General features: G+C 49.4%; 54 protein-coding genes and 1 tRNA gene (1 of these 55 running past the window's edge). 44 read left to right on the top strand and 11 right to left on the bottom strand.

What is annotated here, in order from left to right:
* The 11 genes from HC229_RS13140 to HC229_RS13090 all read left to right on the top strand — a co-directional run.
* On the top strand, nucleotides 1-425 hold the 3' end of the coding sequence (locus tag HC229_RS13140) for a glycosyltransferase family 2 protein (protein ID WP_191020955.1). It extends 466 nt beyond the left edge of the window; the window shows 425 of its 891 coding nt (coding positions 467-891); its start codon lies off the left edge, out of view; the stop codon is at nucleotides 423-425.
* A gap of 7 nt (nucleotides 426-432) precedes the next feature.
* A complete protein-coding gene (locus tag HC229_RS13135; RefSeq protein WP_191020954.1) occupies nucleotides 433-1,575 on the top strand; it encodes a CapA family protein in 1,143 nt (380 codons plus the stop codon).
* Nucleotides 1,575-2,639: a glycosyltransferase gene (locus tag HC229_RS13130; protein ID WP_191020953.1), complete on the top strand. Its 1,065-nt coding sequence runs from the start codon at nucleotides 1,575-1,577 to the stop codon at nucleotides 2,637-2,639. Before HC229_RS13135 ends, HC229_RS13130 begins: the two co-directional genes overlap by 1 nt.
* 1 nt (nucleotide 2,640) lies before the next feature.
* Nucleotides 2,641-4,035, top strand: a complete 1,395-nt coding sequence (locus tag HC229_RS13125) for a phenylacetate--CoA ligase family protein (protein WP_223845611.1) — start codon at nucleotides 2,641-2,643, stop codon at nucleotides 4,033-4,035.
* Nucleotides 4,035-5,192, top strand: coding sequence for a glycosyltransferase family 4 protein (locus HC229_RS13120; RefSeq protein ID WP_191020952.1), 1,158 nt, complete (start codon nucleotides 4,035-4,037; stop codon nucleotides 5,190-5,192). The genes HC229_RS13125 and HC229_RS13120 overlap by 1 nt, the downstream gene beginning before the upstream one ends.
* Before the next feature lie 32 nt (nucleotides 5,193-5,224).
* Nucleotides 5,225-5,830 carry a sugar transferase gene (locus tag HC229_RS13115; RefSeq protein ID WP_191020951.1) on the top strand — a complete coding sequence of 202 codons (606 nt, stop codon included), beginning with the start codon at nucleotides 5,225-5,227 and terminating at the stop codon, nucleotides 5,828-5,830.
* Nucleotides 5,830-6,477, top strand: a complete 648-nt coding sequence (locus HC229_RS13110) for an acetyltransferase (protein ID WP_191020950.1) — start codon at nucleotides 5,830-5,832, stop codon at nucleotides 6,475-6,477. The genes HC229_RS13115 and HC229_RS13110 overlap by 1 nt, the downstream gene beginning before the upstream one ends.
* Nucleotides 6,474-7,622, top strand: a complete 1,149-nt coding sequence (locus HC229_RS13105; protein ID WP_191020949.1) for a DegT/DnrJ/EryC1/StrS family aminotransferase — start codon at nucleotides 6,474-6,476, stop codon at nucleotides 7,620-7,622. The genes HC229_RS13110 and HC229_RS13105 overlap by 4 nt, the downstream gene beginning before the upstream one ends.
* Nucleotides 7,623-7,687: 65 nt before the next feature.
* Nucleotides 7,688-9,658, top strand: a complete 1,971-nt coding sequence (locus HC229_RS13100) for a polysaccharide biosynthesis protein (protein ID WP_223845610.1) — start codon at nucleotides 7,688-7,690, stop codon at nucleotides 9,656-9,658.
* A 32-nt stretch (nucleotides 9,659-9,690) separates the two neighbouring features.
* Nucleotides 9,691-10,452: a polysaccharide biosynthesis/export family protein gene (locus HC229_RS13095; protein ID WP_191020948.1), complete on the top strand. Its 762-nt coding sequence runs from the start codon at nucleotides 9,691-9,693 to the stop codon at nucleotides 10,450-10,452.
* On the top strand, nucleotides 10,452-12,830 hold the full coding sequence (locus tag HC229_RS13090; protein ID WP_191020947.1) for a GumC family protein: 2,379 nt from the start codon (nucleotides 10,452-10,454) through the stop codon (nucleotides 12,828-12,830). Before HC229_RS13095 ends, HC229_RS13090 begins: the two co-directional genes overlap by 1 nt.
* Here HC229_RS13090 and HC229_RS13085 read toward each other — a convergent pair.
* Nucleotides 12,827-13,633 (bottom strand): tyrosine-protein phosphatase, encoded by an 807-nt coding sequence (locus HC229_RS13085; protein WP_332871654.1) that lies wholly within the window; start codon nucleotides 13,631-13,633, stop codon nucleotides 12,827-12,829. The two genes, HC229_RS13090 and HC229_RS13085, sit on opposite strands and share 4 nt — an antisense overlap.
* Nucleotides 13,634-13,673: 40 nt before the next feature.
* Between HC229_RS13085 and HC229_RS13080 the strand changes: the two genes are divergently transcribed.
* From HC229_RS13080 to HC229_RS12975, 22 genes are all read left to right on the top strand, one after another.
* Complete coding sequence (locus HC229_RS13080) at nucleotides 13,674-14,543, top strand: ABC transporter permease (protein ID WP_191020946.1); 870 nt, start codon at nucleotides 13,674-13,676, stop codon at nucleotides 14,541-14,543.
* Nucleotides 14,543-15,802, top strand: coding sequence for an ABC transporter ATP-binding protein (locus tag HC229_RS13075; protein ID WP_191020945.1), 1,260 nt, complete (start codon nucleotides 14,543-14,545; stop codon nucleotides 15,800-15,802). The genes HC229_RS13080 and HC229_RS13075 overlap by 1 nt, the downstream gene beginning before the upstream one ends.
* A gap of 10 nt (nucleotides 15,803-15,812) precedes the next feature.
* Complete coding sequence (locus HC229_RS13070) at nucleotides 15,813-16,526, top strand: O-methyltransferase (RefSeq protein ID WP_191020944.1); 714 nt, start codon at nucleotides 15,813-15,815, stop codon at nucleotides 16,524-16,526.
* Nucleotides 16,527-16,530: 4 nt separating this feature from the next.
* Complete coding sequence (locus HC229_RS13065; protein ID WP_191020943.1) at nucleotides 16,531-17,505, top strand: glycosyltransferase family 2 protein; 975 nt, start codon at nucleotides 16,531-16,533, stop codon at nucleotides 17,503-17,505.
* A complete protein-coding gene (locus HC229_RS13060; protein WP_191020942.1) occupies nucleotides 17,505-18,446 on the top strand; it encodes a glycosyltransferase family 2 protein in 942 nt (313 codons plus the stop codon). Before HC229_RS13065 ends, HC229_RS13060 begins: the two co-directional genes overlap by 1 nt.
* Complete coding sequence (locus HC229_RS13055) at nucleotides 18,443-19,576, top strand: glycosyltransferase family 4 protein (RefSeq protein ID WP_191020941.1); 1,134 nt, start codon at nucleotides 18,443-18,445, stop codon at nucleotides 19,574-19,576. The genes HC229_RS13060 and HC229_RS13055 overlap by 4 nt, the downstream gene beginning before the upstream one ends.
* Nucleotides 19,573-20,595 carry a glycosyltransferase family A protein gene (locus HC229_RS13050; protein WP_191020940.1) on the top strand — a complete coding sequence of 341 codons (1,023 nt, stop codon included), beginning with the start codon at nucleotides 19,573-19,575 and terminating at the stop codon, nucleotides 20,593-20,595. Before HC229_RS13055 ends, HC229_RS13050 begins: the two co-directional genes overlap by 4 nt.
* Before the next feature lie 36 nt (nucleotides 20,596-20,631).
* Nucleotides 20,632-21,726: a glycosyltransferase family 4 protein gene (locus HC229_RS13045; protein WP_191020939.1), complete on the top strand. Its 1,095-nt coding sequence runs from the start codon at nucleotides 20,632-20,634 to the stop codon at nucleotides 21,724-21,726.
* Entirely contained in the window at nucleotides 21,726-22,622 is an 897-nt protein-coding gene (locus HC229_RS13040; RefSeq protein WP_191020938.1) for a glycosyltransferase family 2 protein, read from the top strand. The genes HC229_RS13045 and HC229_RS13040 overlap by 1 nt, the downstream gene beginning before the upstream one ends.
* Nucleotides 22,619-23,299: an acylneuraminate cytidylyltransferase family protein gene (locus HC229_RS13035; RefSeq protein ID WP_191020937.1), complete on the top strand. Its 681-nt coding sequence runs from the start codon at nucleotides 22,619-22,621 to the stop codon at nucleotides 23,297-23,299. The genes HC229_RS13040 and HC229_RS13035 overlap by 4 nt, the downstream gene beginning before the upstream one ends.
* A 6-nt stretch (nucleotides 23,300-23,305) precedes the next feature.
* Entirely contained in the window at nucleotides 23,306-24,346 is a 1,041-nt protein-coding gene (locus HC229_RS13030) for an N-acetylneuraminate synthase family protein (protein WP_191020936.1), read from the top strand.
* A 10-nt stretch (nucleotides 24,347-24,356) separates the two neighbouring features.
* Nucleotides 24,357-25,469 carry a UDP-N-acetylglucosamine 2-epimerase gene (neuC, locus tag HC229_RS13025; RefSeq protein ID WP_191020935.1) on the top strand — a complete coding sequence of 371 codons (1,113 nt, stop codon included), beginning with the start codon at nucleotides 24,357-24,359 and terminating at the stop codon, nucleotides 25,467-25,469.
* Nucleotides 25,470-25,550: 81 nt separating this feature from the next.
* On the top strand, nucleotides 25,551-26,942 hold the full coding sequence (locus HC229_RS13020) for a UDP-glycosyltransferase (RefSeq protein ID WP_191020934.1): 1,392 nt from the start codon (nucleotides 25,551-25,553) through the stop codon (nucleotides 26,940-26,942).
* On the top strand, nucleotides 26,942-28,081 hold the full coding sequence (locus HC229_RS13015) for a glycosyltransferase family 4 protein (RefSeq protein WP_191020933.1): 1,140 nt from the start codon (nucleotides 26,942-26,944) through the stop codon (nucleotides 28,079-28,081). The genes HC229_RS13020 and HC229_RS13015 overlap by 1 nt, the downstream gene beginning before the upstream one ends.
* Before the next feature lie 8 nt (nucleotides 28,082-28,089).
* Nucleotides 28,090-29,616: a glycosyltransferase family 2 protein gene (locus tag HC229_RS13010; protein WP_191020932.1), complete on the top strand. Its 1,527-nt coding sequence runs from the start codon at nucleotides 28,090-28,092 to the stop codon at nucleotides 29,614-29,616.
* A complete protein-coding gene (locus HC229_RS13005) occupies nucleotides 29,616-30,626 on the top strand; it encodes a glycosyltransferase family 2 protein (protein ID WP_332871653.1) in 1,011 nt (336 codons plus the stop codon). The genes HC229_RS13010 and HC229_RS13005 overlap by 1 nt, the downstream gene beginning before the upstream one ends.
* 5 nt (nucleotides 30,627-30,631) lie before the next feature.
* Entirely contained in the window at nucleotides 30,632-31,756 is a 1,125-nt protein-coding gene (locus HC229_RS13000; RefSeq protein WP_191020931.1) for a glycosyltransferase family 4 protein, read from the top strand.
* Complete coding sequence (locus tag HC229_RS12995; RefSeq protein WP_191020930.1) at nucleotides 31,743-32,726, top strand: glucosamine inositolphosphorylceramide transferase family protein; 984 nt, start codon at nucleotides 31,743-31,745, stop codon at nucleotides 32,724-32,726. The genes HC229_RS13000 and HC229_RS12995 overlap by 14 nt, the downstream gene beginning before the upstream one ends.
* On the top strand, nucleotides 32,726-33,793 hold the full coding sequence (locus HC229_RS12990) for a glycosyltransferase family 4 protein (RefSeq protein ID WP_191020929.1): 1,068 nt from the start codon (nucleotides 32,726-32,728) through the stop codon (nucleotides 33,791-33,793). The genes HC229_RS12995 and HC229_RS12990 overlap by 1 nt, the downstream gene beginning before the upstream one ends.
* Nucleotides 33,790-35,136 carry an O-antigen ligase family protein gene (locus HC229_RS12985; RefSeq protein WP_191020928.1) on the top strand — a complete coding sequence of 449 codons (1,347 nt, stop codon included), beginning with the start codon at nucleotides 33,790-33,792 and terminating at the stop codon, nucleotides 35,134-35,136. The genes HC229_RS12990 and HC229_RS12985 overlap by 4 nt, the downstream gene beginning before the upstream one ends.
* Nucleotides 35,102-36,118 (top strand): glycosyltransferase family 4 protein, encoded by a 1,017-nt coding sequence (locus HC229_RS12980; protein ID WP_191020927.1) that lies wholly within the window; start codon nucleotides 35,102-35,104, stop codon nucleotides 36,116-36,118. Before HC229_RS12985 ends, HC229_RS12980 begins: the two co-directional genes overlap by 35 nt.
* A 47-nt stretch (nucleotides 36,119-36,165) precedes the next feature.
* Nucleotides 36,166-37,557, top strand: coding sequence for an exopolysaccharide biosynthesis polyprenyl glycosylphosphotransferase (locus tag HC229_RS12975; protein WP_191020926.1), 1,392 nt, complete (start codon nucleotides 36,166-36,168; stop codon nucleotides 37,555-37,557).
* On the opposite strand, the gene HC229_RS12970 is transcribed toward HC229_RS12975, so the two are convergent.
* From HC229_RS12970 to HC229_RS12960, 3 genes are all read right to left on the bottom strand, one after another.
* Nucleotides 37,558-37,947, bottom strand: coding sequence for a hypothetical protein (locus HC229_RS12970; RefSeq protein WP_191020925.1), 390 nt, complete (start codon nucleotides 37,945-37,947; stop codon nucleotides 37,558-37,560).
* Complete coding sequence (locus tag HC229_RS12965) at nucleotides 37,944-39,068, bottom strand: Lnb N-terminal periplasmic domain-containing protein (protein WP_191020924.1); 1,125 nt, start codon at nucleotides 39,066-39,068, stop codon at nucleotides 37,944-37,946. Before HC229_RS12965 ends, HC229_RS12970 begins: the two co-directional genes overlap by 4 nt.
* A 695-nt stretch (nucleotides 39,069-39,763) precedes the next feature.
* Nucleotides 39,764-40,831 carry a putative type IX sorting system protein PorV2 gene (locus HC229_RS12960; protein WP_191021048.1) on the bottom strand — a complete coding sequence of 356 codons (1,068 nt, stop codon included), beginning with the start codon at nucleotides 40,829-40,831 and terminating at the stop codon, nucleotides 39,764-39,766.
* Between the two features lie 151 nt (nucleotides 40,832-40,982).
* On the opposite strand from HC229_RS12960, the gene HC229_RS12955 reads away from it, so the two are divergent.
* From HC229_RS12955 to HC229_RS12945, 3 genes are read left to right on the top strand one after another with little or no spacing between them, the layout of a single operon-like run.
* Nucleotides 40,983-41,693 carry a CDP-alcohol phosphatidyltransferase family protein gene (locus HC229_RS12955; protein WP_191020923.1) on the top strand — a complete coding sequence of 237 codons (711 nt, stop codon included), beginning with the start codon at nucleotides 40,983-40,985 and terminating at the stop codon, nucleotides 41,691-41,693.
* Nucleotides 41,693-42,541 carry a glycoside hydrolase family 25 protein gene (locus tag HC229_RS12950; protein ID WP_191020922.1) on the top strand — a complete coding sequence of 283 codons (849 nt, stop codon included), beginning with the start codon at nucleotides 41,693-41,695 and terminating at the stop codon, nucleotides 42,539-42,541. The genes HC229_RS12955 and HC229_RS12950 overlap by 1 nt, the downstream gene beginning before the upstream one ends.
* 2 nt (nucleotides 42,542-42,543) lie before the next feature.
* Entirely contained in the window at nucleotides 42,544-43,494 is a 951-nt protein-coding gene (locus HC229_RS12945) for a tetratricopeptide repeat protein (RefSeq protein ID WP_191020921.1), read from the top strand.
* A gap of 397 nt (nucleotides 43,495-43,891) precedes the next feature.
* On the opposite strand, the gene lptB is transcribed toward HC229_RS12945, so the two are convergent.
* The 4 genes from lptB to HC229_RS12925 all read right to left on the bottom strand — a co-directional run bounded on the left by lptB (nucleotide 43,892) and on the right by HC229_RS12925 (nucleotide 47,135).
* Entirely contained in the window at nucleotides 43,892-44,665 is a 774-nt protein-coding gene (gene lptB, locus HC229_RS12940) for an LPS export ABC transporter ATP-binding protein (protein ID WP_191020920.1), read from the bottom strand.
* A 328-nt stretch (nucleotides 44,666-44,993) separates the two neighbouring features.
* Nucleotides 44,994-45,338, bottom strand: coding sequence for a carboxymuconolactone decarboxylase family protein (locus HC229_RS12935; protein ID WP_191020919.1), 345 nt, complete (start codon nucleotides 45,336-45,338; stop codon nucleotides 44,994-44,996).
* Nucleotides 45,331-46,170 (bottom strand): twin-arginine translocase subunit TatC, encoded by an 840-nt coding sequence (gene tatC / locus HC229_RS12930; RefSeq protein WP_223845609.1) that lies wholly within the window; start codon nucleotides 46,168-46,170, stop codon nucleotides 45,331-45,333. The genes HC229_RS12935 and tatC overlap by 8 nt, the downstream gene beginning before the upstream one ends.
* Nucleotides 46,170-47,135: a KpsF/GutQ family sugar-phosphate isomerase gene (locus tag HC229_RS12925; RefSeq protein ID WP_191020918.1), complete on the bottom strand. Its 966-nt coding sequence runs from the start codon at nucleotides 47,133-47,135 to the stop codon at nucleotides 46,170-46,172. The genes tatC and HC229_RS12925 overlap by 1 nt, the downstream gene beginning before the upstream one ends.
* A gap of 90 nt (nucleotides 47,136-47,225) precedes the next feature.
* On the opposite strand from HC229_RS12925, the gene recQ reads away from it, so the two are divergent.
* Together recQ and HC229_RS12915 are read left to right on the top strand one after the other, a co-directional pair.
* Nucleotides 47,226-49,421: a DNA helicase RecQ gene (recQ, locus tag HC229_RS12920; protein WP_191020917.1), complete on the top strand. Its 2,196-nt coding sequence runs from the start codon at nucleotides 47,226-47,228 to the stop codon at nucleotides 49,419-49,421.
* Nucleotides 49,422-49,647: 226 nt separating this feature from the next.
* A complete protein-coding gene (locus HC229_RS12915) occupies nucleotides 49,648-51,138 on the top strand; it encodes a TlpA family protein disulfide reductase (RefSeq protein WP_191020916.1) in 1,491 nt (496 codons plus the stop codon).
* Here the strand turns inward: HC229_RS12915 and HC229_RS12910 are convergent.
* Complete coding sequence (locus HC229_RS12910; RefSeq protein WP_191020915.1) at nucleotides 51,135-51,371, bottom strand: hypothetical protein; 237 nt, start codon at nucleotides 51,369-51,371, stop codon at nucleotides 51,135-51,137. The two genes, HC229_RS12915 and HC229_RS12910, sit on opposite strands and share 4 nt — an antisense overlap.
* A 159-nt stretch (nucleotides 51,372-51,530) precedes the next feature.
* On the opposite strand from HC229_RS12910, the gene HC229_RS12905 reads away from it, so the two are divergent.
* Complete coding sequence (locus tag HC229_RS12905) at nucleotides 51,531-53,096, top strand: NAD(P)/FAD-dependent oxidoreductase (RefSeq protein WP_191020914.1); 1,566 nt, start codon at nucleotides 51,531-51,533, stop codon at nucleotides 53,094-53,096.
* A gap of 26 nt (nucleotides 53,097-53,122) precedes the next feature.
* Here the strand turns inward: HC229_RS12905 and HC229_RS12900 are convergent, their stop codons facing one another.
* Entirely contained in the window at nucleotides 53,123-54,109 is a 987-nt protein-coding gene (locus HC229_RS12900; protein ID WP_191020913.1) for a hypothetical protein, read from the bottom strand.
* A gap of 427 nt (nucleotides 54,110-54,536) precedes the next feature.
* On the opposite strand from HC229_RS12900, the gene idi reads away from it, so the two are divergent.
* From idi to HC229_RS12875, 5 genes are all read left to right on the top strand, one after another.
* The gene (gene idi, locus HC229_RS12895; protein WP_191020912.1) at nucleotides 54,537-55,064 is read left to right on the top strand and encodes an isopentenyl-diphosphate Delta-isomerase; all 528 of its coding nucleotides are present in this window, start codon (nucleotides 54,537-54,539) and stop codon (nucleotides 55,062-55,064) included.
* 161 nt (nucleotides 55,065-55,225) lie between these two features.
* On the top strand, nucleotides 55,226-55,636 hold the full coding sequence (locus tag HC229_RS12890; RefSeq protein ID WP_191020911.1) for a 6-pyruvoyl trahydropterin synthase family protein: 411 nt from the start codon (nucleotides 55,226-55,228) through the stop codon (nucleotides 55,634-55,636).
* A gap of 192 nt (nucleotides 55,637-55,828) precedes the next feature.
* On the top strand, nucleotides 55,829-56,791 hold the full coding sequence (locus HC229_RS12885; RefSeq protein ID WP_191020910.1) for a type I phosphomannose isomerase catalytic subunit: 963 nt from the start codon (nucleotides 55,829-55,831) through the stop codon (nucleotides 56,789-56,791).
* Nucleotides 56,792-56,839: 48 nt separating this feature from the next.
* Nucleotides 56,840-57,106, top strand: coding sequence for a hypothetical protein (locus tag HC229_RS12880; RefSeq protein WP_191020909.1), 267 nt, complete (start codon nucleotides 56,840-56,842; stop codon nucleotides 57,104-57,106).
* Between the two features lie 70 nt (nucleotides 57,107-57,176).
* Nucleotides 57,177-57,250: transfer RNA gene (locus tag HC229_RS12875), tRNA-Thr, on the top strand.
* A gap of 31 nt (nucleotides 57,251-57,281) precedes the next feature.
* Here HC229_RS12875 and HC229_RS12870 read toward each other — a convergent pair.
* On the bottom strand, nucleotides 57,282-57,671 hold a 390-nt coding region (locus tag HC229_RS12870), incomplete at its 5' end, for a hypothetical protein (protein WP_191020908.1).

The following is a 57,671-nucleotide window of genomic DNA, read 5'->3' as shown; positions in this document are numbered from 1 at the left end:
GCGGCGATAAGAAATTGATCCTGCGCACGGAGATCGCCAGGCAGTTTCCGCCATATCCGATTTTCGAAGGGGAAAAGTTCGTGCCGCTCGGCATTTTATACCTGATGATCGACCAGCAATACGACCTGCTTCCGCTAAACGAGGTGGTGTGCATCGTCGAATACTTGCCAGACGGATCCTCGCGCAATATCTTCAAACAATACCGCCGCCATCCGAAAGGATTCGCCTATTCGCGCACGATCGCGATGAAATATGGCGTGACCTTCAGGCAAAAGTTCCGCAATGCGATCCATTTCGTGGCAAATAACATACAGTTGAAGCGAATTTCTTTCCTATTCAAAAACCCAAACGTACCTTTGACGCTTCTCGCGCTGCCGTTTGGCGTAGCCGTTTATTTTTACATCAGGTCAAAAGCCAGGAACTGAACCCAACATGAGCATCAAAATACTAATCAGCGGGGATTTTTGCCCGATCAACCGCAACCGGGAATTCATCGACAAGCGCGATTTCGACAGCGTTTTTGGTGGGTTTTCAGAAATATCGAAGGCGGCAGATCTCGCCATCACCAATCTTGAATGCCCGCTTACGGAATCTGACGGGCGCATCGAAAAATCAGGCCCGTGCATCAAGGCACAACCGAATGCGATCGAGGCTTTGACGTTTGCCGGATTCGACGTTGTCACACTCGCCAACAACCACATCATGGATTTCGGGTCGCAAGGCTTGAAAGATACGCTCAACGTTTGCAAAAACGCCGGAATCGATACGGTCGGGGCCGATGCGAACCTCGAACAGGCGCGAAAGCCGTGGGTGAAAACCGTCGAAGGCAAGAAAATCGGGATACTCAACTTCGCAGAAAACGAATTCTGCACGACGACAGGAGACGAATATGGCGCCAATCCGTTGAACCCGGTGTCGAATTTTTACGATATAGCCGAAGCGAAAAAGCACGTCGATTTCCTGATCGTGATCGTCCACGGAGGGCGCGAACACTATCAGCTGCCGAGCCCGCGTGTCCGCGAAAACTTCCGCTTCTTCGCCGATGCCGGTGCCGATGCCGTCGTAAGCCATCACACCCATTGCTTTTCGGGTTACGAAACCTGGAACGGCACGCCCATTTTTTATGGGTTGGGCAATTTTATTTTCGACTACAAAAAGAAGTACCAAAAAGGGAAGTGGACCGAGGGCTATGCCGTCCAATTCCGACTCGACGACGAAAAACTCGATTTCGATATCATCCCGTACAAACAGGGAAGGCAGGAAAAGGCGACGCTGGAATTGCTGTCTGCCCAGGATAGAAAGTCGTTCGACGACCGATTGTCCGAACTCAACCGGACGATCGTCGACGATTCCAAGTTCCGTCAAGCCTGGCAAAATTATCTCAAAACCCAAAAAGAAAGTTACAAGGCCTTGCTTTTCGTGCAGAACAAATACGTGCGTCTGCTGATGGCCAAAGGGCTTTTCCCGAAGATTTTCCTTGAGTCGAAACAACACAAAAATGTGGTATTGAACCTGTTCCGATGCGAAACCCACCGCGAAATAATGGTGGAAACCCTAAATAAAAAAATCGACTGATGCGCATTTTATATGTCCTGAACTCCCTCGGTACGGGCGGAGCCGAAAAATTGGTCGCCGACATGCTGCCGCTCTTGCAAAACAAAGGCGTCGAGGTGGAATTGTTATTGTTGCGCAAAGTCGACAGCATTTTCATCAAGCCGTTAGAGGACGCCAAAATCAAGATACATTACAGCCCGTTCGGGTTGTATTCGCTAAAAAACATCGGTTTCATAAAAAAGAAAAGCAGCGACTTCGACCTGGTCCATGTCCATCTTTTCCCGGCCCAATACCTGGCGTCGGTAGCTTTTTCTAAAACGCCTATGGTCATGACCGAACATTGCACGACGAACAAGAGGCGTTCGAAAGCGTTTTACCGCCCCATCGAGAAATTCAGCTACGGAAAGTACAGGAAAATTATTTCGATAAGCCACAAAGCGGACGAAGCGATCAAAAAATGGCTCGGTTTCCCGACGCAAAAATTCGACGTCATCGAAAACGGCATCAACCTCGAGACGTTTTATAACGCAAAGCCGAAAGCGATTCCCGAAGTGCCGGACAACGCAAAGAAAATCATCATGGTCGGGCGTTTCAATGCCACAAAAGACCATCCGACGGCAATCAAGGCCATGGCGCTTTTGCCAGAAGACGTCCATTTGCTTTTGGTAGGCGAGGGCAACCTCAAACAGGATTGCATCGAGTTGGCGGCCTCGCTGAAGGTCGACCACAAAGTCCATTTTTTGGGTTTGAGGAGCGATGTGGCCGAACTGCTCAAAAGTTGCGACATCAACCTGATTTCGTCCCATTCCGAAGGGCTTTCGATTTCGTCACTCGAATGTCTGGCAAGCGGAAAGCCGTTGGTCACGAGCAATGTCAACGGATTGCGCGAGATCAACGAAGGAGCCGGGCTTTTGTTCGAAGACAACAACAGCGGACAATTGGCGGATTGCGTCACGAAGTTGCTCTCCGATAAAGCGTTTTATGACGAGGTCGTTTCGAGATGCCTCGAACGCGTCAAGCAATACGACATCCAAAAGACCGTCGAAAAGCACATTACAGTCTACAACCAAGTTTTAGCGCGATAATATGCATCCGATACTAGAAAAATTCTTCGCCAAAAGCCCCAATTTCGTCCAGGAATTGATGGTCACGTTCTACAACGTCAAAGCCTATCGGAAGCGCTATGGCGGAAAATACCAGGAGTTTTTGCAGATCGCACGCGAGAACCGGAACCTGTCGAAGGCGCAGCTCGAGGCGATACAGCGCAAGCGATATTCGGAATTTATCGGCAAGGCTATTTCAGGATCGAAGTTCTACGCAGGCAATTTTGCAGCGATAGCCGACGCTTCTAACCTCGACAACATCCGGCAGCTTCCGATTCTCAACAAAGAAGACCTGCGCAGCCGAATCCTTGACGTTTACACGATTTCAAAGGAACAGGGCAATGTGGCCAAAACCGGAGGCACGACAGGAAAATCGCTCGAAGTGCTTTACAAGCCGGAAAATACCCAGGAACGGTTTGCGATGCTCGACGAGTTCCGTTCGCGCGCCGGATACGAATTGGGAAAAAAGACGGCTTGGTTCTCGGGAAAAAGCCTGTTGACCAAATCGGACATCAGGAACAACCGCTTTTGGAAGACCGATCATTGGTACAAAGTGCGCTATTATTCGACATTCCACATACACGAGAAATTTTTAGGGCATTACGTACGGAATCTAATCGCGTTTCAACCGGAATTCATGGTCGGTTTCCCGTCGACTATGACCGAGATCGCGAGATACGGCAAAAACCACGGCATCGAGTTTCCCGCGGGCATCGTAAAAGCCATTTTCCCTACGGCCGAAACCGTCACGCCGCTGGTTCGGGAAACCCTGGAAAGGTATTTCAAGACGAAGGTGTACGACCAATATGCATCGTCAGAAGGCGCGCCTTTTATTTTTGAATGTGCAAAAGGAAAGTTGCACATTGAGTTGCAAAGCGGTGTTTTTGAAGTGCTTGACGAAAATGACGATCCGGCTCGCAACGGGCGTCTGGTGGTAACCTCGTTTACTACGGAAGGCACGCCGCTGATCCGGTACGACATTGGCGATTCGCTCGAACTCAGCGACGAAACCTGTGATTGCGGCAACCACAATCCGTTGGCCAAAGCCATCCACGGCCGCATTGACGATTATGTCTATTCGCCCGAAATCGGCAAGATCAACCTCGGAAACGTGTCCAACACGCTAAAGGACACGAAGGGAATCGTGCGTTTCCAGGTGTTGCAGAACAGCCTCGAGACGATCATCGTGAAGATTGTCGTTGACCAAAATGTCTATACTGAAGCGGTGGAAGCCAAATTTTTGCAGAACTGGCGCGACCGCATCGGGCACGACATGACCTTGTTACTGGAAATCGTAGACGAAATTCCCGTCGAAAAAAGCGGCAAATACCGCATCGTTAAAAACAACATCAGGCATCTGCTTGAAAACCCGAATTGATGTCAGACAAGAAAAAGATCATCCGGATCACGACCGTTCCCATTTCGCTCGAAAAGCTGCTTTCAGGGCAAATCGCGTTTATGAAGGAACATTTCGAAATCAAGGCGGTCTCGTCTGAACCCGAGCGTTTATCCGCATTCGGAAAGCAGCAGGGCATTGACACACACGCGGTCGGGCTCACGCGCAAACTGACGCCTGTCCAGGATTTGAAGGCGCTTTGGCAACTGTATCGCTACCTCAAAAAGGAAAAGCCGTTCATTGTGCATTCGCATACGCCAAAAGCGGGAACGGTAGGCATGTTGGCCGCCAAACTCGCCGGAGTTCCGCACCGTTTGCACACCGTGGCCGGACTGCCGCTGCTCGTGGCAAAAGGGAAAAAGCGCAAACTCCTCGATTTTGTGGAGAAGATCACGTATGCGGCGGCGACGCAGGTTTATCCGAATTCGTACGGATTGCGCGACATCATCGTCCAAAATGGCTATTGCGCACCGGAAAAACTCACGGTCCTGGCCAACGGAAGTTCGAACGGCATCGATACTTCTGTTTTCGATCCCGAATTGTTTTCCGATAAGGAAATACAGGATTTGCGTCGAAGTCTCGGTATTTCGCCGGATGATGTCGTGTTCATTTTCATCGGACGGTTGGTCAGGGACAAAGGCATCCGCGAGCTCGTGTCGGCTTTCGACCGCATCAGCGCCGATCATCCCAAAGCTAAATTACTGCTCGTCGGCCGTTACGAACCCGATCTCGATCCGCTTGACGAAGCAACGATGACGAAAATCGCGTCGAACCAAAATATCATCGAGACCGGCTACCAGACCGAGATACGCCCGTATTTCCTGGCGAGCGACATCCTGACTTTCCCGAGCTATCGCGAAGGTTTTCCGAATGTCGTATTGCAGGCCGCGGCGATGCGACTTCCTGCGATCGTGAGCGATATCAACGGATGTAACGAAATCATAACACAGGGCAAAAACGGCCTTATCGTGCCCGTCGCCGACGAAAATGCGCTGCACGAAGCCATGCTCAAATTGCTTGACGACAGCGAACTGCGCGAAAAAATGCGAGATAGTTCAAGGGAGGAAATTAGGAAGCGGTACGAACAAAACTTCGTGTGGAGCGCGATTCTCGAAGAATACCGTTCCCTGAAAGCCTGATTTTGCCTAAATTTGGATAACCAAAAGCCGCCATGTACAAAGCATTTTTGAAGCGTTGCCTCGATTTTACCGCCGCACTAGTCGGATTGGTTTTGCTGTCGCCGATTTTTTTGGCCGTCATCGTGATCCTGACGTTTTCGAACGACGGGAAGCCGTTTTTCTATCAATTGCGTCCTGGTAAAAACGAACGCATTTTCAAGATCATCAAATTCAAGACGATGAACGACAGGAAAGACGCCGAGGGAAACCTGTTGCCCAACATAGAGCGCATCACGCCGATTGGTAATTTCGTGCGCAAATCGTCTCTGGACGAGATCCCGCAACTACTCAACGTACTCATTGGCGATATGAGCCTTATCGGGCCGCGACCGTTGTTGCCGGAATATCTGCCGCTTTACAAACCGGAACAGAGAAGACGTCACGACGTGCGTCCCGGCATTACGGGTTGGGCGCAGATCAATGGGCGCAACAGCATCAGCTGGCAACAGAAATTCGCTTACGACTTGTACTACGTCGACAATTTGAGCTTTGCACTCGATCTCAGGATTTTGTTCAAGACCATCGGAAAAATCGTCGGCGCCAAGGACGTCAACGCGAGCAAGGAACTCATCATGACCAAATTTAACGGAGAAAACTAATGGATTGCATCATCATTGGAGCCGGAAATTACAGCAACGTGCTCTACAATTATATTTTGGCGCAGGACGAGCCCGTTCGCATCGTCGGTTTTGTGGATGACAACGAAGCGTTGCACGGAACCGAAATCATGGGCGTTCCCGTTTTGGGCGGCATCCGGATGCTCGAAACCTTACGCGACAGAGCCCAGGGCGTCTTTTGCCCGATAGGCAACAACAAATACCGCGTGAAGTTCCTCAAATACGCAGGATCGTTGGGATACGAACTCCCGAATTTCATCCATAGATCATCGGTAGTAGGCCCGAACACCAACCTTGGGCACGGCAATTATATCATGCCTGGAACCGTCGTGATGCCAAATGCCACGCTTTCGGATTACGTGATGTTGAGCATGTGCATAAGCGTCGGGCACGATACGTTTTTCGAGGAAGGCGTTTTTGTGGCTAACGGCTGCAATATCGGCGGCAACATCCACTTTAAAAAAGACACGTTTGTCGGAATGGGCGCCACGATCATTTCGGGCGTCAGGACGATCGGCGAAAAATGCGTCATCGGAGCCGGAGCCGTGATCATCAAAGACGTGCCCGATTTTTCTACCGTAGTAGGCAATCCCGGCAAAGTAATCAAAACCGCAGTACCGCAATCATGACACAATTATCCAAAATATGGCTTTCGTCCCCTCACATGGGCGGAAGCGAGAAAAAATATGTGAACGAAGCCTTCGATACCAATTGGGTCGCACCTTTGGGACCAAACGTGACCGGTTTTGAAAACGACCTCGAAGCCTATCTCGGCAACGACAGCAATGTGGCCGCTTTGAGTTCAGGAACCGCGGCGATCCACCTGGCGTTGATCCTGCTCGACGTAAAGCCAGGTGATTTCGTGATTTGCCAGAGTTTTACGTTTTCGGCCTCGGCGAATCCCATCGTGTATCAATGCGCGACGCCGGTTTTCGTAGACAGCGAGCCGGAAACCTGGAACATGTGTCCGAAAGCGCTTGACGAAGCATTACTCGATTTGAGCAAAAAAGGCAGAACGCCAAAAGCGATCATCGCCGTCCACCTGTACGGAATGCCTTTCAAAGCCGACGAATTGCGGGCTGTCGCCGACAAATATGGCGTGCCGATCGTCGAAGACAGTGCCGAAGCACTCGGAAGCACATACAAAGGCCGAAAGTGCGGCACCTTTGGCGACATCGGTATTTTGTCGTTCAACGGAAATAAGATCATCACTACTTCTGGAGGAGGCGCTTTGGTTTCCAAACACAAGAATATCAAGGAAAAAGCGGTCTTCCTGGCAACCCAGGCGCGCGACAACGCTCCGCATTACCAACACAGCGAGATCGGCCACAACTACCGTTTAAGCAATATTTGCGCGGGGATAGGCCGCGGCCAAATGGAAGTGCTCGACAAACACATCGCACTCAGGCGCAAGATGAACGCTTGGTATCGCGATTTTTTTGCCGATGTTGACGGCGTGACGGTATTTGCCGAACCCGATTCCGATTATTTTTCGAATCACTGGCTTTCTGCAATTCTCGTAGACGAAAAGGTTTTGGGTAAATCGCGTGAAGATTTGCGTCTGGCGCTCGAGGCACAAAATATCGAAAGCCGTCCGCTTTGGAAGCCGATGCATTTGCAGCCGGTGTTTTCTGAAAGCGAGTATTACGGTTCGGACGTCTGCGAGCATTTGTTCGACAACGGGTTGTGCTTACCGTCAGGTTCAAATCTTCAGATTGACGAAATCGAAAGGATTAAAGCGGTTTTCGTCGATTTTTTTGGACGAAATGCGTAATTTGTCGAATAGAGGGGCTTTATGCGTTAAAAATGTTATAATTTTGACAACCTAATGGGTAGCAGATGAGGAGTTCAATTTTTGCGGAAATAATGAGAGGCGTATCGGGGCGGCGTTTCCGCAATATCGGATACCTGCCGCGCTGGATTATTTTCCTGATCGACGTGTGTATCGTCGTTGGAGCGAACATCATCACCTATACGATTGTTTCGAGCCTCACTGAACTTCATCCGCAATACCGAACGCTCAATCTTCCGGTTCGCTACGGGCTCATCATCGGCGTCAACGCCCTTTTCTTTTTATTTTACAGAACCTACTCGGGCATCATCAGGCACTCCACATTTCTCGATGGCGTCAAGCTGTTGGTCTCGGCCAGTTCGTCATTTTTGACGCTTTTGGTGGTCAATTATATCTGGCAGTTCAGCTTTGGGACGAAGCTCTACCTGAGCACCGGGCTGTTCATCAGTTATGTGATTTCGTTCTTGCTATTGTTCCTGTTCCGCATTTTGGTCAAGCATATGTTCGAACGTTACATGAGCAGCGAGGACAAGAAAAAGCTGCTCGGGGCCGTAATTTATGGTGCCGATGCGAACGCGATCGCGGTTGCCAATGCGTTGTCGTCCGAAGTGCCGGCTCGTTTCCGGTTGCTCGGATTCGTGGATAAGTTCAACCAGGCCAAGACCTCGAAGAGCATCCTCAACGTTCCGATCATCAATCAGAACCGCAGCGTCCATGTGATTTTGCGTGCGATGAAGGCCGACGCGATCATCATTGCCGAAAAGAGCATGACCAAAGACGAGACCATTCGCCTCGTCGAGGAATGTCTCGAATACAATTTCAAGGTGTACACCGTTCCGCTGGTTTCGGATTGGGAAGACCAGCAACAGATTTCCCAACAGCTCAAGTCGTTCCAGATCGAGGATTTGCTCGAGCGAAAACCGATCGTACTCGACAACAAAGCCATTTCCAGCCAGCTCAACGGGAAAACGATCCTGATAACGGGAGCCGCGGGATCGATAGGAAGTGAAATCACGCGACAGATCTTGCAATTTTCGCCTTCGCGCATCATCATGCTCGATCAGGCCGAAACGCCTTTGCACAACCTAACGCTTGAGATCGCTGAAATCCAACAGGAGAAGTCTGAGATTTACAGCGTGTTGGCCGACATCCGCAACCGCGAAGCCCTCGACCAGGTGTTTTCGGAATACAAACCCGATGTGGTCTACCACGCCGCGGCTTACAAACACGTCCCATTGATGGAGGAACATCCTGACCAGGCGATCTTCACCAACGTCATGGGAACGAAAAACCTCGCCGACCTTTCGCTCAAATACCATGTGGAACGCTTCGTTATGGTGTCTACCGACAAGGCCGTGAACCCAAGCAGCGTCATGGGTGCGAGCAAACGCATTGCCGAGAAATACGTTCAGGCGCTGCATTTCATGTCGCAGAAGAAACAACGAGTGATCACCAAATTCATCACGACGCGGTTCGGCAACGTATTGGGCTCTAACGGTTCGATCGTGCCGTTGTTCACGCGCCAGATCAGCGAAGGCGGACCGATCACAATCACGCACCCTGAAATCATACGCTACTTCATGACCATTCCCGAGGCGTGTCAGCTCGTTCTCGAAGCAGGAGCGATGGGCAATGGAGGCGAGATTTATATTTTCGACATGGGTCAGCCGGTCAAAATCATCGACCTGGCCAAGAAAATGATCCGCCTTGCCGGTTTCACGCCCGATAAAGAAATCGAAATCAAGATCATCGGATTGCGTCCAGGGGAAAAATTATACGAAGAATTGCTCAACGACAACTCCAAAACCCTTCCGACGCACAATCATCAGATCATGATCGCTGTCGATACCTGGGACGATTTCGAGGATGTCAGCAAGGCTGTCGAAGACCTGGCCTACGACTGCGGCAAAGTGACAAGTGCCCAGATCGTGTTCAAGATGAAGCAGATCGTACCTGAGTTCAAGAGCATGAATTCCGTGTTCGAAACTCTTGATTTCCGTGAAAATATTTCGCTCTGACGCCATCGTTTATAAGCAACCACCATCCCAATATGCGTTTTAAAACTGTTTTTGTTCTCCTGACCCTTGTTATCGCTGCTTCCTGCGCGAGCCGAAAAGATATTGCGTATCTCCAGGATGCGGACATCGCGAAGGAAGGCCAGGCCCAGACTTACGAGCCGACGCTGAAATCCGACGACCTGTTGAGCATCATCGTTTCTGCCGAGACGCCCGAAGTTACCGTGCCTTTCAACCTCCCGGCCATTCAAGGCAACTACCAGGTGGACAACAACCAAAACGGGATCAAGACTTATCTTATTGACTATTACGGCAACATCGATTTTCCGGTGCTCGGCAAAATCAAGCTCGGTGGACTTACGCGTACCGAAGCCGTGAACAAGCTTACCACGGCGATCTCCGAATATGTAACCAACCCGTCCGTGAACCTGAGAATACTGAATTTTAAGGTATCGGTCCTGGGCGAAGTGCAGAGGCCGGGCAGCTTCAATATCGAAAGCGAGCGGATCACCTTGCTCGAGGCCTTGAGCAACGCAGGCGACATGACCATTTACGGAAGACGCCATAACATTTTGGTAATTCGCGAAACAGGCGGCAAAAAAGCGTTCGCGCGCGTCGATATCACCAAAACCGATTTCATCGATTCCCCTTATTATTACCTGACCCAAAACGACGTGGTTGTGGTCGAACCCAATAACACTCGCGTAAAATCATCGGCCGTGGGACCCAATACGACTTTGTATCTGTCCGTCGCCTCTATCCTGATTACGATCGCTACAATTACCCTGATACGATAATGTTGCCAGAACATCCATCTTTTTCATCCAAGCCCACGCAGGACGACGGCCTGAACATTCGGGAAGAAGTCGAAAAATTCTTAGTCCACTGGAAATGGATCGTGGCCTCGGCCTTGTTCTTCTTGTTCTTGTCGATGATCTACCTCAGGTATAGCGTGCCGCTGTACAAAAGCTCGGCTACGATATTGGTCAAGGACGATAGAAAAGGAGGGTTGCAATCTGAACTTACCGCGTTGTCCGACCTTGGCTTGACGACAGGTGTGAAAAGCGTCCTCGACAACGAGATCGAGGTCATACAGTCGCGTTCCAACATCGAAAAAGCGGTGGAAAAGCGCATGGCGACCGTGGAATATTTTACGCAAGGCCGAGTTAAAAGCGTTGAGTTGTACCAAGACAAGCCAATCGATGTCTACTTCTTCGGGATCAGCCCGAAATTTTATGAGAAACCGAGAAACTTCACGGTCAAATCGGTTGCGAAAGATACTTATGAACTGTTGCTCGCCTCGGGTAAATCGTTTGGTAAATTCCGATACGGGCGCACGGTTTCCTTCGACAATTTCAAGATTGTCGTAACGCCCAACCCGACGATCAAGGACAAGCCCGGCCTCGACTATGAGATCATCGTACAGATCCGGAAGCTGTCAAGCGTGGTGCAGCGTTACAAGGCCAACCTTGAGATCGTGCCCAAGAACAAGAATTCCAGCGTCGTCGAGCTTACCCTGACCGATCACATCAAGGAAAGGGGAGAGGACATGCTCAACGCCATCATCGAGATGTATAACGAGGATGCGATCAACGACAAAAAATACATATCGGAAAACACCGAGAAATTCATTGCTGAACGCCTCGAATCGATCGCGTTGCAATTGGGAGACGTCGAGCGCACCGCGGCAGATTTCAAACAGTCCAACAGGTTGACCGACATTGCGTCCGATGCCGAGATCTATTTGCAGAATTCCGTTACGTTCGAACGCGATCTTATAGAAACCGAAACCCAGATACGCGTCGTGCAATCGATGGTCGAGTTCCTGGAAACCGCTCCGGCGAACAATCCGATCCCGATCAACCTCGTCCCGAACGACATGCAGTCGTCCAACATGATCTCCGAATACAATACGGAAGTGATCGCCTTTACGCGGATGAGCCAGCACGGTACGAGCAAAAACACCGTTATTTCGAACGCGCGAAAAAACCTGGAGGAAAAACGCGAAGTGGTCAAGCAAAACCTGCAACGCCTGCTTTCGTCTTTGAAGATCCGCAAATCCGACCTCGAGAAACAGGTCAATATGGTAGCGGGGAAAATTTCCAAGATTCCGGGACAGGAGCGTCAATTTCGCGTGATCGACCGACAACAAAAAATCAAGGAAGCGCTGTACATCTACCTGCTCCAAAAGCGGGAGGAAATCGCGATTTCACTGGCGGTAACGCCTCCGAACGCCAAAGTCGTCGATCCGGCGCTGGCCTCGGACGCCCCTGTGGCTCCAAAGCGCAATACGATCCATATGATGGGGCTTTTGATCGGGCTGCTGATTCCGTTGCTCATCATTTATCTGCGCAACCTGCTCGATACGAAGGTCAAGACAAGATCCGATGTGGAAGGCAAGGTTACTGCTCCGATTTTGGGCGATATCCCGAAATCCGAAACGGAAAACGAAATCATCAACGCCAGCAGCCGTTCGAGTTCGGCCGAAGCGATACGCATCGTTCGCACCAATCTCGAATTCATGTTGGGCAATGTGCCGCAAGGCCGCGCCAAGACCGTTGCGGTGACGTCCACGATGCCGAAAGAAGGCAAAACGTTCATCGCGATCAATCTTTCGAGCACGATCGCACTTTCGGGTAAAAAAGTGCTTTTGGTAGGGCTTGATATCCGAAACCCGAAAATCGACAAGTATGTCAAGCTTCCGTCAAAAGGGCTCACGAATTATCTCGTCAAGGACGAAGGCGACATTTCCGATTTTATAGTGAGGCTCGAAGGTTACGAGCATTTCGACGTGTTGCCGTCAGGAGTCGTGCCGCCGAACCCTGTCGATTTGCTCATGAACGACAAGCTCGGCCCGTTGTTCGAGGAGCTCAAGGCGAAATACGATTACATCATTGTCGATACCGCTCCGGTGAGTTTGGTTACCGATACACTTTTGATAACGCAATATATGGATGCCTTCATCTATGTATTGCGCGCGAATTACTTCGACAAGCGCTTGTTGCGTATCGTGCAATCGTTCTACAGCGAAGGCAAACTACCGAATATGGCGTTGTTGCTTAACGATACCATCTGGGGAAAAACGTATGGGTACGGCTACGGATATGGCTACGGCTACGGCTATTCCCAGGATACGGAGAAACAGCCTTGGTGGAAATTCAAAAGGAACGGCTAGAACCTGAATTGCTGATTGTTTTCCAATGCCTTGGACAATGCCTTGTGCGATTTGACGACGAGTTTTTTCGAAAACGCCTCGACGTGACGCGAATGGTGCACGTCCGATCCCGCAAAATCGACGAGTCCCGTTTCAAGCAATCGCTCGGCTGCATTGGCGACATCTTTGCCATAGTAGCCTATGCAGGACAATAAGTTCAGCTGGAAACGACAACCCGCGTCTTTGAGTTTTTGATATTCTTTAGCTTTGTTGTGGTAAAACGCGTAACGCTCGGGATGCGCCAGAATCGGGATATAGCCTTCGAGCTGCATCTCGAACAGGATGTCGTACAGTTGTATCGGCGGATTGATATAAGACATTTCCACTAAGACAAAATTGTCGTGCACGCAAAGCAACTTCTCGGATTTGAGTCGTTGTACGAAAAAACTGTCCATTAGATATTCTGCCGCGGCTTCGATTTTAATGTCGATTCCCGCTTGCTTTAAAAGCGCTCGCGTCTCGTCCCGTTTCTCGAGGATGTTCGCGGGAGAATTGTCCCAAACCGAATGCATGATGTGAGGCGTTGCGATGAGTTGGGAACAGCCCATCTCGCGAAGGCTTTCCACAAGAGCCAGCGTGTGTTCCGCAGTTTTTGCGCCGTCGTCTATGCCCGGCAAAACATGGGAATGGAAGTCGATGTGGTCGGCGGGAATCAGCTCCCTTAGTGTCGGTCTGGATTTAAAAATCGAAAACAAAATCGTATGGATATCGGCAAAAATACGCCAATTTCGGCATTTCCCTATTTTCCGGTGAAATTGCTTCAAATTGTTATCTTTGCCGGCAGTTTGCAACCAAAAATCGCGTATGGATCCAAAACCGAATGAAGAGCAGTGGGACCTTGTCATCAAAGGGCATTCTTCTCTTTTTGACCTTAAATTTGCCGATGTCTGGCGCTATCGCGATTTGCTCGGCATGTTTGTCAAGCGCGACTTCATCAGTTTTTACAAACAGACGATCCTCGGGCCGCTGTGGTTCTTCATCCAACCGATTTTCACCACGCTCGTGTTCACGTTCATCTTCGGAAATCTCGCCGGAATCCAAACCGACGGGCTTCCGCAACCGCTGTTTTACCTCTGCGGGATCACCGCCTGGAACTATTTTTCAGATTGCCTGACCAAGACGAGTACCGTATTCAGGGATAATGCGAACATTTTCGGGAAAGTCTATTTTCCGAGGCTGATCATGCCGTTGAGCATCGTGGTGAGCAACCTTGTGCGTTTTGGCGTGCAGTTGTCTTTATTGGCCGTCATGATGGCTTATTACGCCATTGCAAAACCGGGCAGCTTTGAAATATCGGGCGCACTGTTATTGTTTCCGCTGCTTATACTCTTGATGGCGGCTCTCGGGCTTGGTGCGGGTCTCATCATTACGGCCATGACCACAAAATATCGCGATCTCACGTTTTTGGTTACTTTCGGCGTACAATTGCTGATGTACGGAACAACCGTCATTTATCCGCTAAGCGAAGCCAAATCGAAGTTTTCCGAATACGCCTGGATCATCGAAATGAACCCGATGACGGGAATCATCGAAGCGTTCCGTTATGCATTTCTCGGTCAGGGCAATTTTACGCTCGCCAGCATCGGCTATTCCGCGATCGTGACTTTGGTGGTCCTTTTCGCCGGCGTCGTCATTTTCAATAAGACCGAACGTAATTTTGTCGATACCATATAATGTCTGATACAGTAATCAAGGTAGAAAACCTCTCGAAAGCCTACCAGATCGGCCAGATCGGAACCGGAACGGTATCTCGCGACATCGAGCGGTTTGTCCGCACGCGCGTGCTGGGCAAAGAAGATCCGTTTCTCAAGATCGGGGAGGCCAACGACCGCAGCAAAAAAGGGTCGAGCGACATCGTCTGGTCGTTGCGCGACATCAATTTCGAGATCAACCAAGGCGATGCTGTCGGAATAATCGGCAAGAACGGAGCCGGAAAAAGTACGTTGCTCAAGCTGCTCTCACGCGTTACCTCTCCAACTACGGGACAAATTGGCGTAAAAGGGCGTATTGCAAGTTTGCTCGAAGTCGGAACCGGATTCCATCCTGAATTGACCGGACGCGAAAACATCTATCTCAACGGCGCCATCCTCGGTATGCGCAAAAAGGAAATCACGCGCAAGCTCGACGAAATCATCGATTTTTCAGGAGTCGAACGCTACATCGATACGCCAGTCAAACGCTACAGCAGCGGAATGTATGTACGACTTGCGTTTGCCGTCGCCGCCCACCTCGAAAGTGAAATTCTGATCGTCGATGAGGTTTTGGCCGTAGGCGATGCGGAATTCCAGAAAAAGTGTTTGGGCAAAATGGGCGATATAAGCAAAGGGCAGGGCAGGACGATTTTGTTTGTGAGCCATAACATGGCCGCCGTTCAGAATTTGTGCAGCCGCGGCATCGTATTGAAAAATGGCGCGATGAGCTTCGACGGAAACGTAGATATGGCCGTTGGCGACTATTTGAAGCAGAGTATATCTTCCGGTATAATCGACCACAATGTCACGCGTGTTGGCAATGGAGCGATCCGATTGCGCGAAATTGCTGTTTATGGTTCAGATCGGCACATCAAGCCTCAAACCGGCCAGCCGTTCACTATGGAATTTTCGTTCGACAACCCTAATTTCGTGGATATTGGGGACCTTGGTTTCGACGTGCGTATTGACGATTATCTCGGACAGCGTATCGCGTGGTTCAGCAATACCATCCTGCCATCATCACGCACCGGAACAGTTGAATCCCTGCGTTTCATGATTGAGAAATTGTCGCTTAACGACGGATTGTACTACGTAACGATACAGGCCACGGTTCAAAAACAGGTCGCTGATTGGATACAAAACGTCTACAGTTTCGAGGTGTCCGAAGGTGATTTTTTCGGATCGGGAAAACGCGTTCCTTCTGCCCAAAGCAAAGTTGTCATGGACTTTACCGTGAAATAAACGTCACTATATGATCTCCACCATACTCCAAAAGATAAAGTCGTTCAAGACGAGTATCAAATCGCTGCAGTTCCGGCAAAATGATGATATTGCCTTAGCGCAATTGCTTAAGATGTTTGACGGCGGCATCTTTATTCCGGCAACGAACTGGTCGATAAGTCCGCGGGAAGTCCTTCACATTTGCAACGACATTGCAATTAACGACCGCAAAAACATTGTCGAGTTCGGTTCCGGATTTTCCACTATCTGTATCGCCCGGCTATTGCAGATAACGAAGAGCGAGGCCAAGTTCACAAGCGTTGAAAATAATAAAGAGTGGGCAATTAAGCAAAATGGCATACTGGAACGTATGGGATTGTCGCATCACGCAACGGTTGTTTACGCCCCAATTGTGTCGGTTGCCCGGGAAATTGCGCTCGATGGCCAACAAAAGTGGTACGATACATCCGCGATCGACATCGCCCTTGAACGCCATCCGGATATAGACGTGGTCATCGTGGACGGTCCGTTCGGAGGCTTGACGCCTTTTGCACGCTATTCAGCAGTTCCGTATCTGAAATCCAGGATTACAGGGCAATTTGCTGTTTTTCTCGATGATTCTGCAAGACCGGACGAGAAGCGAATCGTGCCGGAATGGTCCACTTTGCTCAATGCCAAAGTAAAGCGAAACGAGCGCTATACCTGCCTGACTAGCCAAAGTTCTTTCGATGTAACGCCATATTGACGCCATGAATCATTCTGCGTTGGTTTCAATCATCATTCCCGCTTTCAACAGAGGAGAGTTGTTACGTGAAACATTGGCAAGTATTTCGGTCCAGACCTACCGCAATTTCGAATGCCTTGTGATCGACGATGGATCCGAAGCGGAAACGCTTGAAATTGCGCGGTCATTCGCGACATCCGACTCCCGTTTTTTGATTTTTCAACGGCCGGCACATTTGCCTAAAGGCGCCAATTCGTGTCGTAATTTCGGCTTTGAGAAGTCTCAGGGCAAATTCGTGAATTGGTTCGACAGCGACGACATCATGTTGCCTACATTCATTGAAACCAAAATGGAGGCATTATCGCCTGGACTCGATTTGATTATCTGCACAGGCCATTACGTGGACGAAAATCTCGGATTCATCCGAAATATTCCAATGGAGGCCAAACATGACCTGTTTACCGACTACGTGTTGTGGAATGCCCAGGTCATGACGCCGTCGGTACTGTTCCGAAAGGATTTTTTGATGAATACAGAACTGTTTTCTCCTAAAATTTCACGCGGCCAGGAAACGGAATTGTTCTGTCGAATCTTTTTTAACCTGTCCGCGTCGCGTTACCGGATTCTTACCGAGCATCTGTTCCTGTATCGACAGCACCCGGACACCAAAACCAGTCGATTCAGGCAGTACAAAAAAGCGTATAAGGAATCTGTCCTGTACATACTTGACCTCAATTTGGAACGCTGCCTCATTTCCAGGAATGCGCTATTACTTCCGCTTTTGTACAAAAATCTCGTGGTCCTGTATTTTGAAGCGCTCCAAAATAGGGATACCGAAACGGCTCGCAAGGCTTCAAAACTCGTATTGAAAGTACTCGCGAAAGGAAATAAGCGCAATTATTTCGAGTTCAAGATGCTCAATCTGTTATTTTTGTCGATAGGCAGAGGAAGCTACAGACTTCAAAAAAGGGTTGGTCGCTACGCCGTAAATTACGTTTGATGGGCAAGACATTTTCCGTGCTGATTCCCGTTTACAACAGAGAACACCTGATAGGGCAAACCCTCGACTCGATTCTCTCCCAAACCTGGGACGATTGGGAATGTATTGTCGTAGATGACGGTTCGACAGACGGCACCGTGCGACAACTCGAAGCCTACGCCTCTCGCGACAAACGCATCAAATGGTTCGCGCGTCCCGAGGACGTACCTAAAGGCCCGAACGGTTGCAGGAATTTTGCGTTTTCCAAAAGCGAAGGACGATACGTGAAGTTTTTCGATTCTGACGATCTTTTGCATCCCGATGCCCTCTTGGAAACTGCTGCTGTAACGGCCGATCAACCGGACGTGATAGTGTCCGCTCTCAATTTTTTCGATGAGACAGGCGTATTGGCGGGGCGCAAACACAATTACAGGTCGGACAACCTGATTGCGGATTACATTTGCGACAAGATCTCCTGGTATGTACTGCAAACCTGGAAACGCAGTTTTCTAAACGGCCAGTCCGAACTTTTCGACGTGCGCCTGCGCCATCTCGACGATTGGGACTTCAATCTGCGCATGTTGTATTCCGATCCCAAAATCGCCTACATAGACCGTCCTCTGGCAAGTTATAGGGTACATTCCGATTCCCTTTCGCAACAAGTGGGAAAACTCAACCTGGGCGAAATCAAGTCCGAATTTGAGGCTCGTGAAAAACACGTGATGCTACTAAGCCGGAATCGCAAAGCCCCTGTAGCTTTGGTCCGGAAGTACATCCGTAAACGTTGGGCGTACATACTGCGCCAAGGGTTGCTAGAACGGAATAGCGAAGCGCCGTATTTTTTTAAAAAGTTGCTCGAGGCACAATTCAGGTCGCGGGATTTTTACGCGATGTCCCGGTCTGTGATCGGGTATTTTTCGTTTTCATTATTTCGCAAAGGTTATAAATTGCTGCAGCCATGAAGATAATTGTTGTTTCTATGCCGTCCCTTCACGTAAGTCGCTGGATCGAGAATCTGGAAGGGCAGGGGCACGAAATATATTGGTTCGATGTTTTGGACAGGGGCGAATTCGACTTGCCGCCAAATGTGACAAAGGTCAGCGGTTGGAAAAAACGGAAATTACCCGCCGTCAAAGGGGAATATTTTCTATCCAGACGGTTTCCGAACGCTTATGCCAAGATACGGGGATTGCTTGAAGTCACGGCTTCGGAAGCCTTATCGAACCTGATTGCAAAAGTCAAACCCGACGTCGTCCACAGTTTCGAGATGCAATCGTGTTCGTATGCTATCATAAAGGCGATGCGCGCTGTGCCAAAACTGAGATGGATCTATTCCTGTTGGGGAAACGATCTGTTCTATTATCGCGACTTTCCATATCACAATCGTCGTATCCGAGAAGTCCTGAAACGCGTTGACGTCCTGCATACCGATTGCCTTCGCGATTACGAAATTGCAAAGCAACTAGGGTTTTCCGGCCTACACACGGGCGTCATTCCGGGCGGTTCGGGTTACCACCTGGGCGAAATGGCCGTACACAAAAAGCCATTCGCCGAGCGCGACATCATTTTGGTCAAAGGCTATGAACATATTTTCGGTCGGGCCATAAATGTAGTCAAGGCCTTGGAAATCCTGTTTCTGCAGTCAAAATTGGAAAAGTATGCGGTATGTGTTTTTGGGGCGCACGAAAAAGTGTCGGAATTTATCAACCGACAACGGCTTCCATTCATGGTTTACGGTCGCCATGACCTCAGCCACGATGAGCTGTTGCAACTCATGGGTAGGTCGGCGATAAGCATCGGCAACAGCATTTCCGACGGCATGGCCAACACGCTGCTCGAAGCTGTCGCGATGGGAACCTTTCCGATCCAATCCAATCCCGGAGGCGTATCGGAAGAAATTATCGATCACGGTAAAAACGGCTTCCTGATTTCAGATCCTGCGAACATTGAGGAAATTGCAGCACATATCGAAAAGGCCTTGCCCGATGTACCAATGCGGCTTTCCGCTGAGGCGATAAACCTTCAACTGGCCGTCGAACGGCTCGATTGGGAAGCAAACAAAGCAAAAATCATTAAAATTTATGAGCAATGAGACAGGGTTACAATCCGCAGAAGGACAAGGCGGAAGTCCTGTCGGAATATTACCACCAGGTCATCATTCCTGTTTTTCTGCCCAACCGGGACGGGTATTTCAAAGATGGGTTACAGATACTGCACTATTGCCTGAGGTCGCTGCTGCTCACCATTCATCCCAAAACGTTCATTACCATAGTCAACAACGGGAGTTCCGCAGAGGTGGCCGCTTATCTTGAAGATTTGCGTCTTAAAGGAGAAATTCACGAACTTGTCCATACTACTAATATCGGAAAGATCAACGCTGTGATCAAAGGTCTCGGCGGGCATTCATTTGAGCTTGTGACCGTAGCCGATGCGGACGTCATGTTCCTCAGCGGCTGGCAGGATGCCTGTTACGAAGTATTTCGGGATTTTCCGAAAGCGGGGGCCGTATGCACGACGCCGTCTTCCAAATCGCTGAGGACGCATACGGCAAATATCTGGGCACATCTGCTTTTTTCCGACAGGCTGGCCTTCCGCGATGTTCAGGATGCGGGCGCATTGAACGCCTTCGCACACAGCATAGGCAATCCCGATTTCTATTCGAAACTTCACCTAGAGCGTTATCTCACCGTCACGTCAAACCAAAATGAAGCTGTTGTTGGCGCCGGACATTTCGTTGCCACTTATAGAGGGGATGTATTCCAGAATCTGTCGAGTCGTTTTTCACGTTATAAACTCGGAGGGGATAGTTTGGACAAAATTCTCGATAAACCTGTGCTTCAAAACGGCTTCTGGCGTTTGTCCACAGTCCGGAACTACACCTTCCACATGGGCAATGTAGCCGAAGACTGGATGAGCATCGCGCTCCAGCAGATCAAGCCGTCCGGGCAGTCGCTTGCCATGCCGTTGTTGCATCCCAAAAAATCTCCCGGCGTGTTTCGGAAAGTGCTCGATCGCCTGTTTGCGAACATCCTCAATCGCAAGAAAACTGCGGTGTGGTTGCTTCGCGTCAAAGGAATGTCGGCATCGGACGCTAAAAATTACCTGTCTTAAAGATGGATTGCCTATTTTAGGACGCACTTTTATATTATGCCAAAAGTTATTCTCGTCTCGACCTTCCCTTTGCCGTATTCCAAAATTGGAAGCTGGACGACTATGTACCGCAACTATCTCGAATCGGGAAACCACAACATCGATCACATCATTTGCGAAATGCCGGATTACCAGTTTCCGGGTGTCCGATATACGATCGTCAAGGAAAACCTCTGGATGAAGGTTCGCCGCAAGCTTCACTATTACAGGATCGGCTACATGGACGCGCTTAAAAGCGTGCTGCAGCCCGACGAAAAGTACGTGATCCAGCTCGTGGACAATTTCAATATGGCCGACCGCATACACGAAATGCTGACTCAAATGGGCATCCGCCAGAATTGTTTCATCCAGCTTTTTTACCACGGGTACGATCCATTTTTGCCGGCCCAGGGCGTTTCGAACGATTTCTATTCCGATGTCGACGGCCTCGTGCTGCTTACCCATGACAGTTACCGTTCGCATCTCAACTATTATACGGTTTTCCCGATTGGCGTATCGGTACTCTACAACGGGATCGACGCCGGTCGTTTCAAGAAAGTCGACGCCAACGAAAAAACGCGCATCCGTCAGGAATTAGGGCTTTCCGGAAACAAGATATTTTTGTGGTGTTCCCAGGACAGGCCAAAAAAAGGACTCGATCTCATTCTCCAGGCCTGGCGCCTCATCAACGAGAAACATCCGGGAAATTTCCTGATGGTGGTTGGGGCCGATCGCCGACAGCCAGTCGAAAACGTCAAATTTTTCGGTCGGATTCCAAACGACGATCTTCCCAAATACTATCAGGCCGCCGACTGTTATTTGTTTCCGACGTTGTGCCACGAAGGCTTCGGACTGAGTCTTATCGAGGCGCTGAATTGTGGTTGTCATTGCATCGCATCGGGCCAGGGCGGTGTTCCCGAAGTCTTGCAACACGGCAAATTGGGAAGGCTGATCGAAAACCCGAATTTCGTTTCGGAATGGGAGCAGGCCATTGCCGATTTCATTACCGGAAAAGACGATCCGATCGTGCTCGACCATCCAATCTACACCCAGGAAGAATGGGCGAAATCGATGAACGACATCATTGATATCGCCAAGAAAAGTTTGAGCTGATGTTCGAAATCCATATATCTACCAGAAACAGGCGGGACGACTTGCTTTTTACCTTGGGCAGCATCCGCGAATCGCTATCGGATGACGTTGTGGTGCGCGTGTACGACGACGGTTCGACAGACGGAACTTCCGAGGCCGTTTCCGCCGCTTTTCCCGAAGTCATTTTGCTGAGAAACCAAGCGTCTAAAGGTTATATGTTTTGTCGGAACCATATGCTCAACACCGCGAAGGCGGAATTCGCAATCTCACTCGACGACGACGCTCACTTCGTATCCGAAAATCCGTTGGACGGCATCAAATCCTATTTTGGTGACAATCCGCAATGCGCTCTCGTCGGGTTCCGCATCTTTTGGGGAAAAGAACTTCCGGAAAATCTTACCGATAGGGAGGCGGCACGACAGGTCAAGAGTTACGTCGGATGTGGGCATGCCTGGCGTATTTCGGCCTGGCGCCAAATTCCCGATTACCCGGAATTTTTCGGGTTTTACGGAGAGGAAAATTACGCCTCGATGCAATTGTTCCGCAAAGGATTCGAAGTGCATTACCTGCCGTCGGTGTTGGTGCAGCATCGCGTCGATTTGGTCGAAAGGCGCACCCAACCGGATTACGGAAGGCGTCTGCGTTTTTCGCTGCGTTCCGACTGGGCGTCCTATTTTGTATTTTTGCCATGGACGAACCTCGCCAAAATGATCGCCTATACGAATTGGATGCAGCTGAAACTCAAGGTATTCAAAGGCGATGCGACGGCGCTCAAAGCGGTGGTCAGGGCTAATTTGGACATCCTGGGCTGGCTGCCGAAATTACTTTCCAACGATTCGAAATTCACCAGAAAGCAATACGAAGCTTATCGCAAATTGCCCGAAGCCGCGATTTACTGGAAACCTGAAAACAAATGAAAACAATCGTCGTCATTCCTGCCAGGGGCGGATCGAAGCGCTTGCCCGGAAAAAACCTGATGGCGCTCGGCGGATTGCCGTTGATCGCGCACAGCATTTTGTACGCCAAGGCAAATCCCGATATCGTCGATGGAATTTTCGTTTCCACGGACGATGCCGATATCGCCTCCGCCTCAATTGCCTACGGAGCGCAAATCATCGAACGTCCCGAGTCGATTTCGGGCGATCACGAACCTACCGTAACCGCAGTCGCGCATGTGCTTGAGGTTTTATCCGAACGCGGGCATCACGTCGAAAATGTCATATTGCTCCAGCCGACGAATCCGTTGCGGCCGGATCGCCTGTTAGGCGATTGTTTTTCCGAATTTAAAAATCGCGGCTTCGAAGGCGTTTTCACCGTGAGCCGCAATTCCGATAAGCTCGGGAAGATCGAAAACGACAAATTCCTGCCGTTCAACTACGTGCCGGGACAGCGCAGCCAGGATCTCGAGCCGCTTTATCGCGAAAACGGATTGTTGTATATTTGCCGTGCCGAAACGATTCGCTCGGGCAAGATCATTTCCGAAGCAAGTTTTCCGTTCGTTGCCGATTTGGAATCCGCCTCGGTTGACATCGATACCCAAGCCGATTTCGATTGGGCCGAATACCTGATTCTCAAACAAAAAAATATCCGATAGACGCATATGAACCCATTCATCGAAATAGCCGGCCGCAAGATCGGTCCTGATTTTCCGCCACTTGTCATTGCCGAAATCGGCATCAATCACGAAGGTTCGCTCGCCGTTGCCAAGGAAATGGTCGACGCCGCGCACCGGGCCGGAGCCGAAGTGGTCAAACACCAGACGCACATCGTGTCCGACGAAATGGCCGGGGCCGCCAAAAAAGTAATTCCGGGCAACGCCGACATATCGATTTACGAGATCATGGAGCGTTGCGCTTTGGACGAAGACGACGAACTCGCGCTCAAACATTACGTCGAAAGCAAAGGCATGATCTTTATTTCTACGCCTTTTTCGCGTGCGGCCGCCGAACGCCTAAACAAATTCGATGTGCAGGGTTACAAGATCGGATCGGGCGAGTGCAATAATTATCCGCTGCTCGAACACATCGCCTCTTTTGGAAAGCCCGTCATTTTGAGCACGGGAATGAATACGATAGAATCGGTTGCGAAGGCCGTTGCGATCTTTGACAAATACGACGTTCCGGTGGCGCTTTTGCACACGACGAATTTGTATCCGACGCCGATCCACCTCGTGAGATTGGGCGCCATGACGCAGTTGCACGAAGCATTCCCGGGCAAAGTTTTCGGCTTGTCCGACCATACGCTGAACAACAACGCCTGTCTTGCGGCGGTCGCTCTCGGCGGATCCATCCTCGAGCGCCATTTTACCGACCACATGCAACGCACGGGCCCCGATATCGTCTGTTCGATGGACGAGCAGGCTTGCGCCGAACTGATTGTGTCCTCGAACGAAATCTGGCAAATGCGCGGAGGCGAGAAAGCGCCTGCAAAAGAAGAGCAGGTCACGATCGATTTCGCGTTCGCAACGGTTTGTACGATCGCGCCCATCGCGAAAGGCGAGGTGCTTTCCAAGGAAAATATTTGGGTAAAACGTCCGGGAACGGGCAAAATCCTGGCCGAGGATTTCAATTCGCTTATCGGAAAGAAGGCAACGCACGACCTCGAGAACGACGTCCAACTTGATTGGTCCGATTTTGAATAACCGCAAAAAAATGCTGTTCCTGACCGGTACGCGCGCAGATTTCGGCAAAATCAAATCGCTGATCGCCGCTTTGGAAGCCCGAAGCGAATTCGAGGTTTTCGTGTTCGTTACCGGAATGCATCTGCAAAAGGAATACGGCTACACGCTGATCGAGATCCAGCACTGCGGCTTTTCCCACGTTCACACGTTTGAGAACCACACGCACGAAACCACGATGGACCTCACTTTGGCCAAGACGATCGAAGGTCTTTCCCACTATGTGAAGCAGGTTGATCCCGACATGATCGTTGTGCATGGCGACCGCGTCGAAACCCTTGCCGGGGCGATCGTCGGGTCGCTCAATAATATTTTGGTGGCGCATATCGAAGGTGGCGAACTTTCGGGAACGGTAGACGAACTCATCCGCCACAGCGTGAGCAAGCTAAGCCATATTCATTTCGTATCGAACCAGGATGCCGCGCGCCGCCTGATCCAGATGGGCGAAACCGAGACGTCGGTATTTACGATCGGCTCGCCTGATGTGGATATTATGTTCTCGGACAAGCTTCCCGATCTCGAAACCGTCAAAGAGTATTACGCCATCCCGTTCCACGATTATGCGCTGGCGATGTTCCATCCCGTGACGACCGAGGCTGGCGATATGAAGCGCTATGCAGACGATTTTGTCGATGCCTTGCTCGAGGACGAGCGCAACTACGTGCTGATTTATCCGAACAACGATCTGGGCAGCCGCTATATACTCGATGCGTATAAAAAACTTGAAAATCACAAGCGTTTCAGGATTTTTCCGTCGCTGAGGTTTGAGTATTTCCTGGTGTTGCTGCACCACGCGAAATTTGTGATCGGCAACAGCAGTGCGGGAATCCGCGAGGCGCCTTATTATGGGATTCCGGTGATCAACATCGGCACACGCCAGCAAAATCGCGCTTTGCACGCCGATATCGTCAACGTCGCTTACGATCGCCAAAGCCTGAAAACGGCGCTTTCGGGCATTGCGGAGCATACTATTGGCGAAACCAGGTCGGATTTTGGAAAGGGTGACAGCACGAAATTGTTCATCGATTCGGTTCTCGACGCCAAATTGTGGGAAATCAACCAGCAAAAGCAATTCCGGGATAACTGAAAAGTAAGGTTGCGTTTGTTTCCTGTCGGTCTAATCTCGATATTTGCCCGCAATTTGACACGATAACGCGAACTTTCGGACATGACCAAACGCTCCATTTTCATTTTGTTGCCTGATGGCGTCGGTCTGCGCAACTTTGCGTACGGAAAATTCCCGCAAATCGCCGAGGCAGAAGGTTTTGACGTGACCTTTTGGAACAACACGCCTTTCGACCTGACCAGCCTCGGACTCAAAGAAACCAAGATCGAAAACGCCTCGCCGCGTCCGCAAACGGATTTACTCAAACGGTCGCGGTCCGTAATCGACCTGAACCGAAATGTGTCGGCGTCGAATGACAAAGTGTATGATTCCTATCGGCAAAAAGCGTCGAGCCTCGGTTTTAAAAATAAAATCAAGTCGTTGCTCGTCGGTCATCTTTCAAAGAAATACGATTCCGATAAAGGCCTTGTGACGCTGCGTCAAAAAATCAAGGACAGCGAACGCAAAAGCGCCTATTACGCACAATGTCTCCAAACGTTGAAACGCGAGCGGCCATCTGTCGTTTTTTGCACGAACCAGCGTCCGTTGACGGCAATTTCCCCGATACTGGCCGCCCAGGATCTCGGAATCCCGACGGTAGCGTTTATTTTTTCGTGGGACAACATCCCCAAAGCCACGATGGTCATCGAAGCCGATTACTACATGGTTTGGAGCGATCACATGAAGCTGGAATTGCTACATTACTATCCTTATATTCCGGCCGAAAATATCATCGTGACGGGAACGCCTCAATTCGAGCCGCATTTCGACAACGGACTGCTGGTGTCGCGCGAGGCTTTTTTTGCGTCCCATGGCCTCGATCTTAATAAAAAATACATTTGTTATTCGGGAGACGATATTACGACCTCGCCAAACGATCCCCAATACTTGTCCGACGTAGCCGAGGCCGTGCGCCAGCTCAATGGCCAGGGCGAGAATCTGGGCATCGTTTTCAGGCGTTGTCCGGTTGATTTTTCCGACAGGTTCGATACCGTCCTGGAAAAACACAAGGACATCATCACGGCGATTCATCCCGCCTGGAAGCGGATGGGAGCGGTTTGGAACGCCGTTTTGCCGACGCGTGAAGACATGGCGCTCCAGGTCAATACGATCGCGCACACTGAAATGGTCGTCAACCTGGGCTCTTCGATGGTTTTCGACTACGCGAGCCACGGGAAGCCTTGCGCTTTCGTCAATTACGATCCGAGCCCGAACGCACGCGAAGGCTGGTCGGTAAAAACCATTTACGATTATGTCCATTTTCGTTCGATGCCGGACAAAAAAGCAGTGATCTGGCTCAACAATCCTGAAGAAATAGCTTCAAAACTCAAATCGGGCATGCAAAATCCGTCGGAATATGTACGACACGCTTCCGATTGGTTCAACGTCATCAACGAACATCCGGTAACTTCAGCTTCCCAACGTATCGTCAACGCAATAAAATCAATCGTTTAATGCATATCGGATTCCTGACATCGGAGTTTCCCAACCCGAAATTATCGCGTTCGGGCGGCATAGGGACAAGCATATTGAACCTTGCCAAAGGTTTGGTCGCGCTCGGCCACCGGGTTTCGGTAATCGTTTACGGCCAGTCCGGAGATGGAAAATTCGAACAGGAAGGAATTTCCGTGCACACGATCCGGAATCCTAAAGTCAAAGGCATTTCGCGCTACCTGACACAGCGTAAAATTGAGAAACTCCTGAACAAACTCGTTGCGCGAGAAGCGCTTGACCTCGTCGAGGCTTCGGACTGGACCGGGATTACCTCTGGAATCAAGCCTGAATGTCCCGTCGTGGTGCGGCTGCACGGGAGCGATACTTATTTTTGCCATCTCGACCAAAGGCCGGTCAAGCCGATCAATAGAAAAAGGGAGAAAAAGGCATTGGAAAATGCCGACGCTGTCGTGTCCGTAAGTGCCTACACGGCTCAGGTCACAAAGGAACTTTTCGGCCTCGGCAGGCCGATTTCGATAATCCCTAACGGTCTCGATGTCGACAATTTCGAACCGTCCGAAACTGTTCCGGAAGTAGGGAAGGTGTTGTATTTCGGTACATTAATCCGCAAAAAAGGAATGCTCGAACTTCCGTCCATCTTCAATGCCCTCGTCGAACAAAATCCCAACGTATCGCTGGAACTTGTCGGTAAGGATTCGGCAGACGTGCTCACTAAAAAGCCGTCCACATGGGAACTGATGCAACCTTTGTTTTCCGATAAAGCATTGCCGAAAGTGACGTATTCCGGTGCGGTCCGCTATTCCGAAATGCGCCGCAAAATTGATGAGGCCGAAGTATGTGTTTTCCCTACCTTTGCCGAAGCGTTGCCGGTTTCCTGGATAGAGGCCATGGCAATGGAAAAAGCGATCGTCGCCTCAAATATCGGTTGGGCCGACGAGGTTTTGGAAAACCGCAGCCAGGGCTTTCTCGTACATCCGACAGCTCATGTCGAGTTCGCCGGGAAAATCAACGATCTGCTGCTCGATCCCGAGTTGCGCAAAACAATCGGGAAACAGGCCCGCAAGCGCGTCATCGACCATTTTGCGAGTGAAGTGGTGGCAAAGAAAAACGAGGCGTTTTATCTCGGCTTAATACGTTAAAAAAGTAAATGATAGTTTTTTATCACAAACGCGATAAGGTGGTCAGGTCGGTCGGAATCGAAGGTTTCGAAGGCAAGCCCGTGACGGTCGCGCTTTTGGAGGCTGCAGCGAAAAAGCCCGACGCCAATATCGTCTGGTGCGACGAACGGCTCGCCGATTTCCTTGCGCTTGAGGCCGTCCCGGACTTGATGCATCACGACAGCCAAATGTTTTCCTACGATGTGTCGCATCGCAATTACCTCACTCCGGTTATCGGATTTTGCGAGGAAGCTTCTCCTTTTATTCCGATAAAATATGGCGTCAAATATCCTACGTGGCAAATGAGCGCCCAGGTCGGTTTGGTCAACGCCGCGGTTGTCAATGCGTTCTCGGCTTATCTTTTCGCTTCGGACGATTTTGCGTACTTTTTGAATTCGTTCGCCAAAAGGGCGATGCGCAGCGGTTTGCTGTGTTATTCCGAACCCGCTTTACTAAAAACGGGCGCACCGACAGTAGAAAGCCGGCAGGCCAGTATTTTTGAAGTGTTCAAGTTTGTCCGCCAGCATTACAGGATGCGATGGACCTCGCTGCTGCTGCTCGATATGGTCATTTTCAAGCACGGTTTCCCGATAATTCCCTACCTCGTTTCGCTTTTTTATTCGCGCAGAAAAACAGATGAGCGCGCGCTTTCGTCCGTTTCAATGGAATCTACGCGCGACATTACCGGAACCGGTGAATTGGACGTGATCATCCCGACGATAGGTCGCCGGGAACATTTCCACAACGTGCTCAAGGATTTGGCTGCGCAGACGTATCTGCCCAAGCGCGTCATTGTCGTCGAGCAGAATCCGGATACGGAAAGCAATTCCGAACTGGATTTCATCACCTCTGAACAATGGCCGTTCGAAATCGACCACGTCTTTACCCATCGCACCGGCGCATGTGCTGCCCGCAACGTGGCCCTGATGCACACCCGCAGCGAATTCGTGTTTATGGCCGACGATGACATCCGTTTCCAGCCCGACCTTATTGAACAAGCGTTTCGTTACTTCAGAAAAACCGGTAACGAAGTGCTTCAAACAGCGGGCCCTCAGCCCAATGAAGTCATAAAGGACACCAATATCATACAGCACCCGGTTTTGGGTTCGGGATGGGTGTTCCTCAAACAGCAATGCCTCGACGGAGTTTGGTTCAATCCCGGTTATGAATTCGGATATGGCGAAGACAAGGATTTTGGGATGCAGCTTCGCAACAAGGGCTACGACATCCTTCTGGTGCCTTTCATACATGTCATCCATCTCAAGGCGCCGATGGGCGGTTTCCGAGTCAAGCCGACGCATCCGTGGAGCAACGAAAAAATCCAGCCTAAGCCATCGCCGACTGTAATGTTGCACATGATCCGGAACATGACCGACGAACAGCTGAAAGGCTACAAAACGGTTTATTTTTTCAAGAATCTGGGCAAGCGCAGCAAAAATCCGTTCAAGGGTTACGCCAAATTCAAGGAAGCCTGGGCGAGCAGCGTCTATTGGGCCGGTGAACTCGGAAAACGCTGATGATGCGGTTCACGCTGATAATATGCACTTATATGCGGCCCGAGCAGTTGCTTGTGCTGTTGGAATCGGTAAAAGTCCAGACGCTTTATCCTGACGAGATCCTTATCGTCGACGGTTCCACCAATGATCTTACCGAAAAGATTCTCGGGTTGAATCGCTTCCCGTCATTGCGTTACCTGAAAGTCCAGGATTCCGACCGAGGTTTGACGCGACAGCGAAATTTCGGGATCGCCAACACAGCCGAAACTTCTGAAATCATCTGTTTTCTCGACGACGACACTGTTCTCGAGCCAAATTATTTCAGCCAATTGCTGCAAACCTATGCCGATCATCCGGACGCCCTGGCCGTAGGCGGTTATATTACCAATGAAGTCAGCTGGACGGTTGTCCCTTCAGGTTACAAGCCTGCGATTTCCGAATTCGCCTACGACGGATGGAAACGCAGCGATGGCGCCCGTTTCGTTACCCGAAAAAAACTCGGCCTCGACAGTGACCGTCCGCCTGCGATGGCGCCTGATTTTTCCAATGGGCGCAGCGTAGGGTTTTTGCCTCCATCAGGAAAAACCTATAAAGCCGAACAAATCATGGGAGGCGTTTCGTCGTTTCGCGTCGAGGTGTTTCGCCTGCAACAGTTTTCTACTTATTTCGAAGGCTACGGATTATATGAAGATGCCGATTTTTGTTTCCGATTGCTGAAACACGGCAACCTTTACGTAAATACCTCGGCAAGGCTCGAGCACCACCACGCGCCGGGCGGTCGTCCGAACCAGTTCCAATACGGTCGCATGGTCGTCCGCAACGGTTGGTATGTCTGGAGGGTACGCACGCCGCGGCCATCCGCAAAGGCAAAACTAAAATGGCACGCCATTGCGCTGCTGTTGGCCGCAATACGGTTTACAAATGCTATATTTGGCAGGCGCGACAAGATCAAAGCCTTGACCGAAAGTGCGGGACGCTTTTTTGCTTATTTCGAGCTCGTCGTCTCCAAACCGAAGTTGCGCGACCAATAAACCTTATGAGATTCGCCATCATTACGCATGTTGCCCACAAAATTTACGACGGTCGTTACTTTGCGTACGGTCCGTATGTGCGCGAAATGGACATTTGGAGCGAATTCGTGTCCGAAGTCGAAATCGTTGCGCCATTGGCCAGCGGGTCGCCGAATCCAATCGATCTTGCCTACGCCTCTAAAAAAGTGACGTTTACGAAAGTCGCCTCGTTCGATCTGCTCGGCCCCAAAGCGATTTTCTTCTCGCTGCTGCGTTTGCCGCTGATCGCGTTTCGGATTTTCGGCTCAATGAGACGGGCCGACCACATTCACTTACGATGTCCCGGGAACATGGGACTGCTCGGCTGCTTTGTCCAGATTTTGTTTCCGTCGAAGCCAAAAACCGCCAAATATGCCGGCAATTGGGATTTGAGCGCCGCCCAGCCGTGGAGCTATCGGCTGCAAAAATGGCTGCTGAACAATACCTTCCTGACGCGCAACATGAAAGTGCTCGTTTACGGGGAATGGGAAGGAAGCTCGGGCAATGTCGTTCCTTTTTTCACGGCCACTTACAGGGAATCCGACATTTCTGAAATTGCACCACGCGATTTCGAGACCGGCGTCCGTTTGCTCTTCGTCGGATCGCTTTCTGTCGGCAAACGCCCGTCGTATGCGATTGAACTGGTAGAAGCGTTACAGCATTCCGGAGTCGATGCCTGCCTCGATATATTCGGGGAAGGCGCCCAGCGCGAGATGCTCGAATCGCATATCGTACAAAAAGGATTGTCGGAAAGCGTTCGTCTTCACGGAAATCGACCGGAAGCCGAGGTAAGACAAGCTTATAAACGCGCACATTTCCTACTTTTGCCTTCCAGGAGCGAAGGCTGGCCGAAAGTGGTGGCAGAAGCCATGTTCTGGTCGGCGGTTCCGGTTTCTACGAACGTCTCCTGCGTTCCCTGGATGTTGGGTTCCGGAAAGCGCGGTTTGGAATTGTCGCTGAGGCTTGAGGACGATCGCGATTCTTTGTTGGACGTGATTCGCAACAAGAAGCGTTTTCACGAACTCGCAACCGCTTCCCGTGATTGGTCGCAACGGTATACGCTCGACAAATTCAGCACTGAAGTAAAACACCTGCTACATGGCAAAAAGTAAAAAAATAGTGATTGGCGTTGTGTTGACAGGGATTTTGTGTCTCGTGCTGATCCATTTTCGCACGCCGTTCTTCCAACCGAAAGGAGGCGATTGGTCCGTCGGTTTTGGGTTTTCCGATGCTGCGATCGCCGATGTCAAACCGAGGCGCGATCAGGTCATCAGCCCGACCGATCTGCAAAAATCGGAAAAGAACACCAAGTTTCTCGCCGATCCGTTTTTTATCAAAGAAAAAGATTCGTTCTACCTTTTTTTCGAGCACAAACACTTCAACCCTTTCAAAGCCGATATTTCGGTTATGGCATCGGCCGACGGCAAAAAATACCACTACAAAGGAAAAGTCCTCGAGGAAAAGTTCCATTTGTCCTATCCGCAGGTTTTCAGGCATCAGGGCAAAATGTACATGCTTCCCGAAACCGGGGCAGCGGGACATGTGTTGCTCTACGCAAGCGATAATTTCCCGTATGGATGGAAAATTGCCGATACGCTGTTCAAAGGGCGTTTCAAGGACCCGAGCATTTATCTGTCGGACACGCTCAGTATCATGGTCGCTTCGGACGACAATCTTTCGATGCACCTCTTTACAGCCGACTCCTTACATGGAAAATGGGCCAGGAAGCACCGCGTCCTGATGGGATCTGAGGCGCGTCCAGGCGGTCGCATTTTCGAGTCCGGAGGATCGCTTTACCTGCCGGTACAGGATTGTTCGAAAGGTTACGGATCCTCGCTTTCGCTTTATCGGTTCGATTTTTCAAAAAAGGAAACGCAACTGGTAAAAGTTAAAGAGGAATTTCTCAAGGCGGTTCCTGAAATGCGCGAATTCAGCTACGGAATGCACCATTACGACGTCCAAAAAGTGGATGGTCGCCATTACTATGTTTACGATGGCAATAACATAGACGGAGACGAAAAAATCCCCACAATATATTACGCGCTCAAATTGTCACTTTATGATTTTTTAAGCCTGTTCTGATGCGTGTCCTGCAAGTAATAGATTCGCTTGAGCCGGGAGGAGCCGAACGCATGGCACTCAACTACGCGATCGCGCTCAGGAATGCCACTGGATTTTCCGCCCTGGCCGTGACGCGCAAGGAGGGAAGCCTTAAGCAATCGGTTCCCGATGATTTACCGTACTGTTTCCTTGACCGCAATTCGACGTTCGATGTTCGAGCGATACGCACGCTGCGCAAATTTTGCCGCGACAATAACATAGAATGGGTACATGCCCATAGTACGTCCTGGTTTGTTTGCGTGTGCCTCAAATTGTTGTCGCCTTCGCTAAAACTAATCTGGCACGACCATTACGGATGGAGCGAATTTGCCGCCGAACGAAAAGCCGGTGCGTTGAAATGGGCGTCGCTGCTGTTTTCGGGCATTATTTCCGTCAATGAAAACCTGAAGCAATGGTCGGTTCGACAGTTAAAATGCCGCCATGTGATCTATCTCCCCAACTTTTCGCTAAGCGGGACAGCCGTCGTCTCCGAAACCCGTCTCGAAGGCGAACACGGAAAGCGCATTCTTTGTTTGGCCAACCTGCGGCCCCAAAAAGATCACTTTATGTTGATCGAGGCGGCGCTGAAACTGCACGCTCCCGATTGGACCTTCCATCTCGTAGGCAAGGATTTTAAAGACGATTATGCCGAAAGCGTCCGGAAAGAGATTGCCTCCGAGGGGCTCGAAGACAAAATTATCGTCTATGGTTCGCGTGACGATGTCCAGAATATCATCGCACAATCCGATATTTGCATTCTCACGTCGGCTTCGGAAGGATTGCCCGTAGCTTTGCTCGAATACGGTTTTATGGGCAAGCCGGTGGTGGTAACCTCGGTTGGGGAGGTTTCGTCCGTAATCGCCGACGGATACAACGGAATGGTTTGTCCGCCCGGAGATGCCGCCCGGTTTGCCGATGCGCTCGCCTTGTTGATCGCCGACGGGAACAAGCGCAAGGAATTGGGTGCGGCACTTTTGGAAACGGTGCGCCAGACCTATTCCGAACAAGCGGTTATGGCAAGATATACCAATTGGATGCGACAGTTATGAACACGGCCGAAAGAAATTATATTGCACTCGTCCTCGCCCATGTAGCGTTGGGAACGGCCATTTTCGCGCTGCCGTTTCTCTCGAAAGTATATGCGGTGCTTATCTTGATCGTCGGATTTTATTTCGTCGCCAAGAACCGCAATCGCAGTCACGAGGCGCTTTACGTGGCCGGTTACATCATCGGAGCGGAAGTGCTGCTGCGGATGACCGGCGCTAATTTGCTATACGAATATGGGAAGTATTCCGTGGTGCTTTTTATAATGTTCGGAACGTATTACAGCGGGTTTTCGAAGAACGGCGCGCCATATTGGCTTTTCCTGTTGCTGCTGATTCCCGGGATTGTCATCGCTACCCAAACCCTCGGGCCGGGCGTGGAGATGCGCAAAACCATATCGTTCAATATTTCGGGGCCGTTCTGCCTGGGTATCGCTGCTCTGTATTGCTACCGACGTCCGATTACCATCAGCCAGCTCTATGACATCCTGCTTTGCATCGGGCTGCCCATTGTCTCGATAATGACGTATTTGATTTTTTTTACGCCCGATCTCAGGGAATCGGTTACAGGTACGGGTTCGAATTTCGCTACCTCGGGAGGCTTCGGTCCCAACCAGGTTTCCACGATACTGGGATTGGGAATGTTCATTTTTTTCTCGCGCGTCCTGCTGTGTTCGCCGGGCAAAATCATTATGGCGGTCAACCTGATACTCGCGCTGAACTTGTCATACAGAGGACTGATCACGTTCTCGAGAGGCGGAATGATTACCGGGTTGGTGATGTTATGTGTCCTCATGGGGCTTGTTTACCTGAAGATCAACAGCTCCGGCCGCTCGAAGATGCACATAGCGTTTATTGGGGCACTTGTTGTTTTTTTCGGGATATGGACGTATTCCTCCTTCATGACCGGCGGCCTCATCGAAAAACGATACGCCAACCAGGATGCAGCCGGCCGCACCAAAACAAGCCAGTTCAGCGGACGCGAACAAATCGCCTCGGACGAACTCGAACATTTTCTCGAAAATCCGGTTTTCGGAATCGGTGTGGCCAAAGGAGCCGAAATCCGGATCGACAGCGGTGGCGACACGCTTTCCCACAATGAGATCACGCGACTTTTGGCCGAGCACGGATCGCTCGGCATTATGGCATTGGTCATCCTGATCACAACGCCGTTATTGCTGTACATCGACAATAAAAACCACATCATGCTGATAAGCTTCGTGATTTTTTGGCTGCTTACCATCAACCATGCTGCGATGCGAACGGCGTCTCCGGCGTTTATTTATGCGTTATCCCTACTAAAAATCAGTTACAATGACAAGCGGTCGCCTGCTGTACATAGGGAATAAGCTGTCTTCTCAAGGAAAGACGCCCACGGGAATTGAAATCCTGGGTCCGTTGCTTGAGGGCGAAGGCTATGTGTTGCGCTACGCGTCGTCGAAAAAGGGAAAGATCGCGCGTTTGGCCGACATGGTAGTGGCGCTTCTTAAGTATGCCCGTACCTCGAACTACGTGTTGATCGACACCTACAGCACTTCCAATTTTTGGTTCGCTTTTGTTTCCGCGGTGATTTGCAAAATGGTGGCCACGCCTTACATCCCAATACTTCACGGCGGTAATTTACCCAATCGGCTGTCCTCAAGCCCAAGGTTGAGCCGGTTTCTTTTCGGAAACGCTTACCTCAATGTGGCGCCGTCGGCCTATCTCGCCGAAGCTTTCCGGAACGAAGGATTCGAGGTCGCGGTGGTTCCCAATCCTCTAGTGGATGATATCACGGCAGTCCATCGGGATATCTTTCGTCCGAGACTTATTTGGGTCCGATCGTTCTCAAGTCTCTACAACCCTCAAATGGCGATTGAAGTGCTCAAAAACCTGGCTTCAAAATTTGCCGATGCCCGTCTGACGATGGTTGGGCCGGAAGTGGACGACAATCTCGATAAATGCCGCCAACTTGCCCTTTCGTATGGGCTTGACGTTTCGTTTACCGGGCGTTTAAGCAAGCCGGAGTGGATGCATCTTTCGACCGATTGCGATTTCTTCATCAATACCTCGAACGTCGACAACAGTCCGTTCAGTCTCGTGGAGGCCGCCGCTCTCGGGCTTCCGATCGTTTCGACCAATGTTGGCGGAATTCCCTACTTATTTACCAATGGCGTTTCGGCCCGCCTTGTGAAGAAAGGCGATGCGGCCCAAATGTCCGAAGCAATCGAATCCCTTATCGAAGACAGCGAATACACCCAGAATTTGATCCAAAAATCATTACAGTTAGCCGAATCGGTAAAATGGCCGCTTTTGCGGATGAAATGGCTCGAAATTTTAAAATTGCCTTAACCCAATTTTAACGGAATTGCCTAACTTGCGCCCTCATTCACAAGACGATGGTACAAGGTAAAAAGATGCACTTTGAGGTGTCTGAAAGGAAGATCCTGCTCAGGATTTTTGACGTCCTTTCCGTTTTGCTCGTGCTGTATTTGATGGGGCGCCTCTTCAATTTCAACTACTTTGACATTTCGGCCGATAATTTCATCTGGACGATCGTGCTCGGCGTTTACATTTCGACTATCGGGACGGTTTTCGAAATGTACAATCTTCAGGTTGCCAGCAATGAGTTCCAAATGACCAAAAGCATTGTGCTTACCGCTTCGGTTACGGTTTTGCTGTATCTGCTTACGCCGATTTACACGCCTATATTGCCCAATCGTATCCAGATTTTGTATTTCTATCTCGCCGTTCTGGTCGCTTTGTTTTTGTGGCGATTCTTTTACGTGCGATTTCTGGCTTCCCAGCGCTTCATCAAAAAAGTGGTGCTGCTTTGCGACCGCGACCAGGTCAAAGAGCTGATTACCGGCCTTGAAGGTTCGGATCCTCATTACAAAGTCCTGGGATATGTCAACACGGACAGTAATTCGCCCCACAACCCGGATTTTGGGTTTATACAGAACATCGATCCTGTCGATATTTCCCGGTTTGTCCAATCCAATATGGTGTCGGAAGTGGTCATCGCTTCCCAAAAAACCGACGGCATTACGATCGCACTCTACAACGAATTGCTTCATCTGCTCGAAAGCGGTTTTATCATCCGCGAATACACACAGGTCTACGAGGCGATTACACAACGCATACCCGTGCAATATGTCGCCCGCGATTTTTACCGGTATTTCCCGTTTAGCCGAAGCAATCAGAATCACCTTTATTTGTTTGCGGTGCGCATCCTCGAGATTTTGTTTTCGCTTTCGGGGATTCTCGTCGGAATCATACTGTTGCCGCTTATCCTCATCGGAAATGCGCTGGGCAATCGCGGGAAGTTGTTTTACACCCAGGAAAGGGTCGGCAAGAACGGGGAAGTGTTCAACATCCTTAAATTCCGCACGATGATCAAAAATGCCGAGGCAAACGGGGCGGTGTTTACCACAACGAACGACTCGCGCATCACGCCGTTCGGGAAGTTCATGCGCAAAACCAGAGTGGACGAATTTCCTCAGTTCCTCAACATCTTAAAAGGGGATATGGGCGTGATAGGGCCGCGGCCGGAACGCCCGGTTTTTGTAAGGGAAATAGCCGAAGTCATGCCGTTCTACGAAACGCGTCACGTCATAAAGCCTGGTTTGACCGGTTGGGCTCAGGTGAATTATTCTTACGGAGATTCGATTGACGACAGCCTGATGAAATTGCAATACGACCTGTATTACATCAAGCACAGGAGCGTTTTTCTCGACATCAACATCACGATCAAAACGTTGAGTACGGTGTTATTTTACCGAGGGCAGTAGTTAGTTGATCCCGAAATATAGGGCCAGAATTCCCATGAGCGAGATAAAAAGGCTTACGCTCTCCGCTGCGAATCCGACAATTATCGCACAACGTATGAACCGTCGCTTATAGCTGAAATGCGAACCTGGAATCAACGCGATCAGGCTTGCCAGGAGCACGCTTACCAAAAATCCGAAGACAATCGCTCCTGTGGTTCCCGTCGCGATTGCGTGAGGCAAGGATTTTCCGTTGAGCCAGTTGTATAGAAAAAGAAAAAATGCAGCGACGGCGGCAAGAGCCAGCAATTTGCGCAATAATTTCCGATCGCTTTTTTTTCGTTTTTCAAGCGTGGAATTTTTATTTATTTCGGCAACGAATGCGTCGTCAATTTGATCTTGAGTTTCCGTCATGAGGCAAAGAGTGTTTTGCGACGCGAACGCAGCATGAATTTCAGTAGCAGGACAGCGTGAGCGACAATCATCGGAGCCACAATCAGCAAATGGATTTTATTCAGCATGTAAATCAGGTATGCGCCGAGACATCCCAAGCAAAGCAGGCAAATGATGTAAAGCGTTCGGGCTTTTCTCCTTCCGTAATTGATTGGGACAAGCAGCAGTAAGGGATTCAGCAAAAGCGCGTTGTAATTCCATTGGAGTTCGGTGTGGAACGAATACCATCCGGCCACGCAAAAGAAAATGCCCAACAGTCCGATCACGGTAAAATAAACCAACGTCAGCTTATCATTGTTCGCGAAAACGATCAGCATCAGGATAGCGATGTAAGTGTAAACGTTGTTCCAAACCGATTTTGCAGGAGGTGCTTCCTCAAAAACCAGCCAGGATTTGTTCGATTCGAGTAGCTTTTGATCGCCATTTCGCGCTTCCGATATGCTTTGGTAAAGTTCTATCGGAAGGAAAAGCTGAGTGGCGTCGTCGTCCACACGCGTCCCGAAAATTACACTGGTTCCCCATTGCTCATAGAAGTAGCCGTCGAATTCGGGATAAATCACCTCTCGATACGTCATGTCTTTATTCCCGATCTTGCGAATAGTATTGGCGCCAACCACATCATTGAGGATATCGGCGACTTTCGTCGTGCAATTGCGATCGATGAATTTGTACTGGTAGAAGCGCTCCTGGGAGACGAGAACTTTGTTCAGGTGGTCGAAAACCTTTTGTTTCTGGGCCGCCGTCAGATTGAGGCGCTGTTCGAAAACCGACCTTTTTTCCTGGTCGTAATTATAAAGAAAATCTTCGAAGGAACTGGTGGAAACGAAATACTGCAAATCGCCTTTTGCAAACTTGAGTGCAAAATTCGGCGTTGCAAAATCGAAACTTCCATAGTTATAGACCTTGTCGATTCCGTTTGCCGGATCATCGACGCGAAGGGCCGTGTGTCCGAAAAGCGAATATAACTCGTTGCCGTTGCCGCAGGTCAGGATGCTGATTTCAGCATGGTTGGAAAGTGTCGTGAACTGAGCCGAAAGTAAACCGGTGAACAGCAGGAGAAAAAAGGCAAAAAACGAGCGCATCTGGAAGAATTTGCTGCAAGTTACGAGAATTGGGGAATTAGCGATCCGAATTAGCGAATTAGCGAATGTAGAAATTAGCGAATTAGCGAATGAGCGACCCGAGGCGTAGCCGAACGGATGAGGTAATTAGATGATTAGATAATTAGTGAATTGGATAATTAGCGAATGTGGAAATTAGCGAATTAGCGAATTGGGGAACTAGCCAATTGGGGAACTAGCCAATTGGGGAATTAGCGATCCGAATTAGCGAATTAGCGAATGTAGAAATTAGCGAATGTGGAAATTAGCGAATTAGCGACCCGAGACGTAGCAGAACGGATGAAATAATTAGCGAATTCGTCAGTTGGACTGTCAGAAAAACCCATTCCTATTGAGTCAATTTATTTCAATACATTTTTCGACACCTTTTGTGGCAATTTTTTAATCCGGGAATTGGACACAGAAAATATTTCCCAAACAAAATTGCCGAGAGTCGGAAAAATATGGATTTATTTTAGAAATATCGGTTCAGCAACGTCAATGATCATCAAATCTTTTTGAGGAGAAGGCGGGGCTTTCGCGCGCAACCATTCGCTAATCGTCACATTCGCTATTCGCTAATTGTCACATTCGCTATTCGCTAATTGTCACATTCGCTAATTCGCTAATTGTCACATTCGCTAATTCGCTAATTGTCACATTCGCTAATTTGATAGTTACCTGAAAATCCCCAAATCCACTTTCAATGAAAAAATATTGGAATACAAAGCCGCGCTCTGGTCGCCTAAATCGGTCAACGCATAGTCGACCTGGATGCCTTTGTATTTGAATCCGACGCCCACGTTCGGTTGGAACCCGAGTCGCTCGGAACCGTCGATCTCCACGAGATTCTGGAAGTTTCCGACGCCGGCGCGAATGAACGCCAGATCGATATATCCGAGTTCAAAACCCACGGCAGGATCAATGCTCACGGCAGAAGTCGAAATGATGTCGTTTGTCTGTTCAAAGCGGCAGTTGAGGTTGATGGCGCCCAAAAGCGTCATTTCGTTGTGGAATTCGTGTTTTTTGGAAACGCCGAGCTGCAATTTCGGAAGCGTGATTTCCGTGCTTTCGGGCAATTCCTGGTTTTGTCCTTCGACGGCATCGGCAATTTTCTCGAATTCGTCCTCGTCTATCGCCCAAATATTATAGGTTGTCGTGATATCGCGCGCCATGGCACCGAATTTCCAGCCGTTGCGTTCGAACTGGATTCCAAGATCGAACCCGAATCCCCACGAATTGGCGAATTTTCCGATGACACGCCTCACAACTTTCGCATTGGCGCCGATCGACAAACCTTCGATCTGCAAATGGCGCGCGTAAGAAAACATGAAAGCATAGTCGGCTGTAGAAAACAAACTGATACGGTTGTAGTCGATATTTCCCTGTTCGTCAATGAGTTGGGTCGTGTTCATGATGTCGTCCACACCAAAGCGAATAGCCGAAATTCCCCAAGCGCTGCGATCGTCAATCGGTTTTGCGTAGGCCAGATAGTCATATTGGGCAATATTGGCGAAATAGCTCGCGTGCATGGCGCCCACCTGCCCATCCTGGAGATTGAGGATGCCGGCCGGATTCCAATATACGGCATTCACATCGTTCGAGCTCGCGGTGACGGCGTTGGCCATACCCAAAGCGGCAGCATCGACGCCAATATTGAGGAATTCGTTGGAATATTTGCGCACCGCCTGGGCCGATACGAGCGTACAGGCCAAAACGAAGACGAGCGACAGGATTTTCTTCAAAGCGGAATTTTTTTTCAAAAATAGTCTTTTTTACAAGCTTCGGCACACAAAATCAGCAATTGCCGCATGCGTTAAAAACTCTCTTAAAAACGCCCTGAGGCTAAAGTTATTGTACTACATTTGCGGGAAACCGACAATAATATTTGCCCTGATGCGCCTGTTGCGACAATTGCCAAACTTCATTACGCTTCTCAATCTGTTTTCCGGCTGCATCGCCATCGTTTTTGCGTTCAACGACAATTATGTGTACGCATTCGGATTTGTCGCGCTCGGCATATTTTTCGATTTTTTCGACGGATTTTTCGCACGCATCCTAAACGCATCCTCACCGCTTGGATTACAGCTCGATTCGCTTGCCGATATGGTCACAAGTGGCGTGACGCCCGGACTTGTGATGTACAAGATGTTGCTCGATACCGTAAACAACCACGATTTGCCTGTTTGGCTGCCTTACCTCGGGTTCGTCATCACGCTTGGTTCGTGTTATCGACTGGCCAATTTCAACGTCGATACCCGCCAAACCGATTCGTTCATCGGGTTGCCGACGCCTGCCAATGCGCTTTTCATTACGAGTTTACCGCTCGTTTTGGCCAACACCGATTCGCTTGTGTTGCTCGAATTGCTCATTAATCCTTGGTTTTTGCTTTCGGTTTCCGCTTTAAGCGCCTATATCCTGAACGCTGAAATACCGTTGTTCGCGCTTAAGATGAAGCAATTCTCGTTTCAGAAAAACAAGTTGCAGATCGCGTTTCTCGCGCTTTCAGTAGTATTGCTGGCAGTTTTCAGGTTTGCCGGCGTTCCTTTGATCATTTTGGGCTATGTGCTCATTTCGGTCGTAAACAACAGATTCCATAAAAAATAATGGGGACGCGCAAAGGTTCATCGCGGCCTCGTCCAAGGTCGAGGAAATCGTCTGCCGAAAAGCGGATCGTTTGGGCCGTCTGTATCGTCATTTCGCTGTTTGTCGTTATTGGCGTCGGATGGCATTATCGCAACGGCATCGCCTATTACTTCAGTTTCAAGTCTGACAAGAACGCAAAAATGACCGCCGAGCAGAAACGTCTGGCCGACGTCCGCACGGTCGAGGTCCTGACGCGCCATCACGGCATGTCAATCGGTTTCGACGTATCGGAATACCAAGGCGAAATCGACTGGACGAAGATCGACTCGGTAGAAAATCTTTACCCGCTCGACTACGTATTCATCCGCTCGACGGCAGGAAAGAACAAGATTGACGCCTGTTTCAAGGAAAATTGGGAAGGCGCCGGAAAACGCGGTCTTATAAGGGGCGCTTATCACTATTATCGTCCGAACGAGAACTCGCTTGAACAAGCGGCCCATTTTATTTTGAACGTAAGGCTTAGGGCCGGAGACCTTCCGCCGGTTCTCGACATCGAAAAAATTCCTGAAAACCAACCGATGGACAGTTTGATCGTCGGGCTGCATCGGTGGTGCAACGCCATTGAAAAACACTATAAAGTGGCTCCGATAATTTATTCAGGCGAACGGTATTATGACGATTTCCTGAGAGAGGAGTTCAAGGGTTACGTGTTTTGGATCGCCAATTACAACTTTTTTGTCGAGAGCATCGATCAGGACTGGATGTTCTGGCAGTTTACCGAAAGCGCCGAAATCGACGGTATCCCGACGCCTGTCGACCTCAATATTTACAATGGCCCTAAAAGTCGGCTACAGAATTTGCGCATTTAAGCATGGGATTTTTTGATTCTCTATTTCCGAATAAGCCGAACGTCGCTGAAGACAAGGCATTCACGACTTTTTTTAACCGCGGTTTCGCCCGATATTTCAGTGTTACCGAACCGGATTTCCACGCCGATCTCGACAACAATTTCGGGGAAACGGAGTTGCCGCAGCAGGCGTTTCCGTCCGTGTTCGAGGAATGGCGGAAGCTGAGCCGGCATTGGGATGCACAGGCGGCGTTGTTTTCCGCTCTCGACCAGCATTACTTGCTTGTCATCGAGAAGTGGCAGGCGGTGGAACGCTTCCTGGTTGACCGCTTCTCGGAAAAAGCCCTCAAGTTTGTTGACCAGGTAGGCCAATCCGAGGATTTTGAGGATGCGGCGTTCCTGACGTCGATGGCTCGCCTCATGTTTGTGCTTTCGCGTTATGACGAAGGGTTGCGATATGCCGAAAAAGCGGTGCGTCTCGACCCGGGATCGGCTCGTGCCCAACTGGCCCTGGCGGATTTGCTGCACTTGGATGGCGATCGCCAACGCGCCCATTCGATTTACCAAAAAGTAGTTTCGGACAGCAGGCTCGCCCATCCCGGTACGCGCGACTACGGATTATACGACTTGGTTTGTTTCCGCAACGACATCGTGCATTCATCGGTTTACGCCGTTGGACTGCTCAAAAGTTCTGAAGCTCCCGAAAGCGAATGGGAAAAGGTCGCGCCTGAGTTTTATCACTGCCCGTATTTCCGGTCGCAGCACGCGTTTTATCTGATCCAGAACAAACAGGCGATGAAAGGCCTTCACGCTTTGATTGAAACGGCAAAGGAATTTCCGACGTTCAAGGACGCGGTTGTGAACGCTTACAACGTGGTGAAGCAATACCAGCAACAGACGACGCCTGAAGCCATGCGTGAGGACGAATTTTATCTAAAAGGTGTGATGGAGAAACGAAACTGGATGGCGTCGTAGCGGAGTTGTTGTCGACGTTAGGGAAGTTGTTGACAGTGCAAATTTGGGAAATTGTTGACAGTGCAAATTTAAGAAGGGATGCTTAGACATAACAGATTTTTAAAAATCTGTTATGTCTGGTGTAAAGATACGGTCCCGTGAAAATTTTTATTACAGATTTTCTGCCCTTTTTGTTAAATCTCACTTTTTTCGTTTGACGCGCCGGTGTTTTTCCATTCGGAGATCCGTTCCAGGTAAAAAGGCCCAGCGTTCGTCCGGACCAATTTTACCTGTAGTCAGCTACGCAGCAGGGCAGGGGCGAGCGAAGCGAGCCGCTGGACGTCCCGGGCGAAAATCCCGTATGTCCGGGGAAAAACAAACAGAGGCGAGCGCAGCGAGTCCAATGGCTTAGAAAAAATCAGTGCGAAGCATCCGCATCCTGGGACTTCGGAGCGAAATCAAGTTTCTTCTTGCGCAACTCGAAATTCTGGCCGAGATAAACACGTCTCACCATCTCATCCTGGACCAATTCTTCCGGCGTGCCCGCTTTCAGGATGCCGCCTTCAAACATCAGGTAACTTTTTTCAGTGATCGCCAAAGTTTCCTGGACGTTGTGGTCCGTAATCAAAATGCCGATGTTTTTATTCTTGAGTTGTGCGACGATGCGCTGGATGTCTTCGACCGCAACCGGGTCAACACCGGCAAAGGGTTCGTCCAAAAGGATGAATTTCGGATCCGTGGCCAAGGCGCGCGCGATTTCGGTACGCCTTCTTTCCCCACCGGACAACAAATCACCTCGGTTGGTTCGGATGTGCTGAAGCGAAAACTCGTCGAGCAACGACTCCATTTTTTCTTCCTGCTGGTCTTTTGTAAGATCGGTGAGCTGCAAAACGCTCATGATGTTATCCTCGATGCTGAGCTTGCGGAAAACCGATGCTTCCTGGGCGAGATAACCAATGCCGTTCTGGGCGCGTTTGTACATCGGAAAATCCGTGATGTCGGTCTTGTCTAGGTAAATCGTCCCGCTGTTGGGCTTGACCAATCCGACGATCATATAAAAAGACGTCGTTTTCCCGGCACCGTTCGGCCCGAGCAAACCCACGATTTCTCCTTGGTTGACCTCTACCGAAATGCCTTTCACGACGGTTCTTTTCTTGTAGGTTTTGATGAGGTTTTCAGCTCTTAGCTTCATAATTCAATTAGCGAATTAGCGAATTGGCGAATTAGCGGATGAAAGTCGCAAAACTCCAATTCGGTTATGGATTGGTTGCCGACTACGGAATAGTCATTATGGCAGTCCAAAGTTATAATTTAACAGTAGTTCCAAATTCGGATTAACAAATATTTGTTTGTCTCCAATCGGTTGGATAATGCAGTTGCCAATCCAAAATATCTTAGAAAACGCTCATCTTTACATTCGGCGCCGCAGGCATTTTCAAATTTTCAAATTTCCAAATTTTCAAATTTCCAAATTCTCAAATTCAATATTTCATTCGCTAATTCGCTAATCATCAAATTCGCTAATTGTTGTCCAACGCTTCCCAAAACTCATAAGCCCGTCTTAGATGCGGGATCACGATCGTTCCGCCAACCAGGGTCGCAATGCTCATCGCCTCCATCATTTCTTCTTTGGTCACGCCTTCTTTGTGGCTGGTTTCGAGGTGGTATTTTACGCAATCGTCGCAACGCAGAACGGCAGAAGCGACCAATCCGAGCAATTCCTTCGTTTTTACGTCGAGAGCGCCTTCCGCGTAAGCGTTGGTGTCGAGATTGAAAATGCGCTTGATGACTTTGTTGTTGTCGGCAAGCAGTTTTTCGTTCATTTTAGAACGGTAATCGTTGAATTCAGATACAAGATCAGCCATTGAGTTTTTCGTTTTGTTCTGCAATCTTTTTCTTTTTGACTACGGCGGCCGCGATAAAGATACTCGCTTCGTAAATGATCAGCATCGGAATCGACACGATTATTTGGCTGACCACATCGGGAGGTGTGACGACGGCGGCGACGATCAGTACGCCTACGATGGCGTATTTTCTATATTTCCGAAGCAATTCCGCCGTGACCAATCCTAATCGGGCGAGGAAAAAGATGATGATCGGCAACTCGAAAAACAAGCCGCATGCAATTACCGAAGTCTTGACCATGCTCATGTACGAATCGATGTTGAACTCATTCTTGACCAGCTCGCTGACCTTGAACGTTGCGAAAAAGTTGACCGACATCGGCACGATCATAAAATACCCGAAAAGTACGCCCATGAAAAACAGCAAAGACGAAACGCTGATGAAAACCTTGGCGCCTTTGCGTTCTTTTTCGTACAGGGCCGGGCTGATGAACTTCCACAATTCCCATAATATATAAGGGAAAGCCGCGATGAAACCACCGGCGACGCACGTCCAGATGAGCATCGTGACCTGGCCTTCCATGTCGGTATTTTGAATCACGAAGTCCATTTCGGTCACGCAAATGTCCGAAACGCCTAATTGCTGGGCGAGGTCGCAAAAAAAGCGGTATGTCCAGAAATCGGGTTGCGTAGGGGCGAAAATGACCTGGTCGAAAATAAAATCGCTGAAAAAGAAAATGCCCACGGCCGCGATCAATGTCGCAATCGTACTTCGCACCAAAACCCAGCGCAATTCCTCGAGATGATCCATGAACGACATCTCATTCATGGGTTTTTTCTGCTTTTTAGCCATTATACGACGCCTTCTTTTAAAATGTCATGCAGGTGGATGACGCCTTTGTAAATGCCTTCATCGGCTACGATAAGTTGAGTGATCGAAAAGTCTTCCATGATGTTGAGCGCGTCCACGACCATACTTACGGAAGAAACCATTTTCGGGTTTTGCGTCATGATGTCCTTTGCGGATAGGTCGCTGAACGAATCGCGTGTTTCGAGCATGCGTCGGATATCGCCATCGGTAATGATCCCGATGATTTTTCCGTCCTCTTCGACCGCCGTGACACCAAGCCGCTTTTGCGAGATCTCGACAATTACATTTTTGATCGGTGAGGTCGGGGCTACTGATGGACGATGCGTCTGGTCGAGCATATCGCCGACGCGCAGCAGCAATTTTTTGCCAAGTGCGCCTCCGGGATGGTATTTGGCAAAATCCTCTGCCCCAAAATTGCGCATCTCGATCAGGCAGACCGCGAGCGCGTCTCCCATTACAAGTTGTGCCGTAGTAGAATTCGTGGGCGCGAGATTATTCGGATCGGCTTCGGCATTCACCGTCGTATCGAGTATGAAACCGGCTTCTTTGGCCAGGAAAGACGTAACGTTTCCCGTCATTGCGATCAATGTATTGCCGAAGCGCTTCACGATCGGGACCAACACTTTTATTTCAGGACTATTGCCGCTTTTCGAGATGCAAATCACGACATCTCCCGGTTGCACCATTCCCAGGTCGCCGTGGATGGCTTCGGACGCATGCAAAAACATAGCCGGCGTCCCGGTGGAATTCATTGTGGCGACGATCTTTTGTGCGATGATCGCGCTCTTCCCGATCCCGGTCACGACGAGTCTGCCGGAGGCGTTGTAAATCAATTCCGCCGCGTTGGCGAAATCATCGGTAATCAGATCGGATAACTGGGCAATCGATTGGCTTTCAGTGATAATGGTTCGCCTTGCGGAAGCCAGTATTTTTTCGGAGTTTATCAAAAGATTGTGTTGCTATAAAGTTTGTAAGCCTGAAAATAAGTGTTATCTTTAGGGAAAGCAAATGTACGTAAATTACCCTTATTCCTCAGAATGAATCTACCCGAAATTGATATACACCAGCAGTTACGGAAGTATTTTGGTTTCAGCCAGTTCAAGGGCTTGCAGGAGCAAGTCATCAAAAGCATTTTAGCAAAACACGACGTTTTCGTGATCATGCCCACGGGCGGAGGAAAGTCGCTTTGTTATCAATTGCCTGCGCTGATAGAAGATGGAACCGCGATCGTGGTGTCTCCGCTTATTGCGCTTATGAAAAATCAGGTCGATGCCATTCGCGGGATTTCCGCCGAGCCTGGCGTCGCACACGTCCTGAATTCTTCGCTGACCAAATCTGAAGTGGCCACGGTCAAGAAAGACATTGTGGACGGGAAGACAAAATTGCTCTACGTCGCGCCGGAATCGCTTATTAAGGAAGAATATGCAGATTTTCTCAAAACGCAAAAAATGTCATTCGTCGCCATTGACGAAGCCCATTGCATTTCGGAATGGGGACACGACTTTCGTCCGGAATACCGCAATCTGAGAACCATCATCAAGAACTTCGGCGACATCCCGATCATCGGACTGACCGCCACGGCCACGCCAAAGGTACAGGAAGATATTCTCAAGAATCTCGACATTCCTGATGCCGATGCGTACAAAGCCTCGTTCAACCGTCCGAATTTGTATTACGAAGTTCGTCCGAAAACCAAAAACGTCGAGGCGGACATCATCCGTTTCATCCGCAGCCACAAAGGTAAATCAGGGATCATTTATTGCCTGAGCCGCAAAAAAGTCGAAGCGATTGCCCAGGTCTTGCAAGTCAACGGTATCAAGGCCGTCCCGTATCACGCGGGTCTCGATGCCAAAACGCGCGCGAAACACCAGGACATGTTCCTCATGGAAGACGTCGATGTGGTCGTGGCCACGATTGCCTTCGGGATGGGGATCGACAAGCCGGACGTGCGTTTCGTCATTCACCACGATATCCCGAAATCGCTCGAGAGTTATTACCAAGAAACCGGTCGCGCCGGACGCGATGGAGGCGAGGGGCATTGTCTGGCTTACTATGCTTACAAAGATGTCGAAAAGCTCGAGAAATTCATGTCGGGAAAACCCGTAGCCGAACAGGAAATCGGCTTCGCGCTGTTGCAGGAAGTCGTTTCCTATGCCGAAACTTCCATGTCGAGGCGCAAATTCCTGTTGCATTATTTCGGTGAGGAATTCGATCCTGAAACCGGCGAAGGTGGCGACATGGACGACAACATGCGCAACCCTAGGAAAAAGAAGGAAGCCAAAGACGACGTCAAATTGCTGCTCGAAGTCGTTCGCGATACCAAACATCTGTACAAGGCCAAGGAAATCGTCTATACGCTTATCGGAAAAGTAAACGCCGTCATCAAAGCGCACCGCACCGACATGCAACCTTTTTTTGGGGCGGGTGCCAATCAGGAAGAACGGCATTGGATGGCACTTATCCGGCAAGTGTTAGTGGCCGATTTCCTTTCGAAAGACATCGAAACCTACGGCATTCTCAAAATTACCGAAAAGGGACTCGATTTTATCAAGAACCCGACTTCGTTCCTAATGACCGAAGACCATCAATACGACGATGGAGACGACGAAACTGTCGTGACCGCTTCCAAGTCTACGGGCGTCGCCGACGAAGCACTGATGGCAATGCTGCGCGACCTGCGCAAAAAGGTGTCCAAAAAACTCGGCGTACCGCCATTTGTGGTTTTCCAGGATCCGTCCCTTGAAGACATGGCGCTCAAATATCCGATTTCGATAGAAGAACTTTCCAGCGTACACGGGATTGGCGAAGGCAAAGCAAAAAAGTACGGAAAGGAATTCGCCGAACTCATCGACCGTTATGTAAAAGACAACGACATCACGCGCCCTGACGACCTGGTCGTGAAATCCACGGGAGCCAACTCGGCCAATAAGCTGTTCATCATCCAGAGCGTCGACCGCAAGCTTTCACTCGACGATATTGCAAAGGCCAAAGGCATGACGATGGACGCATTGCTCAAGGAAATGGAGATGATCGTTTACTCGGGCACCAAGCTCAACATCAAATATTGGATAGACGATTTGCTCGATGACGACCAGCAGGAGGAGATCCAGGATTATTTCATGGCTTCCGAAACCGATAAGATCGAAGACGCGCTCAAGGAATTCGAGGGCGATTATGACATAGAGGAGTTGCGACTGATGCGCATCAAATTTATTTCGGAAGTCGCCAACTGACCGGAATGTGCAAATTTCAACCGTTCCCGCAGCGTTTTTTATTGGATTTTGGAATTTTATAGCAATTTCCGGCTGACCGCTATTAGCTTTCTCAAAAACAACCCATTTTTCAGCTTTTGCCTCAAGCTTCCGCCGGTCGCTTGCGCAAATGCGAAAAATCGGGCTGTTTTTTTTGAAAGGCTGGCCGCTCGCATCCGGGCTAACCTTTCGTAAACCGTTTTGCGATATGAGAAAACTATTGTTCGCTTCGACTTTTTGGTTCCTGCTCGCGGGCTGCTCCAAATCCAAACCGCTGTTAGCAGAAGCCCAAACCGCCAAACCACTGCCAACTCAGATTTCGTTGCGTCTTGTCGGATATGACAAGTCGCTCCACAAAAGCTTCATCGACCTTAAGATCGAAAATAGAATTCTTCCCATAGTGACCCAACTGAAGATTTCGGACAGCGGCCATATCAATTTTAATTTTTTGAGCGACCGCAAGCGCGAGATCCAGTTCCGGTACGTTAGTATGGATTTCAACATGATCTTGTCTCCAGGAGAAAACCTTGTCGCCGAGATCAACATTGATGAGCTGTTAAACCGCCACCTGCAAACCGTCCGAGTTCAGGGAGACAACAACAAAACCAACGAACTGTTGCTTCGCCACGTGCAATATTTCGAAGATTTATCTCGTGAGCAACAGGCGTTTTTTGGGCAAAATCACACCTCAGACAACGATTTTAAACAGGGCCGCCTCAAAGAAATGGAGATCCAATTGCGTTCGTTTTCAAATCTGCTTCGGAACCAAAAAATCAACGATGAGCAGTTTAGGAATTGGGGAACCTGCAAAATAAAAAACGCAGCGGGATCAGACATCGCGACCTATCAGCATCTTGACGGAATCAAGCTAAAAGGTCCAGATGATGAATATTTCGATTTTATTGAAGATTTCGAATCTGATGCGTCGACCGTGTATTTTTCGCGTCTTGGCTATCTGAATGCCCTAACGTCAAGCTTGGAAATCGCGGTTAACGTTTCCCATACCTACAAAGAACGGAGGAGGGATAATAAAGATGCTCGACTGGAATACGTTTATTTTCCACTGTTGCTCGAGGTATTGAAAAATTTGTCGGAAAACCGGGATCGCGAAATCATGATTGCTTATGCGTTTCAGGGAAAGCCAAAGACGATCAAAGCGTACAAAGACGAACTTGAAGAACTGGTTTCTCCGGACCTTGTCGCTCTTTTGAAAGATGCAAAGCGGTTATCCACAGAGCCAATTCTCCAATTGCTTGCCAAATACGACATTCCCAAAACTGAAAAAGACGGACTTTTGGCGCTCTATGCCGATACGCAAGGCAAGGTTGTCTTCCATGATTTTTGGTCGAAAGGATGTAAGCCATGTGTCGAGGAGTTTGGTCACTACAATAAATTTATCGGCCACTTTAATTCCGATGTTGTCTTTATATTTCTGGGCACAAATATGAGCCAGACCGAATGGCAATTAGCAACAAAGAAGTTCGACCTCAAAGGCAAGCATCATCTGTTAACCGAAAATCAATTTGCATTTTACCAGGAATTTAGGGTCAGCCATTATCCTTGGCACTCACTTTTGGATAAATCGGGAAGGCTTTCGGCGGAGCCGATACCACATGTATTTCCTGAAAATTTCAGCCAAATCAAGGGCCAGATCGCGAAAGTCAAAGCAATGGCTCCGGCATCAAAATGGGAAAATTAGCCCTCGTAAACTTCTCCCCGATGCGGCTTTAAAGCATCGCGAACCTGGATCATTTCGGCATCGGTCACGACGACGAACGCAATGGCGTGCATTTCGTTAAGCGATTCAAAACCGGTTATTTCCAGCGGTAATTTTTCGATTGCGATGTATTCTTTAAGATGGATTTCGTGGTGCTCGGCGGTTTTGGCGGCGGCGGGCCCTCGGAAATCCCAGATCATTTTTATTTTTCTCATGGGATTGCTGGAACGTTAAATTGCGAAAGTGTTGGCGTGACAAAGGTAATAAGTTAAACACGGGTGAGAGGCAACATTTTTTGTTTCTGCACGTCATCACTCACTTTAGCACTTCAGCACTTTAGCACTTCTTCCATCCACTTTCACTATTTTTGTCCCATGCCAAAAGAGCTTCTCATCCAAGTTTCGCCAGAACAGGCGACCCAGAATGTGTTCTTGAAGGAGCACGTCGCACAGTTGTTGCGCACTTCGCCTCAGGAAATCCAGCACGTCAACATTCTTAAACGTTCGATCGACGCGCGTCAACGCAGTATCAAGATCAATCTTAAACTCGAGATTTTCTTTGCGGGCGAATCGGTTTCGGAGCAAAAGATCGAAATTCCGGATTACAAAAATGTCGCGAATGCCCAGGAAGTGATTGTGGTTGGCGCCGGTCCCGCCGGACTGTTCGCAGCCTTGCAACTCATTGAATTGGGTTTGAAGCCGATCGTGATCGAACGAGGTAAAGACGTACGCGGACGCAGACGCGACCTTAAGTCGATCAACCGCGACCATATCGTCAATCCAGATTCCAACTACTGTTTCGGCGAAGGCGGAGCCGGTACGTATTCCGACGGGAAATTGTACACCCGTTCCAAAAAAAGGGGCGACGTCGACCGAATCTTAAAACTGCTCGTAGCTTTCGGCGCGACTCCGGACATTCTCGTCGAAGCGCATCCGCATATCGGAACCAACAAACTTCCTAAAATCATTGAGGACATTCGCGAAAAGATCATCGAGTTCGGTGGAAAAGTTTTGTTTGATACCCGCGTCGACGACATTATCGTGAAGGCAAACGAAATCCAAGGGATCGTGACGCAAAACGGAGACACAATCGAAGCCAGTAAATTGATTTTGGCGACAGGACATTCGGCCCGCGACATATTCGAATTGTTGTATAGGAAGGGAATCGAAATCGAAGCCAAACCTTTCGCTCTAGGCGTTCGTGCCGAGCATCCGCAACAGCTCATCGACCAGATCCAGTACAGTTGTGATTATCGCGGTGAATTCCTGCCGCCCGCTCCTTATTCAATAGTGAAACAGGTCAGCGGCCGCGGAATGTATTCGTTCTGCATGTGTCCCGGCGGTGTAATAGCGCCTTGTGCGACGAGTCCGGGCGAAGTGGTGACGAACGGATGGTCGCCGTCCAAGCGCGATCAAATTACGGCCAATTCAGGAATCGTAGTCGAGCTCAAGCACGAAGATTTCAAGCCGTTCGCTAAATTCGGGCCGCTGGCGGGAATGGAATTCCAAAAAAGTATCGAACGACGCGCGTTTGAGTTGGCCGGCCAAACCCAAAAAGTTCCGGCCCAACGCATGGTCGACTTTTCCCAATCCAAAAAATCCTCAGACATTCCAAAAACATCGTATGTTCCGGGAACGGAATCGGTGGAAATGGGCCAGGTTTTCCCCGGCTTCCTCACTCAAATCCTACGAGAAGGTTTCGTGGAATTCGGGAAATCGATGAAAGGTTATTTCACGAATGATGCAATTTTACACGCACCTGAATCCCGAACCTCGTCGCCAGTGCGTATCCCGCGACATCCGGAAACGCTCGAACATGTGCAAATCAAAGGACTTTATCCTTGTGGAGAAGGCGCAGGTTATGCAGGCGGTATCATTTCTGCCGCAATCGATGGTGAAAAGTGCGCCATTCGCGCCGCCGAAGCTATTCTCGGCAAATAAAAAATCCCGCTTTCGCAGGACTTTCGTTACATCATAAGTTTGTCGATTTTCTTGAGGACAGGATCGTACAATCGGCAATTGCTCTTTTCCACTATCGAATACAGCTGGAACAATTTGTCGTCACGGTTCATTTTGACCACGTTGTTTTTGCAGATGTTCGCGCATATTTTCTCGAGCAACACCCTGGAATCCGAATTTTTGTAGGCCGTAATCGCGTTCTGGAAATCCTTGTTTTCGTAATCATTGTCGACGTTCATCTGTAATGTCGGGAAAAACGCGGCATGCGGATAGTGGGCATAGGCAAGGTACGACGCCTGGGCGTGCTTGGTCAGATATGAAATGTCCGATGGATTCTTGAAATTGGCCAATGTCGCCAATATTTCAGCGGTGGGATATCTCGTTGCAAAGTGTTTTACCCTCGCGTAATTTTTGCTCTTAAAGCCGTTCGTGTAGAAGATCGAGCTGAGCGTTCGCGGGGACACGTTGTTGTCCGCCAATGCCATCGCCGTCAATTTCGAAAGGCAGGCGTCTGTTTCGGCAATCGTCCATTTAGTGTCGTAATCGCGCCCGAACATACCCTTGAGTTCTTTCTGCAATCCTTTCGTCGTGGTCCTTTCGTAGTATTTCTTGCGCTCGGCCTTTTCCTTTTGATGGGCCACGGCGGCATATAGTTCGCTCGCCGGATTCGTCGGATAGGAAATCGAGCCCATTTTGCGCTCCACGACACTGTCATCTGTAAGCAGTTTCCCAAATAATTCCGTGACTTTGGCAGATTTGCGTTCGACAAGCTCTTCGGCAATGGCGATTTTATGCTCGGCTGACGCACCGGAAAACCGTTCGAGGAGCAAAGCCTCCGAAAGGTGTTTGGCGTCTAATGCGCTGCCCGACCCGGCTTTTGTCGTGCGCGAAGAGGTATTTGCGCCATTGTCCGCAACGAGGTTGGATTCGTTGGCCAACTGCGGATAGCAAAATAGTCCGAACAGCAATAGAAAACTTAAAAAGTACTTCGTCATAAAATCAAGGGCGTAGGTTAGCAGCTGTAATTTTGAAGGTAGGAAATTAAATTCCAATGATTTAGCAGATTTTTGGCAAACGTAAATTTAAACGAAAAAGTATTACCGTAGCAGCACGCATCTATATTTTTAACGCAAAGTCGATGGTAAACAGGATTTTTCCTACCGACGATGTTGCGGAGATTGACAGCGGAATATAGGTAATCGCCAGGTTTACGTGCTTTTACGAATCGCGAGTCCGGCAAGATTGGCTCGTCGGCTATCGAAACGCCCGGTTGCTTTGGCCGATTTTGCGTTGTGCGAGAACCTTGAATCCGATAAACGATATGGCAACAATCGCGTAACCCAGCCCGGTTTTTCTCCAAATGTTTTGGAAAATAACATTTAGACGCTTCAAACAGATTCATTACTTTTGGAACTTTGAGCCATGAACGAAGAAAAAGTTATCCTAGTCAACGAACGAGACGAGCAGATCGGCTTGATGCCCAAGCTCGAAGCCCACGAAAAAGCCGTGTTGCACCGCGCATTTTCGGTTTTTATCCTCAACGGGAAAAACGAATTGATGTTGCAGCAGCGCGCCTCCCAAAAATACCATTCGCCCTTGTTGTGGACCAACACCTGTTGCAGCCACCAGCGCCAAGGCGAAACCAATCTCGAGGCAGGGACGAGGCGTTTGAGAGAGGAAATGGGCTTTGAGACCGAGTTGCGCGAGCTCTTCCATTTCATTTACAAAGCGCCTTTTGACAATGGGCTTACCGAACACGAACTCGACCACGTCATGATCGGATTTTACGATGGAGAACCTCAGGTAAATCCTGAAGAAGTCGAAAGCTGGAAATGGATGGCGATCGACGACGTCAAGTCGGACATGGAGCGTCATCCGGAACTTTATACGATTTGGACACGCATTATCTTCGACGAATTTTATCACTACATCGAAGTTCACAAAGTATAAAGCTGATCACCATCAACTGACAACTCTCAACTAACAACTCTCAATTATCAACTAACAACTATCAACTAACAACTATCAACTAACAACTATCAACTTTCAACCATTAACTGACAACTAACAACTATCAACCATCAACCATCAACTATCAACCACCAACTACCGTGAAAATCACCGTCTCCCGCAAAGCCCACTTCAACGCCGCCCATCGGCTGTATCGCCCTGACTGGTCGTTCGAGAAAAACGATTCGGTGTTCGGGAAGTGCAACAACGCCAACTTTCACGGACACAATTACGAGTTGGTAGCAAGCGTCACCGGTGCGGTCAATCCGGAAACGGGTTATGTGATCGACATCAAAACGCTCGCGGACCTTATTTACGACGAAGTGGAAGTTTCATTCGACCACAAAAACCTCAATCTCGATGTTCCCGAATTCGCCGAACTCATTCCTACGGCCGAACACATAGCGTACGTGATTTGGCGCAAACTCCGGAAGCGGCTCGACCCTGCGCTTGATCTTGAGATCACGTTGTACGAAACACCTCGAAATTTTGTAACTTACCGAGGGGAATAATTCCTAATTTAGTTTCTGTTTCTGGGAGCTTGATCCGGCTGCCGCTACTAGCTTTTTGTAAAACCGCGGGCTAGAAATTAAATGTTTAAAGTTTAACGTTTAAAGTTGTTGTCGCAATGACATTATGTCGTTAACCTTAAACTTTAAACCTTGAACTTTAAACAACAAATCGAATCAACAAATCAACAATAAATGCACCTCTATCCCATACAATTCCATCCGATCCTCAAAGAACGCATCTGGGGCGGAACCAAACTTAAAACCGTACTCAACAAAGACATAACTTCGGACATTACCGGCGAAAGCTGGGAGCTCTCGGGCGTAAAAGGCGATGTCAGCGTCGTCTCCAATGGCGAGTACCAAGGAAAATCGCTGAACGAACTGTTAGAGCAATTCCCGAATGAAATTCTCGGTGCGCCAATACACGAGCGCTTCGGAAACGAATTCCCGTTGCTGTTCAAATTCCTCGACGCACGCGAAGACTTGTCGATACAGGTGCATCCAAACGACGAGTTGGCTAAGAAGCGCCACAATTCTTTCGGCAAAACCGAAATGTGGTACGTCATGCAAGCCGATTTTGATTCGCGCATCATCGTCGGGTTCAAGAATCGCTCGCGTCGTGAAGAATATCTGTTTAACCTCGAGCAAGGCTCGCTTCTCGATATCCTGGATACCGTCAAGACAAAAGCCGGGGATGTGTTTTTTCTCGAAACGGGAACCGTCCACGCGATCGGGGCAGGCGTTTTGATTGCCGAAATCCAGCAAACATCTGATATCACATATCGTCTGTACGACTTCGACAGGGTAGATGCCAACGGGAAAAAGCGCGACCTGCACGTCGATCTCGCCGTTGACGCGATCAATTACGAAACCACCGATACACAAAAATCCTATTCCGACCGGGAAAACCAAGCCAATACGATTGTAAATTGTCCGTATTTCCATACCAGTTTTATTCCGGTTAGAGGCGAGTCCGAAATGCATTCCGGTGGCGATCGTTTTCGCGTTTATATGTGTGTCGACGGGCATTTCAGCATTGAACACGACGGCTACAAGTATGAATACCGCATGGGCGATACTATATTGATTCCGGCAGCATTGCGTGATTTCCGACTCGACGGTTTTGGATCGGTACTCGAAGTGTACGTGCCTTAAATAAAGTTTGTGTACTTTTGCAATCGCAATTCAAAATAATAAAGAGAAATGGCAAACGTTAGAAACCTCAAGAAAGACATCAATTTCGTATTGGGCGATATCATCGAGGCAGTTTACATCCACGAGATGACAACAGATGGTCAACCGACTCCGCAAACCAATGCACTTATCGACGAAGCGATTGTCGCTTTCGACACGCTGATTAAAAAAGTGAACGCTAAAGGAGTTGAGGATAAAAAGGCTCATTTTGCCCAAATTCAGAAGGATCTTGAAGCGACTGCAAACCAATTGGTTGAAAAAATAAACGCGCTTTAAGCTAAAAAACTGGCGATATTTTTTTGCAAATTTGAATTTCGCTTCTATATTTGCAGCGCAATACTGAGACGCCGGTGTAGCTCAGCTGGCTAGAGCAGCTGATTTGTAATCAGCAGGTCGTGGGTTCGAGTCCCTCTATCGGCTCAGGTTAAACCACTCCAAACGGAGTGGTTTTTTATTTTGGGTCAGTGTAAGTGGATCGGCTTTCGCTGCTAATTTTCACGGATTTTATGCTGTGTGTTTTGCGGCTCCGCTTCGCTGCGCCGCATTGTTTTGCCGCGGATTTGCGGATTTTCACGAATTTACTGCTAGACGTTTGGTTGGCGGCTCCGCTTCGCCGAATTGTTTTGCCGCGAATTCGCGAATTTTCACGGATTTTTGCTGAACGTTTTGCGGCTCCGCTTCGCTGCGCCGCGATTGTTTTGCCGCGATTGCGGATTTTCACGGATTTTACTGCTAGACGTTTGGCGGCTCCGCTTCGCTGCGCCGCAATTGTTTTGCCGCGGATTTGCGGATTTTCACGAATTTTATTGCTGGACGTTTTGCGGCTCCGCTTCGCTGCGCC

The organism is Flavobacterium selenitireducens (assembly GCF_014748335.1).
GTDB classification, from domain to species: Bacteria; Bacteroidota; Bacteroidia; order Flavobacteriales; family Flavobacteriaceae; genus Flavobacterium; species Flavobacterium selenitireducens.
The sequence above is the reverse complement of the archived record's forward strand: the minus strand, read 5'-3'. Positions and strand labels throughout refer to the sequence as shown.

Bases quoted from the DNA above. Each gene is read 5' to 3' on its own strand.
- HC229_RS13135 (WP_191020954.1), top strand. From the start codon at position 433: ATGAGCATCAAAATACTAATCAGCGGGGATTTTTGCCCGATCAACCGC.
- HC229_RS13130 (WP_191020953.1), top strand. From the start codon at position 1,575: ATGCGCATTTTATATGTCCTGAACTCCCTCGGTACGGGCGGAGCCGAA.
- HC229_RS13125 (WP_223845611.1), top strand. From the start codon at position 2,641: ATGCATCCGATACTAGAAAAATTCTTCGCCAAAAGCCCCAATTTCGTC.
- HC229_RS13120 (WP_191020952.1), top strand. From the start codon at position 4,035: ATGTCAGACAAGAAAAAGATCATCCGGATCACGACCGTTCCCATTTCG.
- HC229_RS13115 (WP_191020951.1), top strand. From the start codon at position 5,225: ATGTACAAAGCATTTTTGAAGCGTTGCCTCGATTTTACCGCCGCACTA.
- HC229_RS13110 (WP_191020950.1), top strand. From the start codon at position 5,830: ATGGATTGCATCATCATTGGAGCCGGAAATTACAGCAACGTGCTCTAC.
- HC229_RS13105 (WP_191020949.1), top strand. From the start codon at position 6,474: ATGACACAATTATCCAAAATATGGCTTTCGTCCCCTCACATGGGCGGA.
- HC229_RS13100 (WP_223845610.1), top strand. From the start codon at position 7,688: ATGAGGAGTTCAATTTTTGCGGAAATAATGAGAGGCGTATCGGGGCGG.
- HC229_RS13095 (WP_191020948.1), top strand. From the start codon at position 9,691: ATGCGTTTTAAAACTGTTTTTGTTCTCCTGACCCTTGTTATCGCTGCT.
- HC229_RS13090 (WP_191020947.1), top strand. From the start codon at position 10,452: ATGTTGCCAGAACATCCATCTTTTTCATCCAAGCCCACGCAGGACGAC.
- HC229_RS13080 (WP_191020946.1), top strand. From the start codon at position 13,674: ATGGATCCAAAACCGAATGAAGAGCAGTGGGACCTTGTCATCAAAGGG.
- HC229_RS13075 (WP_191020945.1), top strand. From the start codon at position 14,543: ATGTCTGATACAGTAATCAAGGTAGAAAACCTCTCGAAAGCCTACCAG.
- HC229_RS13070 (WP_191020944.1), top strand. From the start codon at position 15,813: ATGATCTCCACCATACTCCAAAAGATAAAGTCGTTCAAGACGAGTATC.
- HC229_RS13065 (WP_191020943.1), top strand. From the start codon at position 16,531: ATGAATCATTCTGCGTTGGTTTCAATCATCATTCCCGCTTTCAACAGA.
- HC229_RS13060 (WP_191020942.1), top strand. From the start codon at position 17,505: ATGGGCAAGACATTTTCCGTGCTGATTCCCGTTTACAACAGAGAACAC.
- HC229_RS13055 (WP_191020941.1), top strand. From the start codon at position 18,443: ATGAAGATAATTGTTGTTTCTATGCCGTCCCTTCACGTAAGTCGCTGG.
- HC229_RS13050 (WP_191020940.1), top strand. From the start codon at position 19,573: ATGAGACAGGGTTACAATCCGCAGAAGGACAAGGCGGAAGTCCTGTCG.
- HC229_RS13045 (WP_191020939.1), top strand. From the start codon at position 20,632: ATGCCAAAAGTTATTCTCGTCTCGACCTTCCCTTTGCCGTATTCCAAA.
- HC229_RS13040 (WP_191020938.1), top strand. From the start codon at position 21,726: ATGTTCGAAATCCATATATCTACCAGAAACAGGCGGGACGACTTGCTT.
- HC229_RS13035 (WP_191020937.1), top strand. From the start codon at position 22,619: ATGAAAACAATCGTCGTCATTCCTGCCAGGGGCGGATCGAAGCGCTTG.
- HC229_RS13030 (WP_191020936.1), top strand. From the start codon at position 23,306: ATGAACCCATTCATCGAAATAGCCGGCCGCAAGATCGGTCCTGATTTT.
- neuC (WP_191020935.1), top strand. From the start codon at position 24,357: ATGCTGTTCCTGACCGGTACGCGCGCAGATTTCGGCAAAATCAAATCG.
- HC229_RS13020 (WP_191020934.1), top strand. From the start codon at position 25,551: ATGACCAAACGCTCCATTTTCATTTTGTTGCCTGATGGCGTCGGTCTG.
- HC229_RS13015 (WP_191020933.1), top strand. From the start codon at position 26,942: ATGCATATCGGATTCCTGACATCGGAGTTTCCCAACCCGAAATTATCG.
- HC229_RS13010 (WP_191020932.1), top strand. From the start codon at position 28,090: ATGATAGTTTTTTATCACAAACGCGATAAGGTGGTCAGGTCGGTCGGA.
- HC229_RS13005 (WP_332871653.1), top strand. From the start codon at position 29,616: ATGATGCGGTTCACGCTGATAATATGCACTTATATGCGGCCCGAGCAG.
- HC229_RS13000 (WP_191020931.1), top strand. From the start codon at position 30,632: ATGAGATTCGCCATCATTACGCATGTTGCCCACAAAATTTACGACGGT.
- HC229_RS12995 (WP_191020930.1), top strand. From the start codon at position 31,743: ATGGCAAAAAGTAAAAAAATAGTGATTGGCGTTGTGTTGACAGGGATT.
- HC229_RS12990 (WP_191020929.1), top strand. From the start codon at position 32,726: ATGCGTGTCCTGCAAGTAATAGATTCGCTTGAGCCGGGAGGAGCCGAA.
- HC229_RS12985 (WP_191020928.1), top strand. From the start codon at position 33,790: ATGAACACGGCCGAAAGAAATTATATTGCACTCGTCCTCGCCCATGTA.
- HC229_RS12980 (WP_191020927.1), top strand. From the start codon at position 35,102: ATGACAAGCGGTCGCCTGCTGTACATAGGGAATAAGCTGTCTTCTCAA.
- HC229_RS12975 (WP_191020926.1), top strand. From the start codon at position 36,166: ATGGTACAAGGTAAAAAGATGCACTTTGAGGTGTCTGAAAGGAAGATC.
- HC229_RS12970 (WP_191020925.1), bottom strand. From the start codon at position 37,947: ATGACGGAAACTCAAGATCAAATTGACGACGCATTCGTTGCCGAAATA.
- HC229_RS12965 (WP_191020924.1), bottom strand. From the start codon at position 39,068: ATGCGCTCGTTTTTTGCCTTTTTTCTCCTGCTGTTCACCGGTTTACTT.
- HC229_RS12955 (WP_191020923.1), top strand. From the start codon at position 40,983: ATGCGCCTGTTGCGACAATTGCCAAACTTCATTACGCTTCTCAATCTG.
- HC229_RS12950 (WP_191020922.1), top strand. From the start codon at position 41,693: ATGGGGACGCGCAAAGGTTCATCGCGGCCTCGTCCAAGGTCGAGGAAA.
- HC229_RS12945 (WP_191020921.1), top strand. From the start codon at position 42,544: ATGGGATTTTTTGATTCTCTATTTCCGAATAAGCCGAACGTCGCTGAA.
- lptB (WP_191020920.1), bottom strand. From the start codon at position 44,665: ATGAAGCTAAGAGCTGAAAACCTCATCAAAACCTACAAGAAAAGAACC.
- HC229_RS12935 (WP_191020919.1), bottom strand. From the start codon at position 45,338: ATGGCTGATCTTGTATCTGAATTCAACGATTACCGTTCTAAAATGAAC.
- tatC (WP_223845609.1), bottom strand. From the start codon at position 46,170: ATGGCTAAAAAGCAGAAAAAACCCATGAATGAGATGTCGTTCATGGAT.
- recQ (WP_191020917.1), top strand. From the start codon at position 47,226: ATGAATCTACCCGAAATTGATATACACCAGCAGTTACGGAAGTATTTT.
- HC229_RS12915 (WP_191020916.1), top strand. From the start codon at position 49,648: ATGAGAAAACTATTGTTCGCTTCGACTTTTTGGTTCCTGCTCGCGGGC.
- HC229_RS12910 (WP_191020915.1), bottom strand. From the start codon at position 51,371: ATGAGAAAAATAAAAATGATCTGGGATTTCCGAGGGCCCGCCGCCGCC.
- HC229_RS12905 (WP_191020914.1), top strand. From the start codon at position 51,531: ATGCCAAAAGAGCTTCTCATCCAAGTTTCGCCAGAACAGGCGACCCAG.
- HC229_RS12900 (WP_191020913.1), bottom strand. From the start codon at position 54,109: ATGACGAAGTACTTTTTAAGTTTTCTATTGCTGTTCGGACTATTTTGC.
- idi (WP_191020912.1), top strand. From the start codon at position 54,537: ATGAACGAAGAAAAAGTTATCCTAGTCAACGAACGAGACGAGCAGATC.
- HC229_RS12885 (WP_191020910.1), top strand. From the start codon at position 55,829: ATGCACCTCTATCCCATACAATTCCATCCGATCCTCAAAGAACGCATC.
- HC229_RS12880 (WP_191020909.1), top strand. From the start codon at position 56,840: ATGGCAAACGTTAGAAACCTCAAGAAAGACATCAATTTCGTATTGGGC.